We start from the raw sequence: 57,671 nt of genomic DNA on the forward strand, positions 1-57,671 counted from the left end.
CCTGAGCCAAACGGTATCTTTTTTAACCGAGCCCGAAGTAAAATCGCTGATAAAAGGCGTGCTGCTTTTGCCTTACATGCAGGCCGTGCGTTTTCTTACTGATTATCTTAATGGCGATGTTTATTACAAAATACATTTTACCGGCCATAACCTGCAGCGCACCCTTGCACAAATGCAATTGCTTAAAATGCTGGAAACCAATAAGGAAAAACTGATCGGAATTATTGAATCGGAATACCTGTCGCTTAAAATGGCGCAGCAGGCAGGTTCAAGTCCGCCCGCTTTGTCTGATCTAAAAAAAAATTAAAATAGTTAACTCAATTCTCCATCAAATTATAATCATTACCCTATGCCACGCTTAAATCTTTTAGAAGAAACAAGATTTGAAAAACTTCCGGTTATTGTTTACCCCGATATGCTTTCGGCCTCAAAAAATGTAGCGAAGCGCATTGCGGATATTATAAAGCAAAAAGCTGCCGAAGGCAAGCAGGCTATATTAGGGCTTGCTACCGGTGCCACGCCTGTAACTGTTTACAACGAACTGGTGCGGCTGCACAAAGAAGAAGGCCTGAGCTTTAAAAATGTAGTGAGCTTTAACCTCGATGAATATTTTCCGATGGCGCCAACCGCTGCCCAAAGCTACAAGGTGTTTATGTATAAGCACCTGTTCAGCCATGTAGATATCGATCCGGAGAATGTACACATTCCCGATGGTGCTTTAAAGCAGGATGATGTGGCTGCGTTTTGCGTGGCTTATGAGCAAAAGATAACTGCCTATGGCGGCTTGGATTTGCAGGTCTTGGGCATAGGCCGTACAGGCCACATAGGGTTTAATGAGCCGGGTTCGGCTCCAAATTCGGGCACGCGTTTGGTATCATTAGATGAACTTACCCGCAGCGATGCCGCGCATGATTTTGGCGGTAAAGCAGGTGTGCCCGTAAAGGCCATTACTATGGGTATTGGTACTATTTTCAAAGCGCGCGAGATCATACTGATGGCATGGAGCGCCAAGAAAGCAGAAATTATCAAAAAAGCGGTTGAAGGTGAAGTATCTGCCGATATCCCTGCAACATACCTGCAGCATTCAGATCATGTGGAGTTTGTTTTGGATACGGGGGCAGCATCGGCCCTTACCCGTTTTGATACGCCGTGGCTGGTAAAGGATTGTGTATGGGACGAGCAGCTGATTAAAAAAGCGGTTATCTGGCTGGCAAAAACGCTCAACAAACCCATCCTTAAACTTACCGAAGACGATTATAACAATCATGGTATGGCGCAACTGGCTACCGAAAAAGGGCCGGTTTACAATATCAACATTCATATTTTTAATAAGCTGCAGCATACCATAACCGGCTGGCCGGGCGGTAAGCCTAATGCCGATGACAGCCAGCGCCCCGAGCGGGCATTGCCTGCCAAAAAACGGGCTATCGTATTTTCGCCGCACCCGGATGATGATGTGATATCAATGGGCGGTACCTTTATTCGCCTGGCCGATCAGGGGCATGATGTGCACGTTGCCTATCAAACATCAGGCAATACTGCCGTTTGGGACGATGATGCGCTCAGGTTTGTGGAATTTGCGATAGACCTGTCTAAATCGCAGGGTATTGATGCACAAAGCCTCGAAAATCTTTATAATAAAATGCGCGGCTTTATTGAAACCAAGCAGCCAAACCAAACAGACCTTGCCGGTCTGGAAAACATAAAAGGATTGATCCGCAAAGGCGAGGCCATTGCCGGAGCCCGATTTGTGGGCCTTGATGATGCGCATATCCATTTTCAAAACCTGCCGTTTTATGATAAACGTAAGGTGAGCAAAGAGGTATCATACGAAGATGATATTCAGCAAACCATGCAATTGCTGCAACAGGTACAGCCCCAACAGGTTTATGCTGCCGGTGATTTTGCCGATCCGCACGGAACGCATAAAACCTGTTTTGATATCCTGCACGAATCATTAAAACGACTGGCTAAAACCGAAGAATGGGTTAAAGATTGCTGGCTTTGGCTTTACCGTGGTGCATGGCACGAGTTTGAAACCTATGAAATTGAAATGTGCGTGCCGTTATCGCCAGAAGAAGTGGAGCGTAAACGTTTGGCCATATTTAAGCACCAATCGCAAAAAGACAGACCTGTTTTCCCGGGTGATGATGCCCGTGAATTTTGGGTTAGGGCCGAGGATCGCACCAGCGAAACCGCCCAGATCTATAATCAATTGGGGCTTGCTGAATACGAGGCAATGGAGGCTTTTGTACGGTTTAAGTTTTAATACAAATTGAACCTATATGAAAACGAAGTTTAGTAGTTTGTTTTGTTTATACCTGGTTGGGGCCGCTTTATTGGCGGCACCTGCCCGGGTAAAAGCCCAGTCTGTATCAAATGAAACTTATGCGGAGCTGCCGGATCCAAAACCTGTAGATCATTCTTCATGGACCGCTTTAAAGCCGGGTACCTATATAAGCTTTGCCGATAAAGGCATCCGCTATGCTAAAAATAGCGCGCCGCAGTTGGCCATTGTGAAAAACTGGGCAGCAAAAGCATGGAAAGGGGATAAGGTACAAACTGAGTTTTTAATGTGGACAACTGCACCCGTAAAAAAACTAAATTTCGAATATGCCCCCCTGCAAGATGGCAAAGGCCATACCATAACTGCAAACAATATCAAAGCAAATTTTGTACGATATGTGATCACCGATGAGCTTAGCGGCGGCAGTGGTTGCGGCATCCCCAAGGGGCTCGATTCATCTTTGGTGGCCGATGTTATCGACAATCAAACATCAATAGCAGTGAGTGCCAATACTGTACAACCGGTTTGGCTTAGTGTTGTTTTGCCTCGTGAAGCTATTGCAGGTAGCTATAACGGTACCATAAAAGTAAAAGACGGAAGTAACACTATAGGCGAATTAAAATACAAGGTATCGGTTTTAAACAGGGCGCTGCCCCAAGTAAAAGACTGGAAGTTTCGGCTTGATCTTTGGCAAAATCCTTATTCGGTTGCGCGGGTGTACGGGGTAAAACCGTGGTCGGCAAAGCATATGGAAATCATGAAACCCTATATGCAGATGCTGGCAAACGGCGGTCAGAAGACAATAACCGCTACCATTATTGCCGATCCCTGGAATGGCCAAACCTATGATATTTATGATTCTATGATAAAATGGACCAAAAAGAAAAATGGTTCATGGACATATGATTATACCAATTTTGATAAGTGGGTTTCTTACATGTCTGCTCTGGGTATCAACAAGCTTATCAATTGCTACAGCATGATCCCCTGGAATTTGAAGTTTTATTACGATGATGAATTAACCGGTAAAACAACTTTCATTACTGCCGAACCAGGCAGTGCCGAATACGCCGCGCACTGGAAACCCATGCTGGCCAATTTTGCCAAACATTTAAAGCAAAAAGGCTGGTTTGGTAAAACCACCATAGCCATGGACGAAAGGCCAATGGAAGCGATGCAAAAGGCGATAGCCGTAATAAAAAGTGCCGATAAGGATTTTAAAATATCGCTGGCTGGTAACTATCATCCCCAGATCCAAAAAGATATTTTTGACTACTGCATAGCTTCGGGCCAGGTTATAACCGACGAGGTATTGCAGGCCCGTAAAGCTGGCGGATTAAATACTACTTACTACACCTGCTGTACCGAAGCCTATCCAAATACGTTTACATTTTCGCCTCCGGCAGAATCGGCATGGTTGGGTTTGTACGCGGCTAATAAGGGTTTCGATGGTTATTTGCGCTGGGCTTATAATTGCTGGTCCAAAAATCCGCTGCAGGATACCAGGTTTGGGTCATGGTCGGCCGGGGATGCTTTTTTAGTGTACCCGCGATTGCGGAGTTCTGTAAGGTATGAGCTGCTCATAGCCGGCATCCGCGATTATGAAAAAATACAGGTGCTAAGAAATGAGTTTCAGCGAAAAAATCAGACAGATAAGCTCGACCAGTTAAACAAGCTGTTAAAAGATTTTGAAATAGACAGGCTAAAAACAGGCAATGCAAAGGAAATGGTAACCCATGCAGAGCAGGTATTGAACGCTTTTTAACTTACATTGTGAAATAAAATTAGCAAAGGAGCCTTACCAGTAGTGATTATATAGATTACCAATTAATACTAACACTACCGGCAGGCTCCTTTACTTGTGGTTCTTGATTTTGCAACTGCTGTTATATCGCCATAATTTCTTTCACAACTTCATTTAATGGTCTTGATTTTGTTTCGGGCTGCAGCTTTTGATTGTCTTTAACCCATTGCCTTTCCCAAGTAAAAAAGTCGGGTGCTTCGGTTGGTTTTTCTTCCAGGTTGTTTTTAAGATAGTTAAAGTAGAGTTGCCAGCGCGGTAAATAAAAAGAGTTCATGAAACCGGCCCATTCTTTATATGCGTACTCGTGCAAATTATCTTCGGCCCTTACATTTTCGCCCCAATAAGTAATAAGCATTAGTGCATTATTGAGGTTGTTTGCTTTTTCATCCGGTGTATTGCCCTGGGTTGTTGCCTGTTTAAGATAAGTGTTTAGTTTAAAGTAACTATCGGTATTTAAAAGATCGTCCGTTAGTTTTATCATCTTTAAAAATTGCGCGCTTGATTTGTTAAAGGCAGGAATATCTTTCTTGTTGTAAGCAGTTGTCAGTTCTTTAAAAACAATTGCGCCTTTGTTGGCAAGTACCTGCCTTGCCATATTAATAAGGTCTATTTTGTAGGTAGATGAATTGCCTAAGGCGGGCGCTGCATTTGCCAGTTCCTGTACAGCGTGTTCAAACTTAACGGAATCATAATTACGCACGAAAGTACCCCAGCTCGATGTCGAGTTTATTTTGAGGGCAGGCCTTGCGCAAAAAATAGATTCACCTGCGCCCTCCTGGTAACCCGGCAGGCTTTGGTAAATTGTAGCCAGGAAACCTTCCCATGCCTTGCTGATATGCGGGTTGCTTTTACCGTAACGGTAGGTAGTATAACCCTCGATCCATTTTTGAGTATTTACGTGCTCCTGCCGCCAGCCAAGCTCAAGCATCAGGTCATAGTCGGGCGGGTTATTGTTGATGCCTTCGGGCATAATGCCTACACCTTTAAGGTAGCCGCTTAACGGGCTTTTTCTCGCGCGGTCTGTTTCATCGGCAAAGCGTTGCAGCTTTCCGTAAACGCCGGGGCGCTCGCCAAAATTATTAACGGTACACCAAATAAAGGGCGTGCCTTCGTAGGCATCGCGTTTTTCCCAGTTGTTTGTAAATTCACCAAATAGCTCCTGCACCAGCACCTTTGATTTATCCAAACCGGCAAGCATCTGCTTTTTGGGATTATCCTGCCAGCCCTGTAACACCCAAATTGAGCCGGGGTAATAAAGCTGCATTTGCGCCTGGATAGCCGCACCTGCCTTGCTCAGGTCGATGCCATCTGTTTTACCACCCTCATGAAAAGGATCGCCGGCAAAATAGCGGATGTTGTTGCCGTAAAGTTTCTGCATTTCCTTGTAATATATACCGGCTATGTGGCTAAATTCAGGATCGGTTGGGTCAAGGATCTCGGGTCTTTTAAAGGCTCCCCAAGCCCCCTGATCTATAATATGTGCCTTGATCTTGTTTTTTAACGAACTGGGCACCATGCCATAAAACCCTTGTAGTACGGGCTCAATGCCAAGTGCATTCATCCTTGCCATCATTTTTTGCTGAATGAGCTTCCTGTTATCAATCTGGCTTTGCGGCATAGGGCCTCCCCAGCCTTCAATATTACCCATAAGCCACCAGGCTGTATAAGCAGGCCCTACTATAAAATCATTGATCTCCTTATCGTTATATCCGGCTTGTTTTAGGGTATTTTGCCAAACGGCTTCCATGCCTTCTACCGTGAGCATTACGTTTACACCGTTCAGCGCCATCCAATCCAGTTCGCGTTCCCAGTCCTTCCAACTGTAAAAACTCATGGTATAGTTGTAGGTGCAGTAGTTTAAAGCGTACCTCACCTGCGCCGGTGCCGTAATGCGCAGCGGCTGTTTTATAACCGGCAATGATGCCACCGGCGCCAGGTTATCGCCCATGTGCGACATAGACCGATGGCAATAATATTTTAAATACCAGTTTAAACCAACGGCGGCGCTGTTGGGGCCTGTTGCGCCTATTATTAACTTTCCATTTTGAGTGCTGAGTTCAAATACATCCTTACCAGTGTTTGCCATCGGCTTAAAAACAACATGGCCACTTAGCCAGGGTGCACGCCTTGCAACCAGGGCTTTTACCTCGTCAAACTGCCCGGCAAATAATTTACAATGGCATAAAATTAAAAGCAATATGTAGCTGATTCTTCTGGTCATGTGGGTTGTATTTGGTATATCTGAATTTAAAGTAAGCATAAAAAGCAGCATAAAAACCTGAAACTATTACGCAAACGTTTGCCTAAGCTTAATGCGCGTGATATGTAACATTTTAATAACAACTGTTTGAGTTATGCCGCCTTGCTTGTTTGGTGATAAAGTTTTTTAAAATTTAAACTTATATTCGAAATTTCAAATGTTAAACTATCCATGAAATCACAATTACGCTTAATAGTACTGTTATCATTGTTGTTAAATGCCGGCCTTAGCTATGCGCAAACGGCGGGCATAACCTCGGGCGCAATTTATACGCTCACTTCAAAAACAGGTAATAAATTATTAGATGTAAGCAACTCATCAACAGAAAACGGTGCCCGTGTTGATTGTTGGACGGATACACATTCAGCTGCACAGCAATGGACGGTTAATCATGTTGGGAAAGGTGTTTATACCTTAACAAACCTGGCCAGCGGCAAACTGCTGCACACCACTTCCGCACCTGCTGATTCGGTTAATATAGATCAAACTGATAACGCCAGTAACGACGACGTTAAATGGACGATCAAAAAAGCCGGCAACGGAGTTTATTACTTAAAACCCGCTGCCGATAATAAATTTTCGCTTAGTTTAAGCAATGGTGGTGCCAGCGTTAATTTAAGCAGCGCACCTGCCGGCGATGCCCAAAAATGGACTTTCCAAAAAGAGAAAGTACAGGATGCCGCCCTTACCATTGCCACCGCCAACAAGGTATTTGATGCCTGGTATAACCAATATAAAGTTGAAACAAGCAAAGGCTTTTGGGATAAGGCCGAAATGATGGAAATTTTGCTGGATGCCTACGAGGTTACCAAGGATGCTAAATACGCCACCCGGTTTAATACCATGTACACCAATTTTATGGAACACAACAAAACCGACTGGATGTACAATAATTACAATGATGACATTACCTGGGCGGCACTTTTTTGCGTACGCGGTTACCTGCTTACCGGTAACAAAACTTATCTGGAAAAAGGTAAGGAGCAGTTTGATAAAATGTATGCCCGCGCATTCACTAATAAATACGGCGGCGGTTTAACCTGGTTCGAAACCAAAACATCAAAAAATGCCTGTATCAATGGTCCTGCAATGGTAGCATGCTGTTACCTTGCAAAAGCTACAGGCGATAACACGTATTACGATAAAGCCATAGCGCTGTATTCATGGTCTAAAATATATTTGTTTGATGCCCATACCGGCAAGGTGAATGATAACATCGACCTTGATCATAAAACCGGATTGGTAAGAACAGGTACATGGAGCTCAACCTACAACCAGGGAACTTACCTGGGCGCGGCTGTTATGCTTTATAACTACACCAAGGAAGCCAGCTACCTTGCAGAAGCAAAAAAAATAGCCCAGTACACCCGCGATGAAATGTTTAAAGGCAAGGTGATTGATAACGAAGATGGTGGCGATGACCTGCCCGGCTTCAAAGGTATTTTTGCGCGCTATGCACGTACCTACACTTTGGAAGGCCACCAGACTGATCTTATAGACTGGATGACACTAAACGCCAACACCGCCTATAACAACCGTAACTCGCAAAACCTCATCCATACAAAATGGGCAACCCGCACGGGCGAAGAAAAACCAAAATCAAGTTTCGGCTGCTCTACCGCCGTATCGCTGTTATTCAACACAATACCTTTAAAAAACTAAGGAAGCTTAAACACTACATAAATACAAATAGTTGCAAGACTAATATGTATTTCACTACCTTCGCAATCGATTGTAATTTTGGTTTTAAAGTTTAATAATACATTCGAAAAACACCTTTTTGTTCAAATATTTACGCTATCAACTTTAAATGAAAAAAATATTTACTGTGTTCGCTTTCCTGCTTTTGGCAATTGTTAATTCATCTTCGGCGGCAAATATGGCGGCCGATACGCCATTGTATAAAAACAAAAAGGCAACGGTAAGCCAGCGTGTTGATGACCTGTTGCCGAGGATGACGTTAAAGGAAAAAATTCAGCAATTGCAAAACCGGGCGTCGGGTGGAGCAAATGATATAGAAAATATTTTTAAGGGCGAAAGCTACGGTTGTACCCATGAAATGAACCGTTCTGCAGCCGAATGTGCAGATATGTATCAGAAACTGCAAACCTACATGCTAACAAAAACGCGCCTCGGTATTCCAATACTTACCGCGGCCGAAGGTATCGAAGGTATCCTGCAAAACGGGTGTACACTGTTTCCGCAGGAGCTGGCACAAGGCAGCACATTTAATCCGGCCCTTATTACCCGGATGACCCAGGCTGCCGGTGCTGAAGCAAATGTGATCGGCATCCACCAGATCCTCTCGCCGGTGCTTGACATAGCCCGCGAACTGCGCTGGGGCCGTGTTGAAGAAACTTTTGGCGAAGACCCATACCTTATTGCCCAAATGGGGATAGGTTTTATTAACGGGTATCAAAAATATAATATTACCTGCACGCCTAAACACTTTATGGCGCATGGTAGTCCTGCCGGTGGTCTTAACTGCGCCAACGTGAGTGGCGGTGAGCGTGAGCTGCGCAGTTTGTACATGTACCCCTTTAAAAGAGTTATTACCGAAACCAATCCTTTGGCGGTAATGTCATGCTATAGTTCATATGATGGTATAGCCATGAGCGGTTCGCATTATTACATGACCGATATTTTACGGGATGAGCTGGGTTTTAAAGGCTATGTATATTCGGACTGGGGCTCGGTTGATCGACTGCAAACTTTTCACCGCGCGGTTGCAACGCAGGAAGATGCCGCCAAAATGGCCCTCATAGCGGGTATCGATCTTGATATCGACAATGCCTACGAAACCCTGGAGCGAATGGTAAAATCGGGCAAGCTGGATATAAAATACATTGATTTGGCGGTGCGTCGTGTTTTAACAGTTAAATTTACTTTGGGTTTGTTTGATAATCCTTACGGTGATCCTAAAAAGGTTGATAAAATTGTACACAGCGCGGCAAACGTAGCTATGTCAAAAGAAGTTGCGGACGAAAGCGCCATCCTTGTTAAAAACAGTAACAATATTTTACCGCTAAACCTATCTAAATATAAATCAATAGCCGTAGTTGGCCCCAACAGCAACGAAACCATTTTTGGTGATTATGCCTGGACCGAACGTAACCCCAAAGAAGGTACAACATTATTACAGGGGCTTAAAGAAGTTGTTGGCGACAAGATTACTCTGCGCAATGTAGAAGGTTGTGACTGGTGGAGCAAGAACACAGCAGATATTCAAAACGCGGTAAAGGCCGTTGAAGCGAGTGATCTGGCTATTGTAGCTATTGGCACGCGCAGTACATTTCTTGGTCGCAGCCCTAAATATTCCACATCGGGCGAAGGGTTTGATCTTTCGTCGCTGGAGTTACCGGGGGCACAGGAAGAATTGTTAAAGGCAATAAAAGCTACCGGCAAACCCATGATCGTGGTATTTATAGCGGGTAAACCCCTTGCTATGCCTTGGGTTAAGGATAATGCCGATGCTGTTGTAGTGCAATGGTACGGCGGCGAAAAGCAAGGCCGGGCACTGGCCGATATACTTACCGGCGCTGTAAATCCATCCGGCAAGCTCAATGTTTCGTTCCCAAGGAGTACGGGTAATACACCGACTTATTACAACCACTTTGTGACCGATAGAGAAGAACCATTTGATAGCCCCGGCACGCCCGAAGACCCTAAAATGCACTACATTTTTGACAAGCCCGAACCTGTTTGGAATTTTGGTTATGGTCTGAGTTATACCAGTTTTAAATATGTGAGTTGTACTTTAAAGGATACCGTGTTTTCGGCAACAGGAGGCACAGTTAAGGTAGAGGTTGAAGTTGAAAACACCGGTACCCGTGACGGAAAAGAAGTAGTACAACTGTACGTTCGCGATAAATTCAGTTCGGTTGCAACGCCCGTGCAGCAGCTAAAGGCATTTAACAAAGTGCTCATTAAAGCCGGGAAACGCGAAAAAGTAACTCTTGAAATACCTATTTCCGAATTGGGTTTGTACAATGATAAAATGCAATACGTTGTAGAGCCCGGTGAGTTTGAGATCCAGATAGGCGGCGCATCAGATAACATTGTGTTTAATAAAACTATTGTCGTTAAATAATGGAACCGTGGTTCGCCTTATTCTTAATCTGTTTTTAATTTCCGAACGAGCCAGGGCAGGCTTAATCCCTGCCCGATAAGGGTGAATAGCACTACCACCACCGATATAAAGATAATGGCATTACGCTGCGGAAACGGTTGACCATTGGCCAAAGTTGTCGGCAAACCAATGGCAATGGCCAGCGACACAATACCCCGCATTCCCGACCAGCTGATGATCAAACTATCTTTAAAATCAAGCAGTGTTTCCTCGGTTATTCTGGGCCGCCCTTTTTTAAAGGCTTGTTGCAGGTTGAATTTTTGCAAAAATACACGGGCAATCCGCAGCACGAGTGCCAAAAGGGTTATAATAAATCCATATCCAACATAAGGCCAAACCTCGCTGCTGCTGATGCTTTTAATTACATAGGGAAATTGCAGACCTATCAATATAAAGATCAAGCCGTTCAGTAAAAAGATGAGAATGTCCCATATGGATTTGGATTGCTTTTTTAATGCATCCGGAAATACCTTGTTGCTAAAACGTGCAATACTTAAACCCAAAACAACCACCGCTATTACACCGGATACATGCAAATCTTCGGCTACTAAATAGGTTACAAAGGGCATTAATAACATAAAACTTATGGTCACCATGTTATTTTGATGTACCCGCTTAATGATGAATGCCAGTATCTTACCCATAACCAAACCAACCACAAAACCGCCTGCCATAAGTATCACAAATTGTAATGATGCCTTCCAAAATACAAACGCGGTGCCCGTTACGGCGGCGACGGCAAAACGGTAAGCCACCAATGCCGACGCATCGTTCACCAGGCTTTCGCCCTCTAAAATGGTGTTGGTACTATGCGATAGTCCGAGCCCTTTGGTTATGCTCATGGCGGCTACTGCATCTGTAGCGGATAATATGGCACCCAATACAAACGATAGCGGCCAGGTCATGCCCGGGATAAGGTAATGCGCCGCCACTGCTATGCCCGATGCAGTTACAAATACCAGCGAAATAGCCAGCGTACCAATGGTATTAATATTGGTTTGAAATGTTTTGTAGGAGATATTAAACGCCGCGTCATATAATAATGGCGGTAAAAATATCAGGAAAACTATCTCGGGGTTTAGCGCAATATTCGGCACGGCAGGAATAAAGCCAACGGCTATACCCGCTATAATAAGCAGCACCGGATAGGGGAGCTTTATTTTATCGGCAATGGCCGACAGGCCTATCATAATGGCGAGAATAAATATTACAACGGCATAGTTTTCCATGAAGGCGGCTATATTTAAATGTAGGGTACAATTGGTACCAATTGTTCCTGGTCGTCCGGTGTTCCTTGTAGGAACGGTATGTATGGCGGTAAAAATAAAGTATTTATTTTGAATGTTGTTTTGGCGGATGAGGTCTTTGTGGTATTGTCTTTCGAGCGCACGTTGTTTAAATAATAAAATATTTTCTTTGAAGTATAATTGGCTTGCGCTTAGTCGAAAATTGGTTATGTAATTCAAAAAAATCGCAATTGTGTTTAGCTTTTATGGTTACCTTCATGGCACCTTACAGCAATTTGTTTATGCCGTTACCCATCAAAAAAACGATCTTCAAAACGTTAAAAATAAGTGCCGTTACATTAGTAAGCCTTTTACTGCTGATGTTCTTGCTGCCCTACTTGTTTCCGCAAACGGTTACCAATAAAATAAAACAATGGGCAGGCAGCAGTATTAATGGCAAACTTAATTTTTCGGGTACCAGCTTGTCGTTCTTTAAAAAATTCCCTTCACTTACGCTTACTTTAAATGATTTTTCGCTTAACGGCAGCGCACCTTTTCAAAATGATACATTGGTAGCCGCCAAAGAAATTTCGCTGGCCATTGATCTTTCGTCGGTATTTAAAAGTAAGATCAACATTAATAAGATCTATCTGAGTGATGCTTTTATAAATATTCAGGTAGATAGCGCGGGTAAGGCCAACTACAACGTTTATAAACCAAAAGATGCAAAACAGGCTAATCCGGCAGATACTGCCAGCGCATCCCTGGGCATTGAGCAGATCTTGGTTGAAAAAAGCCATTTGGTTTATAACGACCGGTCGATGCCGATGCAGGTAAATGCACGCGGCTTTTACTATAAAGGCAGCGGCGACCTGAGTAAAGATGTTTTCGACCTGCATAGCCATACCGAAGCCAGTTCTGTAGATTTTTATTATGGCAATAAGCCCTATGTGCTGGGTAAAAAGGTAAATGCCGATCTCGTTACCAGCATCAACACCAAATCATTAGCCTTTGCGTTTCAAAAAAACGATTTGCTGATAAACAAGCTTCCCGTTAAGTTTAAGGGACGGTTTGAGTTTTTGAAGGATGGCTATGATATGGATTTTCGGATTACCTCAGATCAGAACGACCTGAGCGATATTTTTACAGCCTTGCCTGCCGAATACGCCAAATATGTTGATGATACTGAAATTGACGGCAACGGAAATATCCAGATGGCGCTAACGGGCAAATACATCGCCTCAAAAAACATCATGCCCGATCTTACGCTTAACGTGAAGGTGCGCAATGGTTATGTTGCCAACAAGAAAACGCCCGAGCCTGTTAAAAATCTTTATCTGAATATGAGCGTAAAGCTGCCGGGTCTTAACCCCGATAGCCTTAACCTCAACATCGATTCGGTATATTTTAATATTGGCAAGGATTATTTTGGATCGGTGATCAAGGTAAAAGGCGTAAAAGAGCCGGATATTTTTGCCAAGATAAATACCGAGATTGATCTTGAAAAATGGAACCGGGCATTTGGCGTTAAAGCGTTTGATGTGAAGGGACGTTATGCCCTGCACATGGTAGCCGAGGGTAAGTATGCAAAAGGGACCAGGAAAACAGGCGGTTTAAGACCGAGGATAGATACCGTTATCACCAGTATACCTAAATTTACCCTGCAGTCGTGGTTCAGGAACGGTTATATTAAATACAATAAACTGCCTGAGGGCGTTAAAAACATCAGTTTTAATTTGAACGCTAATTGCCCCGATCATGATATTGCACATGCCAGTATGGCTATGGAAAATATTAATGCCATAGCGCTCAATAATTATTTGAAAGGCTATTTTAAAATGAGCAATACCGCCGGTGCGCTGATAGATGTAGGCCTCAAAGCGAAATTCCATTTAGCCGATCTGAAACAGTTTTACCCAGCAGACAGCATAGACCTGCGCGGCGATTTAACCGCCGACCTGCACACCAAAGGCCGTTACATACCTACCCGTCGCATTTTTCCGGTAACCAAAGCGCAGATTGAATTGCATGACGGGTATATCCAAACCAAATACTATCCTCATCCGCTGCAAAATATACAGGTAAATGCCGATATTACCAATAACACGGGCTCGTTAAAAGGCCTGAAGGTGAATATAAAACAGGTATCATTCCGGTTTGAAGACCAACCTTTTTTACTGAAAGCCGACCTGCGCAATTTTGATGATCTTAACTACAACATCGCTTCGCATGGTTCGCTGGATATTGGTAAAATTTACAAAGTATTTGCCTTGAAAGGTTACGATGTCAAGGGCCTGATAAAAACCAATTTCTCACTCAAAGGCAAGCAAAGCGATGCGGCTGCCGGTCGTTATAACCTGTTGGCTAACTCAGGCACGTTGAAAGTTAAAGATATAGCCCTGAGATCAGAACTGTTCCCTAAGCCCTTTTTTATAACAACGGGCTTGTTCAGCTTTAACCAGGATAAGATGAAGTTCGATCAGTTTAGTGCCAACTACGGTAAATCTACAATTGTGCTGGATGGTGCGCTATCTAACGTTATTGACTACGCGGTTAAGCCAAATTCACCATTAAAAGGCGAGTTTAACCTTAAAAGCGACCTGCTGATAGCCGATGATTTTATGGCTTTTGCAGGTACGCCGGCATCGGCCAAGCCAACAAAATCAACAGGCGTGATCCTGGTTCCCGCCAACCTCGACCTTAATTTTGTTGCCGATGTAAAAAAGGTTAAGTACAATGGTCTTGATCTTACTGATGCCAAAGGTAATATGACCATTAGTAACGGCCAGATTGTTTTAAAACAAACCGGCTTTACCTTAATTGGTGCTCCTGTAGTTATGGATGCTACTTATGGCAGCATTACGCCGCAAAAAGCATTTTTTGATTACCACATCAACGCAAAGGAATTTGATATACAACGGGCCTACAAAGAGGTTAAGCTGTTCCATGATATGGCATCATCTGCCGAGCATGTGCAAGGTATTGTATCGTTAGATTATAAATTAAGCGGCAAGCTTAACGGCGATATGAAACCGGTTTATCCTTCATTAAAGGGTGGGGGAGTGCTTTCGGTAAAAAAGGTAAAAATGCACGGCTTTAAACTATTTAACGCGGTTGGCAAACAAACCGGGCACGATAGTTTGGCTAAGGCCGATGTATCAAAAGTAGATATCAAGACCAGCATCGCCAATAACATCATCACTATTGAACGCACCAAAATGCGGATAGCAGGGTTCCGGCCACGGTTTGAGGGCAAGGTAAGTTTAGATGGTAAGCTTAATTTGCAATTTCGACTGGGGCTGCCGCCGTTTGGCATCTTCGGCATCCCGATGACCATTACCGGTTCCCAGGACAATCCTAAAATCCGTTTAGGCAAGGCGAAGAAGGAAGATGATTTGAAGGAAACGAAGGAGGAGGAATAGGGCCGTTTTCAACGTAGAGACGCAATATTTTGCGTCTCCCGCTAAGCCCGAATTGCATAGGTGATTTGCATGTGGGAGACGCAAAATATTGCGTCTCTACACGAAAAATCTTCTTACCACTTAGTATCAAACTTTACCCAATAAATATCGTCCCAGCCATTGCCCGGGCTGTTTAGTATTTGTTGTAACTGTTGGTAAGTCTTTGTTTTTCTGTTTGCTAATTCCTTGTTTAGTCGATTGCTGGTAAATACCAGGTATTTTTTATCCCAGCTAACGAACGGGCAATAATCTAAATAAGGCGTATTAATAGGTGCCGGCAAATGTTTAACAGGAAGCCAATTACCTGCGTTATCCTTCCGGCTGATATAAAGATCACCGCCACCTAAATCATCCGGGCGACCGTAGGAGGTGAACAAAATAAATTGCTCATCGGGATCAACAAAGGCATTAAACTCATCGTATTTGGTATTAATATCTTCGGGCAGACTAATGGGTTTTGTATGTCCGGTATCGGTTGGTTTGCAAACTACAATATCCTCGCTTCCTTTGCCGTAAGCTGCCTCAACTGTAAAGTAAAGATTACCGCTGCGGGTAATGCTGGGGTAAAACTCATTTTTGCTGCTATTTACGGTTGTACCTAAATTTTCGGGTTTGCCCCAGGTTCCGTCAGTTGCGCGCTTAATTCGCCAAATGTCAAAATCTTTTTTTGCGCCTGTATCTTTCAAGGGCCTGTCGGATGAGAAATAGATCGTCTGCCCATCCGGCGAAAAAGTAGCTTCCAGGTCGCGGTATTTTCCTGAAAAGGGTGCCACCTGCGGTTTGCTCCATTTGCCGTTATTTTTTATCATGTGCAAAATAGTGCTGCTAACAAAGCGCGGCTGTTGCAGGGTGAAAAACAGCTCGTCGCCTTTTGGCGATATGGTGAAATCACGGTTGCTCAGGCCATCGCTTAGTATGCCCGTCGCAAACAAGCGCGGAGTATCGGCAGGCAGGCGAACATCGGGATAAGTAACCTGCGCTAAGGCATTGCCGGTTATTAAGGTAAATAAAAATATAGCAAACAGTTTGCGTGTCATTGGCGATTACAATTTACAGCTTTACTGTTAATAAACAGCATATTGTAATCAAAAGTAACGATTGTATGCCGATGGAATAATCACCCTAATTGGGGGATTATAACGATAGGTTTCCAATAACGATTTCCTTATCAATATACCCACAAGTAGGTATTTTTAAAGCAGTGCCAAATCGCCATGTTTGTGTATAAAACCTAAACCTTGTTACCAAGTCAAACTCCCTTGCTTTAAATGGCAGGGGTTTTTAATTAGTAATCTTCTGTCGCGTGAGTTCGCCTCTTTTTAAAAGCAGGTATCTTTACAAGAGATAATTTTTCTTTCAACGCTTTACCATAGGCCAGGCCAAATTTTATTTCGCTCATTTTAGGTATCCGGGGTTTTAAATCTTATTTTTAACCCCTCAAATATTGGTACACAATTATCAATTGTTTAAGGGAAAAGTTTACAGCAAATGAAAGTTTTAAAATTTGGCGGTACCTCAGTAGGTAGCCCCGCCCGTATGAAAAATCTGTTGGATATCATCAATCCGGCCGAGAGGCAGATAGTGGTGCTATCGGCAGTATCAGGAACTACAAACAATTTAGTAGAAATTGGTCAGGCTTACCTGGCCGGCGATAAGAAGAAGGCAATTTCACTTATCGGCACCCTGAAAGATAAATACGAGCTTTTTATTAAGGAACTGTTTACCGACGAGCAATTTTTAAAGCAAGGCAAGGAAGTTATTGACTATCATTTTAACGTGCTTGCTAACCTGGCTAACGATCTTTTTACAACTATTGAAGATAAGGTTATTTTGGCCCAGGGCGAATTACTGTCAACCACATTATACCACGTTTATCTGCGCCAGATAGGGGTACCATCGGTACTGTTGCCGGCGCTTGATTTTATGAAGATAGACGAGGATAATGAGCCTATAGTTGATTATATCACCGAAAAGATAACCCCGTTACTTGATAAACATCCCGACGTTAATTTATTTATAACCCAGGGATTTATTTGCCGCAATGCCTTTGGCGAAATTGATAACCTGCGCCGCGGCGGCAGCGATTATACCGCATCGTTAATTGGTGCCGGTATCCGCAGCGAAGAGGTGCAGATATGGACAGATATTGACGGGATGCACAACAATGATCCCCGGATTGTAAAAGGCACGCAGCCCATTGCCCAGCTATCGTTTGATGAGGCTGCCGAGCTTGCTTATTTTGGTGCCAAAATACTGCACCCGCAAAGTGTGTTCCCTGCCCAAAAATATAAGATCCCGGTACGCTTGCTAAACACAATGGATCCGCAGGCTAAGGGCACGCTGATAACCAATACCAGCGAAAAGGACAAGATCAAATCTATAGCGGCAAAGGATGGTATTACGGCCATCAAAATTCAATCCAGCAGGATGCTGCTGGCGCATGGTTTTTTGCGCAAGGTATTTGAGGTGTTTGAGCGTTACAAAACTTCTATAGATATGATAACCACATCAGAAGTTGCGGTGTCATTAACTATTGATGATACCACATACCTGGGCGAGATCACTACCGAGCTTAACGCCTTTGGTTCGGTTGAGCTGGATGTAAACCACACCATTATTTGCGTAGTAGGTGATTTTGGTGCCGAAAAACATGGTTACGCCGCTCGTGTACTGGAGGCGGTTAAGCACATTCCGCTGAGGATGATATCATACGGCGGCAGCGATCATAACTTGTCGTTACTTGTAAAAACCGAGGATAAGGTGGAGATTTTAAGAAGCCTGCATAACAGGTTGTTTTAGCCTCACCCAACCCTCTCCAAAGGAGAGGACTAAAATAATAAACACGTCATTGCGAGGTACGAAGCAATCTTCTGAAAGCAGCCTACAAATCGCGATATAACATAAAGTACTTTTTGCAAATGTTCAACAATACTACAATAAATCGCTTTCAAGACTTAGATACCCCGTTTTACTACTATGATATGGAGGTATTACGGCAAACTCTGGATGCCTGTCGCGAAGCTTCTGCAAAGCATGGTTTTCATGTGCATTATGCCATGAAGGCCAATTTTAATCCGCGCGTGCTGGATATGATCCAATCTTTTGGCTTTGGTGCCGATTGTGTGAGCGGTAACGAGGTTAGGGCGGCTATCGAACACGGTTTTGGGAAAGACAAAGTGGTTTTCGCAGGCGTGGGAAAATCAGACAAAGAAATAAATTTTGCCCTTGATGCCGATATCTTTTGCTTTAATGTAGAATCGGTACAGGAGCTGGAGATCATTAATGAACTGGCTGGCGCAAAAGGCAAGAAGGCAAATGTGGCTATCCGCATAAACCCTAACGTTGATGCGCATACCCATCATTTTATTACCACCGGACTGGACGAAAATAAATTCGGAATTAATATTTGGCAACTGCCGGATGTGGCCACCGCTTTGCGTAAATGCGAAAACCTGAAGTTCCTGGGCATCCATTTTCATATCGGCTCCCAAATTACCGATCTGGAAGTTTATAAAAGCCTTTGTACCCGCATCAACGAAATGCAGGATTGGTTTGAAGATCATGGTTTCCCGGTTAAAGTGCTCAATACAGGCGGTGGTTTAGGAGTGGACTATTATAGCCCCAACGGTAACATTGCCGATTTTGAAAGTTATTTTCAGGTATTTAAAAGCTTCCTGAACGTTAAGCCAGGGCAGGAGGTGCATTTTGAGCTTGGTCGTGCACTGGTAGCACAAAGCGCATCACTTATATCAAGAGTGTTGTATGTGAAAAATGGCAAAAAGAAAAATTTCCTTATCCTGGATGCCGGCATGACGGAACTTATCCGTCCGATGCTTTACCAGGCATATCATTTAATTGAGAATCTAAGTCGGAGGGCTGAGGTGCGGGGGCTGAGATCTGAAGCCGAAAAACAGGCCTCAGACCTCACTCCACACACCACCGAACTAAAATACGACGTAGTAGGTCCTATTTGCGAAAGCACTGATTGTTTTCAGAAAGATGTTGACCTGCCGGAATCATTCCGCGGCGATCTGATAGCTGTGCGTACCGCCGGTGCTTACGGCGAAGTGATGGCATCGGGCTATAACCTGCGTGATCATGTACAGAGTGTTTATTCAGAAGGTGTAGCGTAAATAGTATAGCATAGGAAATCTTGAATATCGGTTGATCTTTAATAATTCATCATTCGATATTCAAGATTTGATATTGCTGTTTTCAGTTTATCAGCTCCTTAAAATAATTATCATTAAAATCGTTTGCAAAATGTACTACATTAGGCAGGTGGGCAAATTCTTCGGGGTTATGGGTGGTGGTAAGCACTACTGCTTTCATACCTGCATTTGCTGCGGCTTCGGCACCTTTGGGTACGTCTTCAAATACCACACATTCTAAAGGAGATGCGCCAAGCAGTTCAGCAGCTTTCAAAAATGTTTCGGGGTGAGGTTTGCTCAGCACTACGTCATCGGCACTTACAATAGCTTTAAAATAATGCCTGATGTTCAAATTATCCAGCACAAAATCAATATTAAACGGAATGGCCGCAGATCCAATGGCCATAGGTATACCTTGCTGATAGGCGGCTTCTAAAAACTCAATCAACCCCGGCAATAATGCCAGGTGGGGTAAAAATTCCTGCTGGTATTTTTCTTCTTTCCGGTACGATAGGTCATTCATTTCATCCAACGTAAAACGGTCAGGGCCAAACATACGTACCAATACTTCGGGGTTTTTGCCATACATCTGGGGTTTAACTTCATCCCAGGTAAAACTGCCGCCCAATTCGTTATTAAAAAGTGATTGCCATGCTTTGGTATGGTATTCCATATCGTTTATCATGGTGCCGTTAAGGTCAAATATAAAGGCCTTCATTTGTTATGCTTGTTTTTGGGCAAACTTACAGTTTATTAAAACTATACGCGTGGTTAGGTTACATATTCTTATATAAACCAATGTAATTTTACACAGGCAGGATGGTTTAATAAAGGCAGGCATTTAGCCATAATTGCGTAATTTAAATTTGAAAAATTATGGGATTTGAAAACTTGAAAGTGCCCTGATTGAGGTATTTGATAATGAGTAGATTATGAGTAAATGGATGTTTCTGTGCTTCCCGATTATCAAATCCTCAACTAAAATCATTCTAAATAATGACTTAGCCCTGTTATGGTTTTTGAAAAATTTGCCTACCTTGCAGCCTTTAATAAATAAAATAATGCAAAAAGAAGGAACAGTAAAATTTTTCAATGAAACAAAAGGTTTTGGATTTATTACACCAGCAAGCGGTGGTCAAGACATTTTTGTTCATTCAACAGGCCTAATCGATGAGATCCGTGAAAATGATAAAGTTGAGTTTGAAGTAGAGAACGGTAGAAAAGGTTTAAATGCGGTAAATGTAAAAGTTATTTAATTATAATATAATCATTAAGCATACCAGGCATTCACTTTTTAGTGGATGCCTTTTTTATTTTTAGGGCATTGTGTAATTCATTACCTCCGTTATTCCATAGTCCTTAGTCTTTTGTCCTTTAGTCTTTCGTCCAACAGTCCCAAAAATCCAATAATCTCACAGTCCCAAATAACTGGCATTGTTGTTGTTTATAACTCATCAGGTTAAATCTTCTACATAAAAAACAAAAAATGAAAGATCAAGCAAAAATTATAGCCGCACTATTGGTAGGTGCCGCAGCAGGTGCCGCATTAGGCTTATTATTAGCACCCGAAAAAGGTGGCGAACTGCGCGACGATATTGCCGATTATATCAATGATTTGGTAGATACCGCTAAAAATAAAGCACAATCAACCGCCAACGATATAAAAGATTACAGCGCAAACGCCGTTGATAAGGTTAAATCGAAGTTTAATGGTACAGTGAGTGATCTTTATGATTATAAAGATGATGCTTTGGAAGCTGCTAAATCAAAAGCTAAAGATGCTGCCGATAGGGTAAAGGATCTTGGCGACGATGCAAAATCGAAAGTAAAAGGCGCAGCTAACGACTGGAACAATTCAGTACAGAACGCATAATATTTAGTACTATCATAAAAGCAGAAAAACCCGGCCAATAGGTCGGGTTTTTCTGCTTTTAACATGTTTTTTTGTTTACTTAACCACAAAGGTATTGTTGCTTACGTCGGCATCCATAAAAATACCCCCGTCCAACAAAGCAGATTTAATGGTTTTGCTGGTTTTAATATTCACTGAAATTTGTTTTTGATCTTTTTCCCAAACAGCGGGTGTTTGATGGAGGGTTTCGGTTGTGCCATCGGTATACGTTAATATCACATCAAACGGAACCGCAAAGCCACCAATATTTTTAATAGCAGCTGTGTAGCCGCCATTACTTTTGGTAATGTTCTGTAAATCAATATCGATATAGTAATTGGTGAAGAACCAGTTATTAAAAAACCAATCGAGATTACGGCCAGATACATTGCTCATGGAGTTGAAATAATCCCATGGGATAGGGTGTTTGCCATTCCAGCGGTCCATATAACCATGCAGTGCTTTTTTAAATAGTACATCGCCCAACATATCCTTCAAAGCGAAATGGCTTAGTGCCGGCTTGCCATAGGAGTTGTTGCCATAGCCTGCCCTTAACTCGCTTGATGGTGTAATAATCGGTAAATCTTCGGCAGTTGATGCATCACTGATCCAGCGTTTTACCCTGAAGCTTTTGAAAAGATCGTCGGCTTTTTGGGCGCCAACCTCGGCAGTACCAATAAGGCGTTCAAAGGTGGTAGCCCAGCCTTCGTCCATGAAAGCATAACGACTTTCATTAATACCCATGTAAAAAGGGAAATAAGTATGCGCTATTTCATGATCCTGCACAAATTGCGAAAATTGAATATCATCGGTATGGCTATCGTTCACCATCATGGGGTATTCCATATCAGCAAATCCCTGAAATGAGGTCATTTTAGGAAAAGGGTAGGGCACACCTGGCCAGTTGCGTGATAACCAGCTCAGTGAATTACGACCGGCCTGTACCGCATTATGAAAATCCTTGGCGTTATCCAAAAACGCGGCCTGCATACTGGCACGACGATGGGTAGCATCATCAACAATGGCGCTGGCACCGTCCCATACGTAATGGTCGCTCAGGCCAACTGCCATATCGCTTATGTTGTCAGCCTTCCAAATCCATGTGTTTTGCGTTTCCTGGGCTGTAATGTTCTTTTTAGTCAGATCGGCAGCAGTAGCAATGTGAATTGTCGAATCGCTGGTCATTGATTTTTGCAGGCGTTTGGCGTACTCGGGCTGTAACACCTGGGTTGGGTTTTGCAGCGTTCCAGTGGCCCAAACTATATAGTTTTTAGGGGCGATAACATTGAGTGTATAATCATTAAAATCGTTATAAAACTCTTGCCCGTCTAAAAACGGAAGCCTGTCCCAGCCGTTATAATCATCATATACAGATACCCGCGGATAAAAGTAAGCAAGGTAATAAGTTGTCGAATCAATCATCCCTTCGCGGCCACTTTGCAGCGAGATTTGAAAATGCCAGTCAATCTCCAGCTTAACCGATTGATGCGGCAACAATGGCGTTGGTATTTTAACCGATTGATTGGTGTTGGCAGCCTGGCTGTTTACTTTTATAGATTCCCCGTTTATCAGGAACCTGTCAAACTGAACGCCGCTGGTCAAATAATCGGGCCCGGCATCGCCAAAACGTGCCACACCAGGTTTGTGCGCATTCAGGATCAGCTTCATATTAAGCGTTTTCAGCGTATCCGGACTATTATTTACATAAGTTATCTGCTCGGTTCCTTTAACGTTACGATCTGGCGGGAGAGCGGTGATGGTAATATTATAAGTCCCGCGGTTTTGCCAGTAATTTTTACCTGGTTTGCCATCGGCCTGGCGGGTTCCTTTTTTAAAGGCTTTTTGTATATCGCGCGGCATATACAAACTTTGCGCCTGCACCTGTAACAAGGCAAAGCACGAGATAGCAGTTAGTACAATGGGTTTAATTATCTTCATGATGCAAAATAAAAACAAATCCATGAAATTATTGGCCAAATCATCTCAACAGCACCTCAAATTGGGATTTGCAACCCCGTGTATACATACTTATAAGTAAGAATTACGTAACAAACTTGTAACATCCCTTTATTTTGAATCAAATAAATTGGTACTATTAGAAATATTTTTTTTATTTGTTCAAGTTATTTTAATAGGGGTATTAAATAACTAATATTTGAGCCATCTGCGCTATGCGGATGGCTTTCTTATTTTACGGGAATTTAAAAGATAATTAAGGCTTGCTTAATCTTCAGTAAGGTATTCTTTGCTGATGATCATAAACAACTGGTCGTTATCCATTGATTCATCAAAACATTCGGTAAGCAACTGCTGCGCAGTTTCATGCTCCAATAATTTTGCTACCATGATAAGCATACGGCATGATGTAATGTTAACATGTTCAAGTAATTGCAGGTACATAATGATATCCATATCGCGTAGGATTGATAGCGATTGATCTTCATCAAGGCAAAACTCGTCTTTTACTATTGATTTTATGGGATTACAGTTCTTATCAGACGGAATTTCGCCAATATTGGCATAAATCTCCTCCATTCGGGTGATCTGTTTCTTTACGTCGTCCCAAAATTCGCCTATAGCCAGTTTTAGGGCTTTAAACGAAGCCAGGTCCATAATGTGGGCAAGGTTATTATTCAGGTAGCACTTACCAAAATAAATCCTGTTTAAATTATGAATAAATACTTGTTTTAATAACTGCGGATCTAAGTGTTTAGGGGTATCGTCACTCATGTTGCAAATATATGATTAGCTGCTAATTTATAAAAAGAACCTGTAATCAAATGTACTGCATAATAACCGCAACTTATGCTTTATATTTTATGTGTTGTGCTTATATAAGCTAACTTTGCGGCTTGATTTACTACTATGAAATATAAATTAGGCGACTTTGTACGGTTTGTTGACGAAAAAATGGAAGGCTTTGTAACCCGTATCATAGACGAGCAAATGATAGGTGTTACCGGCGACGATGATTTTGAAATACCTGTACTGGCCAGCAAAGTAACCACCGTACACGGCTACCAGGCAGGCGGGGCTGATAAAACAGTTACTGCCGAAGAAAAACCTGTTGACCTGACTGAGTTTGAAAAGAAGGGGGTGTATGTAGCGGTAGTAGCCGATGCAAAAGCAAACTCGGTAGTGCATTTTCATTTGGTTAATAACACATCTTTTCAGTTGATGGTTGCCTTTACTACCGAAAAACTGCAAACCTTTAAAGGTGAGTTTGCGGGTTTAGTGAGTGCAAAATCTACGTCAAAAATATATTCGGCTCAACTTGCCGATTTGCAGTTATGGCCCCGTTTTATATTTAATATCATATATAGCACTAAACAAAATATAGAGCCGCCTGCACCTTTAGTTATCAGCGAAAAGTTTAAAGCAAAGGATTTTTCGACCGCAAAAAAACAGGTGCCCCAGATGACCGAGCCGGGTTGGTTAATTCGTTTGGATGAACCCGAAATTGTAATAGATGCCCAGAAACTTAAAGAGAGTTTTTTTAAACCTGCCGAAGAAAAAGTGGTATTTGTAAAACCTGTAAGCGAAATAGACCTGCACATAGAAAAACTGCGCGACGATTACCAGTTTTTGCAAAGCAGCGAGATATTACAAATACAACTGGCGCATTTTCACAAAGCGCTGGATGCTGCAATAGTACATCAACTGCCCGATATTACATTTATACATGGTGCCGGGAATGGCACCCTGCGTAACGAATTGCATAAGCAATTAGGTAAGCACCCCAAAGTACAAACCTTTATGGATGCCCGTAAAGAGAAATTTGGCTATGGAGCTACAAAGGTTTTACTGAAATAATTGCCTTACTTAAATCCTTTCTAAGGGAGAGGATTTAGATTTTCTTTGTTTTTGCGGGTGTGGCAGGGCGTAGCAAAATTTAGCGCCTTTGGGTTTGGCATTTTCAACCCATATACGGCCGTTCATTTTTTCTGTAAAATCGCTACATATCATAAGTGCTACACCGGCCCCTTTTTCTTTTTCATTGCTGTAACGTAAATCAACCTTAAAGCTAAATATGGTGCTTATCTTATCCGGCGAAATTCCTTTTCCCTCGTCTTGCACGCAAACGGTGGTGCCTTCGTCGTCGGTATTGCCTATAATGGTAATAGAAGAATCATCTGGCGAAAACTTAATGGCGTTATGGATAAAATTACGGTGAATAAATTGCACCAGTTCCTTATCGGCATAAATGATAGTATTTGCAGCAACTTTATTGATAAGCCTGATATGGCATTCTTCCGCAGTAAGGTAAAAGGGTTGCAGGGCTTCATCTATGAGCTCTTTTAAAAGCATTGCCTGTGGTTGGTAGGTAAAGCCCGAGAGCTGCTGTTTTATCCATTGCAAAATATTCTCAAAAATTTCCAGCGAAATATTTGATGAATTCTCCATTGTATCAACTAACTCCATTAATTCTTCGTGGGTAAAGCTATCGGCATCTTTAAGTACGTTGGCCAGCGTTTTTAATGTGCCCAGCGGCTGCCTGAAATCATGCGCCAGGATAGATACCAGCCTGTTATTAAATTCATGGTCGGTTTCCAGCTTTTGGTTTCGCTGTTGTACAGAGTGATTAAGTTCCTCCAGTATATTTGTGTGTTTTTTTTTGAGGCTGTACAGGCGGTAAATGATTATCACAGTTACGGCGGTGAGTACAAATAATATCCCGAATACAAACATCAATATGCGTCGATTGTCGCTCCGGATGGTAACGGCTTCCAGTTGTTGGTCTTTTATGGCGTAATCAATATAATCAAAACCAGATGTATTGGTAAATTGCTCTTCATCGTCATATAGCTTCAGTAGTTTTTCGCTGTAGCGTTGTACCTCGGTAAGGTTATTTTGTACACTATAAATATCGTACAGCTTTTTGCCAAATACCTTTTCATAATAATGGTAGCCGGTAACTTCGGCTATATAAAGTCCCTGTTTATAATAGGTGATGCCCTTTGCGGCATCTTTATTAATCACAATATCACCAAGGCCCTGGATAATGTCAAGGGTAACATAATTAAGATCCATGGCTATACCTTTCTCCGCAGTCTTTTGCAGTAGCGCTATACCTTGTTCCGTGTCGCCGTTTTTGATATATATTTTGGCCTGTATCTGGTCGGTTACCAGCAGTACCCGGTCGTCATGGTAACGTTGGGCAATCTCCCGGGCTTTAGCCAGCAGTATATCTGTAGAATCATTGGATACTTTATCAGGATATAGCAACAGATAGTTACAGTATAACAGCGATAGGATGGAATCTTTTGTAATGCCCTTGCCGTAATTCATGGCGTTTCTTAAAAATGATATCGCTTTTCTATCTTCAGTTGCTTCGTTAAAAACAAGGCCTATGTTCATAAGTCCCTGAACGGCATTGGCGGAGTCATGGAGGGCTACATACTTGTTATAAGCATCATTATAGTACCGCAATGACAATTGCAGGTTGCCCTTCATGTCGTAAACTATACCCAGGTTGTTGAGTGCATCGGCAATGCCATGTGCATAATTTAGCCTGCCTGCAATAGCGCGTGCACGTTTGGCATAGTAAAAAGAACTATCCATGTTTTTTTCATACAGCAGCATACTCAGGCGATTAATGGCATCAACGTAACGGGAACTGTCGCTAATAAGCGGGAGGCCTTTTTTTAAACGGGCAATATCCTTTTGCTGACCGTAACTTGCAGTTGCAGTAAATATCAGCAACAATAAAATGCCCGTGAGTTTCTTCATTTAGTACAAATGATGAGTTTATTGTTTGATAAAACCATAGGTTGTATAAGCTGTATACGAAATATTGATTGAGCAAGTTTTAAATTTGAATTTATTCCTTTTATTCATAAATGCTGCAGGTATAATCTGGCTATAATGAGCTTTTTAGGTGGATAGCTTATAAATGGCTTGGTAATATATTTATCCTTTATACCGTTGAAAGACCATTTTTATATGCATATATAAAATGTTATTATATATTTGTTTTGTATCAAAATTGAAGGGGAAAAATGCTCAAATATTCTAAGCAGACCAGGCTATTACTGGCTGTTGATTGTATAATTTTTGGTTTCGACGGTGAGGTTTTAAAAATATTACTCATCAAAAGAGATTTTCAGCCCGAAAAGGGGAATTGGAGCCTGATGGGGGGCTTTGTACAGGCAGATGAAAGCCTTGACCAGGCAGCCAATCGTATCTTAAAGCAGCTCACCGGCTTGGAAGGGGTATATCTTGAACAGCTATATACTTTTGGCGACCCTAACCGCGATCCGATGGAGCGCACGGTTTCCGTGGCGTACTTTGCCCTGGTTGATATCAATAAATACCAAACCCAGATTAGTGCTGATTACCATGCCGAGTGGTTTCAGTTAAAACGTACCCCAAAACTTATATTTGATCAGCAGGAAATGATAGAGCAGGCCCGCAAGCGTATTCGTTATAAAGCGGCTATGCATCCTATTCTTTTTGAACTTTTACCCACCAAATTTACGTTGCCCCAATTGCAAATTTTGTACGAAAGCGTATTTAATACCACTATAGATAAGCGTAATTTCAGCAAGCGGGTACTGGCCACAGGGCTGCTCATTAAACTGGCTGATAAAGATAAAGCCGGCTCAAAACGCGGTGCATATTATTACCAGCTTAATATGCAAAACTATTATGCCAAATTCCAGGCATTCATGAATTTTATACCTAATCCGGATACGTTGTAAGGTTGTATTTGGATACGATACAACTTAAGAAAACCTCTCCGAAGAGAGGTTTTCTTGTATAATCGATTTTTATTCGCCCCAGGCAGTTATTACCAATCCACGCTGCCCGCCGTAATTACGGTGTTCGCAAAGGTAAATTCCTTGCCAGGTGCCAAAGGCTGGGCGGCCGTTACGGATGGGGATCATGACCGAACTACCCAGCATGGCGGCCTTTAAATGAGCCGGCATATCGTCAGATCCTTCATCGTCATGCAAATAATCGGGGTCGTTTTCGGGTACGGCTTTGTTAAAATACATTTCAAAATCCTGGCGTACCGTTGGGTCGGCATTTTCGTTTATAGTCAACGATGCCGATGTATGCTGAATGAAAACCTGTAGCATACCCACCTTTATGCCGGCTATCTGCGGCAAGGCCTGCAGTACCTCGGTAGTTATTAAATGAAAACCGCGCTTACGTTCTTTTAAATATATGGCTTGTTGATGTATTTGCATTTGTTTACGGTGTTTGTTTAGGATAAAAGAAAGCACATGATATGGTCGTAATTTATTTATGTTGCTATCGGCGTAAATTTAAACTATCACCTGCATAAAATGATAAGTGCTAGGGCAATTTGATTAATCTGACTGACGATAAATCTTTATGTATCTTAATTACTAAGATATATTTTAAATTAAAAATAAAATAAACTATTTTTGTTACCAATTAACAGATTTTAGATCGGTCGGTTAATAGTTAATATCCAAAAGCAGGTTTAGCGTGAGGCCACCCTGCTTTTTTTGTTTTTTGACAATTGATTTTATACTGGTTCTTTGTAAGTTGCCAGTAAAATCTAATGTTAGGAATGAATATATTCATATGGAATAATTTTAATTAGTATTATATTTAGAAATTATTAAAAGAGCAATTGTCAGTTTTAGAAGCGAATTTTCAGGCGGATATTGATGCCGTAAATGGCATAGAGGCAGTTCAATCCATACTCGAAGTGGTAACGCGTACTACCGGGATGGGATTTTCGGCGGTTGCCCGTGTTACGCCAGACAGGTGGATAACCTGTGCGGTAAGAGATGAAGTGGATTTCGGGTTAAAACCCGGCGACGAATTAGTTATTGAAACTACTATTTGTCACGAAATAAGGCAAAACCACCAGCCCGTAGTTATAGATCACGTTGCTGCGGATGAAGTTTATGCCAATCACCACACGCCGGCCATGTATGGTTTACAAAGCTATATTTCCGTGCCTATTATGCTTAAAGATGGTCGGTTTTTCGGTACCCTTTGCGCTATAGACCCCAAGCCGGCCAAGATAAACAACCCCGAAACCATTGGTATGTTTAAGCTATTTGCCGATCTAATAGCTTTTTACCTTGATGCTGCCGAACAGGTAGCCCGGTCGCAGGCCCGTTTACGCGAGGAGCAGGAGACGGCCGAACTTCGCGAACAGTTTATTGCCATACTGGGGCACGATCTGCGTAACCCTGTAGCGGCAATATCAAACGTAGCGCAATTGTTGCTGCGGATGCCGCTGGAAGATCGTGTTAAACGGCTTGCCACCATTGCACAAGATTCAACGTATCGTATAAAAGGACTGATTGATAATATCCTCGATTTTGCAAGCGGCAGGCTTGGAGGCGGAATTTCATTAAGCCGCAAAAATAGTGAACCCGTTGAAGATATATTAAACCATGTAATAGCCGAATTAAGATTGATTTGGCCGGAGCGTGTCATTGAAGCTAAATTTAATATTACCGAAGCCGTTAATTGCGATGGCACGCGCATAGCCCAGCTTTTCTCAAACCTGCTGAGTAACGCCTTAACCCACGGCCAAAAAGGTACGCAAGTTAATGTGGATGTGTTTTCAGATGGGGAAGATTTTAAGTTATGCGTTACCAACTCCGGTAAAAAGATCCCTGATATAGCAATGGAGCATTTATTTAAGCCGTTTGCACGTGGTTCGGTTGCGCCGGGCCAGCAAGGTTTAGGATTAGGTCTTTTTATTTCAGCCGAAATTGCACGTGCCCATGGTGGTACAATCGAGGTAAGTTCATCAGATGTGAAAACCTGTTTTACACTGCAGATGCCCGTAAAATACGGACTGGTATAAATTAAACAAACCTCGTTAGGCTACAGAAATCCGACTGAAATTACTGATCAGCAACCTGTTTAAGAACGCTGCTATTTTTTCTATTAATGTTTGCCTTTTGATGGGGTTCGTGGCAGGTGGTATTTCGTCCTGTTGATGATCGGCAGGGGTATCTGTTTCCTGCATTTCAATCAAAACACTTTCGCGGATGGCCGGGTCGCGGTTCACAATTTCATCCAGTTCGGTAAGCTCGTTAAAAGTTGCCTTGCCGCTTTTTTGTCGTTTAATTAATATGTCGAAACGGTCCTGCGTAAACGTACGGCGTTCCAGTGGTTTGCGGTGCTTCATATTGGCCTTCCTTAATACATAATTAATGTATCAAACTAAATGCCATTGTTGTATGTTACTGATTATTAGGTTTTTATTATGGTTTGTTATTGAGGTGTGTTCTGTTCCGATACAATGGTATGTTCGCTTTCGGGCGGTGTATTTAATTGTAAAATCCCATCCTTTCATAAAAGGATGGGATTTGCTTTTAGGATGAGATTAGCTCAGCTTGTCGGTTCTACTCCCCCCGGCTATGCTTCGCTGGCCGAGCCTCTCTACGGCTTCGCCGTAAAGAGAGGGAGGAAGTTTTTTACTTATTGAACACTTTCACTTGCGCTCGTTTGTACCTACAAGTGTTGGGAAGACTAAATTTTAATAAAAAGGTTGTCATTTCGACGAGCCTGCATGGGAATTGCGTGTGAGCGGCAAGGAGAAATCTTCTACGAAATGCTAAGTTCAATTGCATATCGTAGAAGATTTCTCCTCGTACCTCGTTCGAAATGACAACGCTTTTTATCTTCCCAACACTTGTAGTTACAAACGAGCGCAAGAAAAGTGGCTGAGTTCTCCGCTATTATTTTATCAATCCCCTGCTTTTAAGCATCGGCGTAATATCCGGGTCATGGCCTGTAAATCTGCGGAACATGGTCCCATAATCCATAGTATTGCCTTGCGACAATATCATCTGACGGAAAAATTCACCGTTTGCCCTTGTGAGGCCCTTGTTTTTAGTGAACCAGGCAAACGCGTCGTGGTCAAGCATCTCCGTCCACGCGTAGGCATAATAACCGGCGGCATAGCCGTTGCTCCATATATGCAGGAAATAACTTGAACGATAGCGAGGCGGTACTTGAGGCAGGTAAAAATTTGTTTTTTGCAGGGCAGCTAACTCAAATTTATCAACGTCTTGCAGTGGCGCATCGGCAGGCAGGGTATGCCATTGCAGATCGAGCTCCGCAGCGGCCAATGCCTCGGTAAGGGCGTAGCCCTGGTTAAAGGTGGCAGCTTTTTTAATTTTATCAACCAGGGCTTGCGGCATTGGGGCTTTGGTTTGATAATGTATGGCGTAATGTTTAAACACATCAGGGTATAGTGCCCAGTTCTCGTTAAACTGCGATGGGAACTCCACAAAATCACGTGCTACATTTGGCGATGCCAGGATAGGGTATTGCTGATTAGCAAATAAGCCATGCAGCGCGTGGCCAAATTCATGGAACATGGTAGTTACATCGCTGTAGCTTATCAAAGCAGGCTGACCAGCAGCAGGCTTGGTGAAATTACAAACATTGTATATCACCGGCTTGGTACCCAATAATTTCGATTGACCTACCAGGTTGTTCATCCAGGCGCCGCCTTGTTTGTTGTCGCGTTTAAAGTAATCGCAATAAAATAAGCCCAATTGGGTGCCATCCTTTTCAAATACATCAAATACGCGTACATCGGCCTGGTAAACGGGCAGGTCATGGCGTTCTTTAAAGGTGATGCCATATAACTGGGTAGCGGCATAAAACACACCGTTTTCCAATACATTATTCAACTCGAAGTAAGGCTTTATTTCGCTGTCATTCAGATCATAGCGTTGCTTGCGAACTTGTTCGGCATAAAAATTCCAGTCCCAAGGCTGTAGTTTAAAGCCGCCTTTTTGCTGATCTATCAGCGCCTGAATATCGGCGGCCTCTGCTTTAGCTTTATTGGTTGCTGCGGTAGATAACTTGGCTAAAAATGTGTTAACGGCTTCTGGGTTTTTAGCCATTTGATCTTGCAGTTTCCAAACCGCGTAATTGGCAAAACCTATAAGTTTGGCCTTTTGGGCACGCAGTTGGGCAATCCTTACGATTGATTTGCGGGTGTCGCTGCTGGTGTCGCCTTTTTCGGCGCGTGTCCACGAGGCGTTAAACAACTTTTCGCGCAGAGCACGGTTGCTTAACGATTGCAGCAACGGTTGCTGCGTAGTGTTTTGGAGCGTGATAAGCCATTTGCCATCAAGCTTATTAGCCTTAGCATTTTGTGCCAGCGCATCAATATCGCCTTGTGATAAGCCAGCCAGTTGTGCCTTATCATCAACTACAACGCCGCCTTGTTTACCTGCGGCCAGTACCTGGTTGGTGAATTTGGCACTCAAAGTAGCTTCTTCGCCGTTGAGTTTTTTAAGCTTCTCTTTGTCAGCATCAGATAATTTAGCACCTGCCAGTACAAATTGCTGGTAGTAATAGTCAATCAACCGTAACGATTCGGGATCTAACTTCAGATCGCCGTGCTCTTTTGTTTGATGGATAGCCTCAACCCGTGCAAATAGTTTTGAGTTAAGATAAATGGCATCCTGTGCAGCAGCCTGCTTTGGCGCAATATCTTCCTGCACCTTTTGCAGCTCGGGGTTGGTGTTGGCGCCGGTAAGTAAATTAAACACATTGTTTACCCGTGCATATGTTTGACCGCTTTTTTCAAGGGCAACTAATGTGTTGTTAAAATCGGGCTTCTCGGGATTGTCTGCTATTTTCTGGATCTCGGCCAGTTGCTGTTTCATGCCTTCTTCCAGAGCGGGCTGAAAATCGGCATTTTTAATTTTATCAAAAGCCGGAGCCTGCAGGTGCAGGGTGCTGGCTTTCATGAATGGATTATCGGTCATGGAAGCTGCAGTTTTATCATCTTTACTTGAACACGAAGTTAAAATGGTTAGCACGGCCAGTAAGGCCCAGCTATTTTGTTTTTTCATGAATGAGTGGTTTGAATTTAGGTTGAAATTACGAAAAAGAGTACGGAAATTCCTAATACCAGTTTGAACCAGGTATATCGTAATCACTGTATATTTTTAAATGTCGTTATTTAATCCTTTTAGGAATACTAAAATATTAACTACGTTTACTTTATTGCATTCCCTGATTCAATTTCCATTGATTTAATATGACCTGCACCATAAAAAAAAAGAACAACGTTGTTATTGAAGGCAACCTTGATGCCACCAAAACTTTGGTATTTGCCCATGGTTTTGGTACCGACCAAACCGCCTGGAACTGGGTGAAGGAATTCTTTGAAGATGATTATCGCCTGGTATTGTTTGATAACGTTGGTGCCGGCAATGCCGATCCTGATGCTTACAATAGTATCAAGTATAATAATTTGAAGACCTATGCCAATGATCTGTTGGATATATTGGCTGATCTGGAGCTTTGGAATGCTACTATTATTGCACATTCGGTTAGTTGCATGATCACTTTATTGGCCGCCTCAAAAGCACCTGAGCATTTTTCAAAAATGGTTTTCCTGAACGCTTCGGCGCGCTATTTGAATGACGACAGCGCAAATTATATAGGTGGTTTTACACAAGATGCCCTTAACGGTATGTATAATGCCATGGCCAGTAACTACTATGCCTGGGCAAGTGGGTTTTCGGTAGTAGCTATGGGTAATACTGATCGGCCCCAACTGGGCGAGCAGTTTGCTTATACCTTATCTGCCGTAAGGCCGGATGTAGCCTTGTCTGCCGCCAAAATTATCTTTGAGTCAGATGTGCGTAATGAGCTGGATAAGCTTGATAAACAAGTTTTACTGTTACAATCATCAGAAGATATTGCCGTACCCACTGCCGCAACAGCATATTTACACCAGCACATTAAAGGTAGTAAATTGCAATACCTCAGGGCAACTGGTCATTTTCCGCACATTAGCGCACCTGCCGAAGTTGCAGCAGCCATAAAATCATTTATCTGATAGTTGTTATTTCGCAGCATACCATCAAAAAGCGTCAATAATTTCGCTAATAAAGTCAAATCGTTATATTTAGCATTACTTATTACCGCACAATTTAATTTATGACTGCATCAACAACTACCACTGCTGCTACAGAGCCGCTTTACTGGTCGCCGGCGCAAAAAATAGCGTTAAGGTTTTTCCTTGTATTTTTCCTGTTATATATTTTATTTAACCCCAATGGGGTGCTGCCTTATACAGATCTGGTGGCCAATTTATATATCCAGCCGTTTCACGAGTTTATCCCCTGGATAGCCAAGCACGTACTGCACCTGCCCAAACCTATTACTGTTTTTACAAACGGTAGCGGCGATACCACTTATGATTATCTCATTGTACTGTTTATAACAACGGTATCTTTCGTGGCAGCCATTATATGGTCGGTAATTGATAGAAAGGCACGTAATTATAACAAGCTGTTTTACTGGGTTTGCGTTATTGTTCGATATTACATGGGTATTACCATGTTGTGTTATGGCTTTGTAAAAATAATTAAGCTGCAATTTCCGGGGCCATCACCGGGCAGGTTGCTGCAGCCATTGGGCACCACTTCGCCAATGGGCCTGGCTTGGACGTATATGGGCTACTCTACAGGTTTCAACTATTTTACTGGTCTGGCCGAGGTAACCTGCGGGCTGTTCCTGTTTTTCCGTAAAACTACTACACTTGGAGCTGTTCTGGGATTGGTGGTAGCCGGCAATATTATGGCGATAAACTATTGCTTTGATGTTCCGGTGAAATTATTGTCAACTTTTTTAGTATCCATGTCGGTGTTTTTGCTGGCGAAGGATGCACTTCGGTTAATCAATTTCTTTTTTCTCAACAAAACTGCACCACCATCAAACATTACTCCGCACCGGTTTAAGGCACGTTGGAAAAATATAACGCTTTGTACCGTTAAGTATATTATAATAGCTTATACCTTGCTTACAACTGTTTATGGCGATGTGCAGGCTGCCAAGCAATATGGCGATAAAGCTAAGAAACCGCCGCTTTACGGCATTTACGATGTGCAAAGCTACGTGGTTAATAAAGACACCATTGCCCCGCTTACAACGGATACTACAAGGTGGCGCAAGCTGGTTATTGGTTACCCCGGTTACGCGCAGGTAAAACTTATGAATGATAGTTCAAAAAGTTATAATTTTAAACCCGATACCGCCAAGCACACCATTGTTATATTCAGCGATGCCGATACGCTTAAAAAGAACTATTTTACTTATACCCAACCGAAAAAGGATGAACTGTTGTTAAAAGGCACATGGGGTAAAGATTCCCTGAAAATAAACTTCAAAAAGTTTGATATGAATAGCTTCAGGCTTATTAGCCGTGGTTTTCATTGGGTTAATGAGTATCCGTATAACAGGTAGTTTGGGTAGGAGTAAGGAGTAAAGATTTAATGGAAAATGATTTATTTATGGGGAGAATAAAGTGATGTTTTACCTGTAAATAAAACATATTGGAAAATACTTGCTCACTGAAACTAACCGCCTGCTTATCCGTTGAATAAATACCATGAAAAAACTAATTGTTTTTGACCTCGACGGCACTCTTGCCGAGAGTAAAGCCGCCATTGATCCCGAAATGGCCAAGCTGTTTGCAGGCTTGCTTAAAGTAGCCAAAGTGGCCATCATATCGGGCGGCGACTGGCCTCAGTTTGAAAAACAGGTGATTGCCAATTTACCAAAAGGCAGCAAGTTAAACAGGCTGTCAATACTGCCTACCTGCGGTACCAAGTTTTATCAATATAAGAAATCGGCATGGAAAAAGATCTATTCGGAGGATTTTACCGCCGGCGAAAAGAAAAAGATAGTTGAGTCGCTGAATAAGGCGGTAGAGAAATCGGGCTTCAAGGCCGATAAGATCTGGGGCGACCAGGTAGAGGATCGCGGCAGTCAGATCACCTTTTCGGCCCTGGGCCAAAAAGCGCCGCTTACGCCCAAAAAAGCCTGGGATCCTGATTATAAAAAACGTAAGAAGATCAAGTCGATACTGGATAAGCTCATCCCCGAATTTTCGGTGCATTTGGGTGGTGCAACTTCTATAGATGTTACCAAACCCGGTATCGATAAAGCATATGGTATGTATAAGCTGCGCGATATCCTTGACATACCCATTAAAAAAATGCTGTTCATGGGCGATGCCCTGTTTGATGGTGGTAACGACCAGCCCGCCCGCACAACCGGCGCCGACTGCATAGAAGTACGCGACCCCGAAGAAACCAAGAGAATTATTGAAACCGTTATAGCCTGTTCAAAATAAATCCAACTAAAGCAACAATGTTGCATTTTGTTTTTATACCTTTACCGGTACTAAACAAAATGGACAATGGATTTTGACGTAATTATAATTGGGGGCAGCTACGCGGGTTTACAGGCAGCAATGACTTTGGGCCGGGCATTACGTAAGGTACTGGTGATTGACAGCGGCAAGCCATGCAATCGGCAAACGCCCCATTCGCATAACTTTTTAACCCGCGACGGCGAAACGCCTCATGCCATAGCCTCCATAGCAAGGGAGCAGCTTCAACGGTATCATACCGTTAAAACATTGTTTGGCAAAGTTATAAAAGGGGAAAAACAGGATGAGGGCTTTACTGTTGGTACCGGGAATGGTGAAACCTACACCGCAAAAAAGCTATTGTTTACCAGTGGTATTTATGACCATATGCCAGATGTTGCAGGTTTTGCCGAGTGTTGGGGCATTTCGGTAATTCACTGCCCATATTGTCATGGCTATGAAGTACATAGTAAACCCACCGGCGTTGTTGGCAATGGTGATTTAGGTTATGAGTATGCTAAAATGATAAGTAACTGGAGTAATAATATCACATTGTTCACCAATGGGCCATCATTATTTACAAACGAGCAGCAGGCTAAACTGACCGCACATCATATAAAAATAGAAGAAGCACAGGTAACAGAGATACAGCATAAGCAAGGTTATTTAACACATTTAATAGCAGGCGGTAACGCATTTGAATTTAATGCCGTGTATTGGCGCCCCGCATTTAAACAGCATTGCGATGTGCCGCAGTTAATGGGCTGCCAACTAACCGATGCCGGGTATTTAAAAATAGACGAGCTTTTACATACCTCCATTCCCGGTGTTTATGCAGCCGGCGATTGCACCACGCAAATGCGGTCGGTTGCCAGTGCGGTAAATTCAGGTGCTATGGCTGGCGTACTCCTAAATAAAGAGTTAAATGATGAAGGGTTCTGATACATTTAATGTAGCTTAGTATCAACCAATTCCCCTATTAATGAACCTGAATTTTTACGCATTATTTAATAAAAAACTCCGCTTAATAACACACATCTCTGCCTGCATAGCAGCAGTCGCCTGTTTAGCAAAACCCATTACCGTTCTTGCACAAAAAGATGTTTTAACCCAGCATAATGATCTTTACCGCACCGGCTGGTACAAACAGGAAACCATTCTCAATACAAAAAATGTTAAACGGGGGAGTTTTGGGAAAATATTTTCACGTGCGGTAGACGATCAGATCTATGCGCAGCCTTTGGTAAAGCTAAATCTAACCCTGCCCAATGTGGGCAAAAAAAATGTGGTTTTTATAGCCACGGTAAACAACTCGGTATACGCGTTCGACGCAGATTCGGCAAATGTTAGCGCGCCTTACTGGCAACTGAATTTAACACCAAATGGCTCAAGAGTAATTGCCAATACCGATATGACGGGTGCCTGCGGCGGTGGCTACCGGGATTTTTCGGGCAATATAGGTATCGTGAGTACACCTGTTATCGATTCGGCAACAAATACCATGTACCTGCTGGCGCGCAGCGTTATCAAAACCTCCGGCGTATACGAACAATATATCCATGCGCTTGATATTACCACCGGTGCCGAAAGACCGAACAGTCCCCAACTTGTTACCGCACAGATCAATAGCAATGGCGACGGAAATGTTAACGGAAAGCTCAGTTTCGATCCGCAGAAGGAAAACCAGCGCTGCGGTATTTTGCTATTGAACGGTATCATTTACTTTGCCTGGGCATCCCATTGCGATTGGGGGCCTTATCACGGCTGGATAATGGGTTATGATAAAAACACACTGGCGCAAAAAAGCGTGTATAATACAACGCCGCAAGGCTACAACGGCGGTATCTGGATGAGTGGGGCAGCCCCTGCTGCTGATGAAGACGGGAACCTGTATGTATCTGTAGGGAACGGTTCGGTAGGGGTGGGCAGTGATTATAGTGATGTTACCAACCGATCAGAAAGTGCCATTAAATTAAAACCCGAAAATTCAACACTTACAGTTAAATCCTTTTTTACCCCTAATAATATTGACGAACTGGAGCAATCAGATCTGGACTTTGGCGTAACAGAAATTATGCTGATCCCCGGTACAACCATGGCCATGACGGCTTGTAAGGATGGAAAGGTGTACGTACTTGATCGTGATAATATGGGTGGCTACCATGCCGATGCCAACAGGCCTTTACAAACTATTGATCTGGGGGTAAATGCGCATTTACGGTCATCATTCAGTTATTACAAGGGCGAGAAGAAAGAGTACGCTTATTCATGGTCGGAGAATGGATTATTAAAAGCGTTTCCACTGGATAAGGCGAACAAGAAATTTGATCTGGCCAATACCATCAGCAGCGGTGCGCAGGGCCCCACGGGCAACAGCGGCGCATTTTTATCGGTGTCATCAAACGGATCGGTAGATTCTACCGCGGTATTGTGGACAACCTATGCTGCCAATGGAGATGCCAATCAATCCGTTCGCCCGGGTATTTTGCGTGCCTTTGATGCAACGGATGTAACCAGGGAGCTTTGGAACTCATCGGCCTACCAGGAGGATATTGTGGGTAATTATGCCAAATTCAACTGCCCAACCATTGTTAACGGTAAGGTATATCTCGCTACCTTCTCCAACAAGCTTAATGTTTATGGCCTAACTAAGAACACACTGGATACCTGTAATTCACCGAATATCGCCCTCAATAAAAAAGGTGTTGTTTCGTCAGACGAGGGTATTCCCGAAACCACCGTTGAAAAAGCTTTCGATGGCGATTTGAACACCCGCTGGGCAAGTGGCGGTATCGATGGTGAATATATTTATGTTGATCTGGGTGCACGTTATGATTTGTGCCGCGTGGTTTTACGCTGGGAGGCTGCCATTGGCAAAGCCTTTGATATCCTGGTATCTGACGATGCCAAAAGCTGGGTTGAAATAAAATCCATAACAAACAATGAAGATTATGACGATTACATTGCGCTGAAAGGCACCGGAAGATATGTACGTGTAAATATGATAGAGCGCGGCAGCCCTTATGCGTATTCATTATATGAGTTTGAAGTGTACGGTACCAAAAGCAATGGCGATTGCGCGGCACCTACAGGTTTGGACAAGGGAAATATATACGAAAATTCGGCTGTACTAAAATGGGCCGCAACAAGTGCGGCAAGTTATAATTTACAATATAAATCCGTAGCTGCAACTGAGTGGACAACTGTAACAGCATCAACCAATACGGTAACCATCCAGGGATTATCATGCGCTACAGATTACCTTTTCCGGGTACAAACAAATTGTACAGCAGGGGGTACAAGCGCGTACTCGCCGGTGGCATCGTTCTCCACCCAAAAATGTACCACTGTTTGCGGGGCGCTGCCAACAAGGTGGACAACCCAGGATATTGGTGATGTAGGTATAGCCGGCTCGGCCTGTTACAACAACGAAACATTTGAATTGAATGGATCTGGCCGAAACAAATCGCTTACGGCCGATGCCCTGCATTTTGCCTATAAAACCCTGGTTGGCGACGGCGAGGTAAAGGCCCGGGTAATAACTACCGATCAATCGGGTGCGGTAGCAGGTATCATGATTCGCGAGAGTATGGCGCCCGGAGCCAAGTATGCTTTTATTGGTTTATCAGATAACAGCGCGCTCTTTCAGTATAGATTAAGCGCCGATGCTGCCAGCGTTACAGCTACAAATGCCAACATCAGTGCGCCATATTGGATAAGACTGGTGAAGGTAAAATCGTTATATACGGCCTACATATCTACAAACGGGGTTAACTGGGTAGCCGTCGGCAAACCTACCGAACTGGGTTTTGGCGCGGATGTACCGGTTTATGTGGGCTTATCCATCACCAGCTACAGTAATACCGTATTGTCAAAAGCTACGGTTGATAATTATATGTTTTCGGGTATTATGGAGCTGGAATTAAAGAGCTTTACTGCAAGTCTCACGCTCAACAAAACGGTGGCATTAGAATGGGTTACTACGCTGGAAAGCAATATCAGTAGTTTTGTAATTGAGCGCAGCGATGATAACCTGCACTACACAGATGTTGCAACGGTTGATGCCGTTAACAAAGGCAAATTTGTGAACACATACACACACGAGGTAACTAACCCCAAAAAGGGCATCAATTACTTTAGGCTAAGAATAGTAAGCCAGGATGGTAAAACCAGTTATTCGGCACCGGTATATGTAAGTGTAAATGATTCACCGGCACCGTCGCTTTATCCAAACCCGGCCAGGGAAAAAATAAGTATAGCACAAGGTACCGACCCAATAAGGTTTATTAAGATCTTCGACATAAGCGGCGCGCTCATTAAAACCCTTAATAATGAAGCAAGCAACAATCCGGTTATAACGGTATATGGATTGGCAACTGGAGTATATGTTGTTGAAATAAGAACCGCGACAGCCGTATTCCGCAAAAAGTTTGTAATAGTAAATTAGCAGCTGCTAATTTACTATTACATTTTCTTTTCAATTTTTATAAGGGGGACAGCCAGGAAAGCTATCAACAGCATAAAGCCAGCAGTAAGCAGAAACAGGTTTGCGCCAAGTGTATGGTATAAAAATGCCCCGCTGATAAGACCTATAATGCTGGCCAAACTACCTGCGCTGCTGGCAAAGCCTTGTATCATACCCTGCACATGCTCGGTACCGGTGTTGGATAACAGGGCTATAAATGATGGCCACATAATACCGTTGCCTATGGCGAAGAGCAGAGCACCTGCATATATATAAACAATGCTATCAAACCTAAGCAATACAAAACAGCCGCAAAGTATAGTGCTGCCCGCGATGACTAACGCCGCGCCCGAAATTCTTTTTGAAAGGTAACCCATCACCGGGCCTTCCATCAAAACCATCATCCCGCTTAAGAACGAAAAGAAGATACCCAGTTGCAACACGCTCCAATGCAATTGCCCGGCAGCATAAACCGGGAAGCCCACATAAAAAAAGTTGAACCCTAAAAATATCAGGAAATAAAGGATTAAAAAGTAAGGGACGTATGGTAGTTTCAGTACCGATTTCAATCCTTTAAAGGTAGTTTGCTTTGTAGGGATAATACCCGGAGTAGCCTTGCTAACGGGCTTTGCGGCCCTATCCTGTACCTTAAAATAAATAACCGATAAGGCAACTAAGGATATAAATGCGGTAACCACCACCGGTAAAATATTACCCAGCGCAGTGGCACCAAGTAAGCCTGCCAGCAAAGGGCCGAAGATGAGGCCCAGGTTTGATGCCGCAGCCATTTTGCCAAAGTTGCGTTTGCGGTCGTCTTTGACAGATATATCGGCTACGTAGGCGTTGGCTACGGAGATGTTACCGCCGGTAAGTCCGTCGAGCGCGCGGCCTAAAAATATCATCAGCAGGGGCAGGCTGAACAGGATATTGCCAGCGAAACCGGTATTTATCTTTAATTGATGATTAGGTATAACAAGCCCCACCAGGAATATAAGCCAGGCAATAAAGGTACCGGCCTCACTAATGAGCAATATCTTCTTGCGCCCAAACTTATCCGACCAATTGCCTAATATTGGCGCGCCTATCAACTGGAAAAAGGAATAAGTGGCACTCAAAAAGCCATAAACCAATTCGTGCCCGCCCAGTTTAATAACTATAACCACCAAAAACGGTATCACCACGCTAAAACCCAGCGCATCAATAAAATTGACCAGCAATATAGGGAATAGGGTAGGCTTTGTTTGGGTTGATGGCATTTATGATGGTTTAAAGCGCCGTTATCAATAAAAATAAATTTAGGGTTTGTTTTTGATAATCTGGCGATGTTGTATAGGATAAAACTTTGCAGGTGGTTTCGACTCATCCCGGCTACGCTTCGCTGGCCGCCCCTCTCTACGGCTTTGCCGTAAAGAGGGTGAAGAAGTTATTTTTTTATATTTATCTGGCAATAGTTTCAATCAACCTAACCCCTCTTTTCAGCGAAGCTGAAGAGAGGGTGACCGAGCGCAGCGATGGTCGGGTGAGTAAACTCTGCAGTTAGTCAAACGCCGTAATCTCTTTCTATCAATGTAGCCGAGTAAACCTGAACGTTTCAACAAACAAAATTGAACCTTTTAACAAAGTTACGTGCCTTAATCCTACCGACATTTGTATCAACAAACAAATAAAAACAAATGGAAAAGATATGGTTTATAACAGGCAGCTCCCGCGGATTGGGACGCAGCCTTACCGAAGCGGTGTTGGCAAAAGGCGATAAAGTAGCCGCTACCGCACGCAACCCCGAACAATTAAAAGAGCTGGAAGATAAATATCCCGATCAGGTTTATGCCATAAAATTGGATGTGACCAACCACGATGAAATTTATAATTCGGTTGCCAATGCTGTGGCCCATTTTGGTCGTATTGATGTGTTGGTGAACAATGCCGGCTTCGGCATCATTGGCGCGGCCGAGGCATTTACAGACGAACAGGTGCGTAGTCAGTTAGAAACTAACTTGTATGCACCCATTGAGCTCACCCGCGCGGTATTGCCTTATATGCGCAAACAGCGGTCGGGTTTTATTATGCAGATAAGCTCGGTTGGCGGCAGGGTTGGAAACGCTGGTTTAACCATGTACCAGGCCGCTAAATTTGGTTTGGGTGGTTTTAGCGAGGCACTGGCCAAAGAAGTTGCTGCATTGGGTATTAAGGTAACCTGTGTAGAGCCGGGTGGTTTCCGCACCGACTGGGCGGGCGCATCCATGACCTATGCCCCTGAAGTGGAAGGTTACGAAGATACCGTTGGTGCCCGTACCCAATTTTTTAAAGGTGGTAAATTTGTACCAATGGGTGATCCTGAGAAAGCGGCCAAAGCAATGGTGGACTTGGTTGACAACGATACCCCACCGGTACACCTGGTATTAGGTAGCGAGGCCGCCGGGCTGTTAAAACAAGCCAACTTTTCACGCAAAGAGGAGTTTGAAAAATGGCTGCCCGTAACCCTGTCAACAGATCATGACGATGCGGAGAACTTCCTGGAAACAGAGGCTGGTAAACGCATCATGAGTTTAAAAGATTAATACAATAGCAACAGCATTGCCAGTTTGCAGGGCAATGCTGTTTACTTAACTTTGAATGATATGCCGGCACAGCAAAAAGATATTTTACAGCAAATACACCATTCCTGCTATTTTACCCGCTCGCGGTCGGGCGAGCAGTTTGTGGCCGAACATGCCTTTAGTTATCAGATAGCTGGTACGTTAATTGTTGACGATGGTACAAAGGAATATGTTATTAATGAAGGAAGTTTCAGGCTTACAAGGCGTAATCACCTGGTTAAATTTGTAAAGCAGCCGCCACCCAACGGCGAATTTAAGGCGCTGTCGGTATATCTTACCCAGGAAACCTTGCGTAACTTCAGCATTGAGTTTGGTTACAAGGCCGAAAAGCATTACCAAAGCGATCCGGTGATACAGTTGCAGCCTAATCCGCTGTTTAAAAGTTATATGGAGTCGCTGGCACCTTATCAGCAGGAAGCACATAGTATAAATGCCAGCTTACAAACGCTGAAGGTTCGTGAAGCTATTTTGATACTGTTGCAAACCAATCCGCAGTTAAAAGATGTTTTGTTTGATTTTAGCGAACCCGGCAAAATTGACCTGGAAGGTTTTATGAATAAAAACTTTCATTTTAACGTGCAGCTAAACAGATTTGCCTATTTAACCGGCAGAAGCCTTGCCGCTTTTAAGCGCGATTTTGAAAAGATATTTCATGTAACCCCAAGCAGGTGGTTACAGCACCGCAGACTGCAGGAAGCCCATTACCTCATAAAAGAAAAAGGAAAAACGCCAACAGATATATACCTCGAATTGGGATTTGAAGACCTCTCGCACTTTTCGTTCGCGTTCAAGAAAACTTATGGGGTGGCGCCATCAAAAATATAATGGCAAGAGGATATTGATGCAGCAGCACGAGTGTCTGCGTATACAAGAAATATCAACAAACAGGGCGGTCAATTGATCGCCCTGTTTGTTGTAAAATGCTTTTGAAAATTATGCTTTTGATTTTTCGCCTTCGTATGGCAGGGTAGATATGAAGATAACCATACCAATACCAAAAGTAACAAAGCCTCCATAAGCTAAAGCTGCCGATGCGTTTACACCGCTGATAGAGTCGGCTGCGTTAAAGGCGTGCGATGGCGTAAATACAAAACTGCCGCCTACTACTAAAATTCCTATTGTTGTAATTAAAAGTCCTAAGATCTTTTTCATGTTCGATGTTTTAAAACCGTATGGGGGCAAATATATAAACTTTACCTTAAAGTTTGATAAAAGAATAAGGATGAAAAGATAAATGAATATTGCATGGTACAGAATTATATACGGGGTCATTTTATATAATAATCTCAATTTACTTTTTAATTAATAACCTTATCTTTAAATTGCAGGCTATCTATCTAAATTATCTACACCTATGGGCCAGGCCTATCAGTCACTAAATAACGACCATTCATTTTTAAGAGATGGTGGCGAAATGGGTGAATTAGTACGTGCCTACGATTGGTCGAAAAACCAGCTTGGCACGCCCGATACCTGGCCGCAAAGTTTAAAAACCACATTAAGCATCGTACTCAACTCAAAATTTCCCATGTTTTTATTTTGGGGACCCGAGCTGATCTGTTTTTATAACGATGCATATCGCCCCAGCCTGGGCAATAACGGCAAACACCCCGCAATTGGTTTAAAAGCCGAAACCATATGGCCCGAGATATGGGCGGATATTTATCCCCTTATTGATAATGTACTTAAAGGTGGTGAGGCCAACTGGAGTGAAGACCAGCTACTTCCCATTTACCGCAACGGCCAACTGGAGGATGTATACTGGACGTTTAGCTACAGCCCTGTAATAGATGAATCGGGCAAGCCGGCCGGGGTGTTTGTTACCTGTAACGAAACCACTGCTACCGTAATAGCCCGTCAAAAGTTTGAAGAAAGCAATAAGCAGCTGCGCCTTGCGCTGGAGGGCGATGAGCAGGCACGTAAAAAGATCCGCGAAAGCGAAAATAACCTTCGGCATATTATTTTGCAAGCACCCGTTGCTATTGCCATTTTTCGAGGGCCGCAGTATATTGTTGAAATAGTGAATGCCCGCGCACTTGAACTTTGGGGCCGTAACGAAACGGAAGTACTCGGCTTGCCTATACTGGAAACAATGAGCGAGCTGGAAGCACAGGGCGTTAAGCAATTAATGGACGATGTATATACCAGCGGTATCCCTTATTGGGCTACCGAAATGCCCATTGAACTATTAAGGCAGGGACAAATGGAAACCGCCTGGATAAATTTTGTTTACGAGCCCTTGTTCGATGCCGAGGGTAATATCAATGGCCTTATTACCACCGGCACCGAGGTAACTGCGCAGGTAATGGCACGCAAAAAAATTGAAGACAGCGAAGAACGCTTCAGGCAGGCATTAGAATCTGGCGACCTGGGTACCTGGAGCCTCGATCCTGAAACCTTTGCTATGACGGTATCTGATCGTTTCAAGGAAATATTTGGCTATGCTGCTGACGAAGAGGTATTGCCCGATGATATTTTTGATTTGATTGATGCTGATTACCGGGATCAGATAAGGGTAACTATACAGGCTGCTGTTGCCGGTAATTTACCAAGCGATATTGAATATTCATTAACGCAGCGTGTTACCAAAGAACGCCGGTGGGTACGTGCCACCGGTAAAATGTTTTTTGATGATAGGGGGAATCCTGTTCATTACTCGGGCATGCTGATGGATATTACCGAGCGTAAAATGGACGATATCCGTAAAAATGATTTTATTGGTATGGTAAGCCATGAGCTAAAAACGCCGTTAACATCGCTTAGCGCTTATGCACAAATGCTGCAGGCACGTTCAAAGAAAAGCGGCGATGAATTTGCCATTGTTGCCTTGGATAAGGTAAACATCCAAGTGAAAAAAATGAGTAACATGATCAATGGATTCCTTAATATTTCGCGGCTCGAATCAGGCAAGATCCTTATTGTTAAACAGGTATTTAATCTGGATGATCTGATAAACGAAATGATTGAAGAAACCAAACTAACTGTATCAAGCCATCAAATAAATTTTAACGCCTGCACACCCATTGTTGTTAATGCTGATAGGGATAAAATAGCCTCTGTTATAGCCAATTTGCTCAGCAATGCCATTAAGTACTCGCCCAAGGGCAAAAACGTTAATGTTGAATGCGGCATTAACGACGGCAACGCCATAGTGAGTATTAAAGACGAGGGTATGGGTATAAAACCGCAGGACAGGGAAAAGCTCTTTGACCGTTATTACCGTGTTGAAACTAAGCATACCAAGCACATTTCGGGCTTCGGCATTGGCCTTTATCTGAGCGCCGAGATCATCCAGCGGCACGAGGGGCGCATTTGGGTAGAAAGCGAAAGCGGTGTAGGATCTACATTTTATTTTACCATACCGCTATCCGCCTAAAATTTACTGGTGTAGGTGTTTCTTTTTGAGATACTGCAGCATCAGCAACGGGCGATCTGTTTGCAGGATGGTGGCGCCGCGGGCTACTATCCAATCCCAGCTATCTTTTTTATTGTTCTCTTCAACGGCCATATCATCATCGTGCCCACCATTAAGTGATGCCCAAAGCGAGTTAACCCAAATAAGTACGCCTGTTTTTCTTATAAATTCATTGTGGTATAATAGTGCTGATGTATCGCGCGAAAAGATGAACTCAAACGCATAAGGTTTCATGTTTTTAAGGTAATCTGCAATAATGGTTTTAGCATCGGGTTTATCAAGATTAATAACCGGCATATAAATAATGGCGGATAGCAGTTGCGGATACCTTGATTTTAAAACTTGATAAGGCGCATCCGATTTAAAAATGGCCTGCTTTAACGTGCCGGTTTCATTTAAAATGTTGTACGCCTCACTAAAAAAATCAAAGCTTTTATCAAGGTTTACCTTTACCGGTCGGTCTTTAAGTGCCAGCATTACTTCCCGTAAAGTTGGGATAGGGCTGTTGGTAACCCTGCCAAGCGCGTTTGTTAGTCTGAAAGTTCTTAACTCCTGCAACGTATAATCACTGGGCCGCCCTTTGCCATTGCAGGTACGATCTATATTGTCATCGTGCATGATCACTATTTCACCATCCCTGGTTTTTTTAAGGTCGAGTTCTACAATATCAACACCCATATCTGCCGCAAACTTAAATGCCAGTAATGAATTTTCAGGAGCGTTACGCCAATCGCCGCGATGCGCGGTGACTAATATTTTTGATGCAGGCAGGTTTTTATTTTGGCTATATGCTGCAGTATAAAACGGAAAAAGGATAATTGCAATTAGCTTTAAATAGTGTTTCATGGTGCACAAATATAACAGGATGCGGGTTTGTTGGTATTATCCGTTTATTAAGTTAATAAATTATTGGCTATGGGGTGGTTATTTAAAAAGCAAATAAATCAAAAAGCCTGTCTAATAAACATTTATTTCAATTAAATTACGGCGTTTTTATAACCGTATTACCAATTACCTATGTTTAAAAATATTACCATCAGCAATTTGGCTAAGGGTGCTTTAGCTGTCGCTTTAATTTCCCAGTTTCAGTTTGTACAAGCAAAAGTTGTTTTACCATCTGTATTTAGCGATAATATGGTGCTGCAGCAAAAAACTAAAGCCGCTATATGGGGAAAAACCGATGCCGGCAAAACGGTAACGATAACAACCGGCTGGTCTGGCAAAAAATATAGTGTTGTTGCCGATAACGGCGGTAACTGGAAGGTAAAAGTATCAACCCCATCATACGGTGGCCCTTATGATATCACGATATCTGATGGCGATGTCACTACCTTGAAAAATGTATTAATAGGTGAGGTATGGGTATGTTCGGGCCAGTCAAATATGGAAATGCCGGTGAACGGCTGGGGCAAGGTAAATAATTATGAACAAGAAGTAGCTGCGGCAAACTACCCGCAAATAAGGCTGTTGCAGGTTGAACAGATACCCAGCAATATACCGCAGGAGAACGCCAAAGTTAAAAACGGCGGGTGGACGGAATGTAACCCAACTTACGTAGCCGAATTTTCGTCGGTAGCATATTTTTTTGCAAGGGAGGTATATTTAAAAACAAAAGTGCCAATAGGATTGATCCATTCGTCATGGGGTGGTACCATTGCCGAGGCCTGGACTGACGGCCAATCGCTCAATAAAATGCCCGAATTTGTAGCCCCCGTGGCTGAGATAGCCAAAGTAGAAGATAAGGACGCGCAGAAAAATTATAACGATAAATTGCAGGCATGGATTAACCTTATTGTTCAAAAAGATTCGGGCTATGTGCAGGGCAACCCTGTTTGGCAACAAAATAATATGGATGTTACCCGCTGGCCCTACATGAACGTGCCGGGCTTTCTGGAGCTAAAGCTGCCCAATTTTGATGGCGTGCTTTGGTATCGTAAAAAAGTTACCGTTCCCGATGGCTGGGCAGGTAAGCCCATCAAAATAAGTTTGGGTACAATTGATGATAACGAGATTACCTGGTTCAACGGCGAAAAAGTTGGCGAAACACAGGGCTGGAATATCCCAAGATCGTACACCATTCCCGGTAATTTGGTAAAAGCAGGCGATAATATTATTACCGTGCGTGTGTTTGACAGCGGCAGCAACGGCGGTTTTTATGGCGATGCCAAGGCACTTACCTTAATTGGCGACGATGGGCAGCAGGTTTCTTTAAGCGGTGCCTGGCAGTACCACATTGGCATGGATTTAAAAACTATGCCGCAACTGCCTGTACCGCCAAACAGCCCCAACAGGCCTACAGTTTTGTATAATTCCATGATAAACCCGTTTATTCAGTATTCCATCCGCGGGGCAATTTGGTACCAGGGAGAATCCAATGCGGGCAGGGCTTACCAATACCGCGAGTTGTTCCCTACTTTGATAAAAGGATGGCGGGAAAAATGGAACGAGGGTAATTTTCCCTTTTATTTTGTGCAACTGGCCAATTTCTGGAAAATTGACGATCAGCCTTCCCCCGCAGAGTGGGCCGAGTTACGCGAGGCGCAGCTTAAAACATTATCGCTGCCAAACACGGGCATGGCCGTAGCAGTAGATTTGGGCGAAACTTTAAATATTCACCCCAAAAATAAACAGGAAGTGGGGCGCAGGCTGGCGCAGGTTGCATTAGCTAAAACTTACGGGCAGCATATTGAATATTCGGGTCCTATTTACCAGTCGCAAAAAATAGATGGCGATAAAATAACGCTGAGCTTTAAATTCTCGAAAGGGTTAAAAGCTGCTAATAACGAAACCCTGAAAGGCTTTGCCATTGCCGGCGACGACCAGAAGTTTTACTGGGCCGATGCAAAAATTGACGGTGATAAAATAATTGTGAGTAGTGCCTCGGTTAGCAAACCGGTTGCGGTGCGGTACGCCTGGGGCGGTAACCCCATATGTAATTTATATAATGCTGCCGGTTTCCCGGCTTCCCCATTCAGAACAGATGAATGGAACGGCATTACTTACAATAAAAAATAAGGACAGACTTTATGCGTACCAAGATTTATAAACTGGCATGCCTTGTATTGGTATGCCTATCTGGTTTTGCAGTTAAGGCACAGCAAACCAATTTACCCGTGCAAAATAACCGCTGGGCCATACAACCAGATGGCAGTATTTTATGGACGATAGATAGTCGCTTGCCCCATAACGATCATATAGAGATGTCGGGCGAAAAAGTATCTCTTTGGGTGCAGTATGGCATTGACGCCGAGGGGCGGTCGGGGATTACCAAAACGGTAATATTCCCAACATTTCGTACACTGCCCGATGATACATATAGTCATATCTCGTACGTTTTTCATGATGATGAACTGCCCCGGTTTTATGTAGATAACCGTTTACTGAAAATAGATGGTAAACCCAATGACCAGTCTTTTGCCGTAAAAAGTATTAGTCATAAAGGTATTATGCGGGTTAATGCAGTGGTTGGTAATCAGCCTTCGGTAAAAATAGAGCGGTCATTATTTCCCTCGGTTGATAAGCCTATGGCACTTGAAAAATTTGTGTTTACCAATACCTCAAACAAAGCGGTTAATATTTCAATGGAATACCTGAAACGCGAGGTACGTACAGATAGCGCCAAAAGCAAATCGGCCCGGCACTCGGTTATAATGGCTACTGCAGGCGATGGCACTAAGCTACTGCAGCCCGGTGCAAGCGCAAGTTTTGCGGTTTATTACCTGGCTACCGATCATCCAAATAATAAGATAATCGTTGATGCAAATGCCGAAGAAATGGCGCGGGAGCAGCGCGTTAACCAAATTTCAAAACCTTTAACCCTCATAACGCCCGATAGTATTTTAAACACCGCGTTTGATTTTGCAAAACTACGCGCCACAGAAAGTATTTTTAAAACAAAGGCCGGTTATTTGCACAGCCCGGGCGGTTTAGATTATTACGCCGCCATTTGGGCAAATGACCAGGCCGAGTATGTAAGTCCGTTTTTTGCATTTTCGGGCGATAGTATTGCCCGGCTTTCGGCCATAAATTGTTACCACCTGTTCGCAAGCTACATGAATCCGGAGTATAAGCCTATCCCCAGTTCTATAGTTGCCGAGGGCGATGCCATGTGGAACGGAGCCGGCGATAGAGGCGATCAGGATATGATAGCTTACGGTGCGTCCCGCTTTGCACTGGCCAATGGTAATGTCGACGTGGCCCGCACACTATGGCCGCTGATAACCTGGTGCCTGGAATTTAGCAACCGTAAATTGAATGAACAAGGTGTAGTAAACTCCGATAGCGATGAACTGGAAGGGCGTTTTCCATCTGGTAAGGCCAATTTATCAACCAATTCCCTTTATTACGATGCCTTAAACTCGGCTGTTATGCTGGGGCGGCAGCTACATCAGTCTAAAGCTGTAACCGATAAGTATCAGCAGCAGGCCATTGCTCTTAAAGGTAATATCGAAAAGTATTTTGGCGCAAAGGTTGAAGGTTTTGACACTTATAAATATTATGAAACCAACGATGTATTGCGTGCCTGGATCTGTTTGCCGCTAACTGTAAATATTTATACCCGCAGCAAAGGCACAATAGACGCACTTTTTTCGCCCAATTTATGGACAGCCGATGGTCTTGCTACACAGGCAGGTAAAGATACTTTTTGGGACAGATCAACCCTTTATGCCCTGCGAGGGGTATTACAGGCCGGTGAAACAGAAAAGGCCATGAAGTTTTTAGAATACTACTCGCGCAGGCGTTTACTTGGCGAGCATGTGCCTTATCCGGTTGAGGCTTACCCTGAAGGAAATCAAAGGCATCTATCGGCAGAGAGTGGTTTATATTGCCGCATATTTACCGAAGGCTTATTTGGCATAAGACCAACCGGGTTCAACAGCTTTAACTGCACACCACGTTTACCTAAAGATTGGAATCAAATGTCCCTTAACCAGGTACACGCGTTTGGTAATATATTTGATTTACATATCAGCCGTGCAAAACAAGGTAAGATCAGCATAACTGTTATTAACGGCAGCCGTAAAAAAACATACACCATTAATGATGGCGATACACAAAGCGTGTCGCTTTAAAGCTTATAAAATTAAATTTCCTTATAAGATCCCGGCACCACGCCGGGATTAATTATCCCATATTTCGTCAATATTTCAGTAGTTCAACGAAATATAATAGTTTTTCATTATTTTTTTTATTTAAATAGCTGATAATCAATTATTTTATAGTGTAGTATGGCGTTAGCTTACATAATTATGGCATTGGCCGTAAAATGTTTTAAAAAGTGAATCGTCTACTAATTATCAACCTATACTAAAATTTAAAAAATGGATATTATGTTTATAACTACACACCTTACAATGCTCCTTTGCATTATTGGGGTCATTTACTTAGCCCTTACTATTAATAGCGAAGAAGAAACCTCTGCTAAAAAATTCACATGGATGAAAGCATCGCCATTGAAAGCCACAGTTAACCAGCTAAAGGCTTTATCGCCCTCAATAGTATCGGCGGCAGCCAAAGATGTAATAAAAGACGAGGCAGAGGCCTTCAGGCAAAAATTAGAAAACGCCGGGATAACTACCATGCGGTACAATGGCGTGGTATTGGATTTGGTTTAGCGGATAAAGTGCCGTTTTTTCTACCGTGAAGAAGCGGCGCGCCCCGTGTAATTTAAGTGCCAGGCCTTAACTGGTCTTGTTGGCGGATAGCCGTGTTTTTCCCTGAATAATTTACGATCGGGCGTAAAATGCCACCATTGTTTGGCACTATGGGGATTGTTGACATAGTGCACAACCAACCAAAATTGGTCTTCCACACAAGGATCTGTCCATGCGCCGGTCTTTTGCTCATACTTATCCAGCAGTTCCGGTCCCGATTTGTCTTTTAGCGCGGCCAGGTTATAATAACCTAACAGCATAAGGTCATGCGCAAATTTTACCCCTATGGATGGGACGCTTTGAAACTCAAACAGGGCGTTCAGGGTTTTAGCCCTCATGGAGGCGGGGTTTAAGATTGCTATAAGCTCATCTATAGCATAACGAGGTAAATCTTTAATTAATATCTTCTTGCTTTTTAACAACAGCTTTTCGGCTGCGGTAAGTTCAAGGTTAATGGCTTTTTTCATGGTTATGGGAATGATCCATCCGTAGGGGTATTGTTTATCAAAAAACGCGTCCCGGTTTTCAGCGGAACGCGTTCTTGTTAACTATGTCTTTTGCCGATGTTTAAACCGCGTCGGATGATGAGGTAAACGTGAAATCCCGGATACGCATAGGCGGTATCAGCGCATTCTGGCCCGATTCACCGCTCACGGTGCGTTCCTGTTTGCCCAGGGCATCAAGATTGTTGAGCATAATAACCGGGCTTTCATTAAAGCGCAGGTTTTTGATCGGGAATTTTATCTGGCCGTTTTCAATATAAAAAGTACCATCGCGGGTAAGGCCTGTAAACAGTAATGTTTGCGGGTCAACCGGGCGAATGTACCATAGGCGGGTAACCAGGATGCCTTTTTCGGTGCCTTTTATAAGTTCTTCAAGCGAGGTATCTGTACCATCCATAATAATACTATCGGGGCCGGGAATGGCTTTTACACCCTTTTTTTGAGCCCAGTAGCGAGAGTAGCTAAAGTTTTTTACAACGCCTTTTTCTATCCAGCTTATTTTTTCCTGCGGACGGCCATCGCCATTCCATCTTGAAGTAGGTAGTTCGGGATTGGATGGATCGGAGTAAATGTTTACTCTTTCATCCACCATTTTTTCGCCAAGCTTTGTTTTGCCTCCGGGTTTGCTTAAAAAGCTGCGGCCTTCATCGGCGCTGCGGGCGTCAAGGCTGCCGTATAGTTGCTCAAGCAATACTATACCTGCGGCGGGTTCTAAAATTACGGTGTATTTACCCGGTTCAATAGATTTTGCACTTTTTGAACCAGATGCTTTTTGAGCCGCTATTTTTGTAAATGCCAGCGTATCCATTTTGCTTACATCATTGAAACCCTTGGTTGAATAGCCAGACCCCTGCCCATCCTCGGTACGCAGTGTTACCGAAAAGTTTACATCTGTGGAGGTATTATAAGCAAAAAGTCCGTGCGAGTTCATCATTGCCGAAAAACCTGCGCTGTTTTGTATAAAGCCCGCTGCTACAAGTTTATTGTCCTTAGCTGTTTTTAAGCTTTGCTCAACCATTGTGGTGCGTTGTGCAGGCGTAATGGCAGCGGTTTCGGGTACAAAGGTTTTTGCATGCTCGGCATAGGTTTGCGGGCCTAAAAATGATACAAATTCTTCATTTTCAGGTGCAAGCTGTGCCAGTTCTTCAGATAAGCGCACGGCTTTTTCTACCGATGCATCATCATATTCATTGGTAGTTACCACGCCCAGCTTTTTGCCAAAGGCCGATGAAATTACCATGCTGGTTTGGCTTACCGAACCACTGGTTGAAACCGTATTACGGGCATAACGAATATTGCCGGAGTTTGATCCGTTAAAGTTTATTTCGCATTCGTTGGCTTTAGAGTAGGCGAGCGCTTTTTTTAATATCGCACGGCATTCGTCTTCAGTTAGTATGGCCATAGTATTAAATTTTTCTTGCTGTGTTAATTACATTTACTCCTTTAAATAGCGCGGTTGATGAACCGTGAGATACGGCGCTGGCCTGCATTGGCTGGCCTTTTCCGTCAAAGAATGATCCGCCTAAACGGTAGTCATTTTTATCGCAAACGGCAGCACATGAGTTCCAGAACTCCTGCGTGTTTGACTGGTAGGCCACATCATTAAGCATACCTACAATTTTGCCGTTCTTTATCTCATAATAAAGTTGACCACTAAACTGGAAATTGTACCGTTGCTGATCTATAGAGAAAGAACTATCGCCAACAATGTAAATACCCTTCTCTACATTTTTTATCATCTCATCAACCCCAAGCGGTGTTTTGCCCGGTTGCAGCGAAATATTGGCCATACGCTGAAACTGTACGTCCTGCCAGCTTTGCGAGTAACAGCAACCCTGCGATTCTTTAAGACCTATGATATGTGCCTGATCGCGGATGGCCTGGTAATTAACAAGGATGCCATCTTTTATAACATCCCATTTTTTTGCTTCAACGCCTTCATCATCGTAACCCACGGCGCCAAGCGATCCCGGCTGTGTTTTATCGGCCACTATGTTTACGTTTTTACTGCCAAAGTTGAATTTGCCAGATTGCCATTTATCCAAAGTAAGGAAACTGGTACCGGCAAAGTTGGCTTCGTAACCCAGCACGCGGTCAAGCTCGGTAGGGTGACCAACCGACTCGTGGATGGTAAGCCATAAGTGCGAGGGATCTAAAACCAAGTCGTATTTACCCGCCTCAACAGATTTCGCCTTTAGCTTTTCCTCTGCCTGTGTAGCGGCTGCGCGGGCATCTTCCAGCATATCATACCTGTCGCGGTACAGCGTGGTTACACCTTTTATTTTATCGCTTTCGCGGGGTATCATATATTCGTAACCCATGCCGCGTGGTGCGCTCAGGGATTGGCGGGTTTCAAACTTGCCCGATTTGGCATCTATCTTGGTAACAGCAAATACCGGCCATATACGGTGGATATCCTGGTCAATATAGGAACCATCGGTTGAGGCAAAGTATTTTTGCTCGTTCACCAAAAACAGCACTGAGTTTACATAGTTTGCGCCGCCCTTCATGGCCGCGTCATTCACGGATAGTAACAGGTCGGTTTTTTCCTTGATCGGCACCTCGAAAGCATTTTTCTCTATAGGTGTTTTCCAGCTTACCTCGCCGTGCCCCCTTTGCGCAATCAGCTGTACCGGATCTGTTTGGATACGGGCATTTTCTTTTGCAATAGATACCGCAAGTTCGGCAGCTTTGGCAATACTATCGTTATCAAGTTTATCTGTAGCGGCAAAACCCCAGCAACCATTGGCAATAACGCGGATACCCATACCGTATGATTGGGTATCAACAATGTTTTGCACCTTGTTTTCGCGGGTTACCACAAACTGGTTAAGGTAGCGGCCTATGCGTACATCGGTATAAGTGGCGCCTTTTGCACGGGCGGCATTTAAAACCACATCAGCCATTCGCTTTTTTAAAGCAACGTCAACCGGACTAAGGTCTGTTCCGGGTAAAACCGGCGAGCCAAAAACGGGTATCCTGCTAAGCATAGATGCACCAAAGCCCATCCCGGTAAGGTAAAGGAAATCTTTTCTTTTCAAGCTGGTAAGTATTAGTTTTTAAATATAATAAAAGGGAATTTTTAATTTAACATTAATATAGAAATATATTTTAACGGTAGTTTAAAAATCACCCTAAAAGGGGTAGCGATTATAGTCCGGTTACGATTTTTTTACAACGTAGGTGCCAGCCATTTGATCATGCCAGGCCTGGTTCATAGGGTTCCAAAAAACACTCAGAAAACCCAGACCGCAAAGCATGGCAGATATTATTTTTGCCGCATTGCGCCCCAAAGCCCGGCTAAAATCAAGCCGCTCGCCTGTAGCATTAACTACCACAAGTTTGCAGACGGCTTTGCCCAGGCTTCCCTGTACTTTGGTTGCTTCAAAAGCGGCATTATAAAATATCCAAAGCACTAAAGAAAATAACTTTATTTTAATGTCAGTTTCTCTCGAATCGAAGTCAATTGAATTGATGGTAAACTTATCTATAATGGCTATCGTAGCGCCCAATGCAACAGTTACCAGAAACAGCACTACGTAATCAATAGCATAAGCCAGCAGCCGCCACCAAAAGTTGGCTACGTTACGTTCATCGGGTAGGTATATACCTAATGACATGAAATGTTCTTTGAACTCGGGCAGGTCGGCGGCGTACTGCCAGTCGTCAAAAAGCGGAGATTTTACCAGATCGTTGGCTGCCACCCGCATATCCATTAAATCGGTATGGGTATAGGGGCCTTCTTCCTGGCCTTGTTTTATAACAAAGTATTCGTTTATCATTTCAGCATTAGCTTAGGTGCTGAAAATTAAATAAAATAATAAATCAATACAAGAGGGAAGCAATCAATTATTGAGGGCGTACATGATAATGTTAACGCCAAATTTGGTGTTATCCTCGGCCAGGAAACGTTTATTTCTGAAATCGTAATCCCACTCGCAGCCGTAATCTTTACTGCTGTATAAAACGCCTATGCGGCCATTAATTTCAATGGCTTTAAGATAATCATGCACCAGGTCATCGCCCCAGCCATTAAGCTCAAAACCGGTAGTTGGCGGGCCTTTATCAAAGGCAAAAAAGGAATGGTAAAGTTTATGGTTATTAGGGATCTTCTTTAGGGCTGTTGGACCAAACAGCGAAGCCATTTGCGCTTCAAATGATTTGGCAAAAAGCCCGTCGATATCATGGTTACAGTCGTCGGCAAAAACAAAGCCGCCGTTCTCTACATATTTTTTAAAGTTGGCGCGTTCCTTGGTATCAAACTGTACCAGCTTATGTCCGCTGAGGTAGCAAAAGGGTGCCGAAAAAATCTCGTCGCTGCTCAACGGGATCACTTTTTCCTGGGTATCAATAGGGATAGTTGTATATTCAAGCAATGAATTGAGTAGGTTTGATGGCATTCGCTGATCGGTATCCCAATCGCCGGAGTGGTAGCTAAGCCTCGTAAATGTAAATTTTCCGCTGAAATCCATTTTGTTTAAACTCAAAAGTAGTAGAAAATTCTATGTGAAAGTCACCTTTATTTATGCAGTCTGTAAAGTTTTGGATACTTTGTTGGATTTTTAATAAAAACTACTGGATTTAGCTAAAAGGGTAATATATTGGGGAACAATAGTAAAAATGTTTAACCCGTTGCTGGTAATCAGTAGCATATAAATATTCAAATAATTGGAACTGACCGAAAATAGTGTA

General features: G+C 43.1%; 43 protein-coding genes (2 of these 43 cut by a window edge). 25 read left to right on the top strand and 18 right to left on the bottom strand.

Translation table 11 applies throughout. The annotated features are described in order from the left end of the window. The 3 genes in view from BLS59_RS06210 to BLS59_RS06220 are tightly spaced (at most 42 nt apart) and all read left to right on the top strand, a layout consistent with a single transcriptional unit that may run on beyond the window. Window positions 1-307 carry the final stretch of a phosphotransferase enzyme family protein gene (locus BLS59_RS06210; protein WP_091146274.1) on the top strand. Its footprint begins 848 nt before the window's first position, so the window shows 307 of its 1,155 coding nt (coding positions 849-1,155); its start codon lies beyond the left edge, outside the window; the stop codon is at window positions 305-307. Window positions 308-349: 42 nt separating this feature from the next. Further along, window positions 350-2,269, top strand: coding sequence for a glucosamine-6-phosphate deaminase (gene nagB / locus BLS59_RS06215; RefSeq protein WP_091146277.1), 1,920 nt, complete (start codon window positions 350-352; stop codon window positions 2,267-2,269). Between the two features lie 16 nt (window positions 2,270-2,285). Continuing rightward, window positions 2,286-4,052, top strand: coding sequence for a DUF4091 domain-containing protein (locus BLS59_RS06220; RefSeq protein WP_091146280.1), 1,767 nt, complete (start codon window positions 2,286-2,288; stop codon window positions 4,050-4,052). A 121-nt stretch (window positions 4,053-4,173) separates the two neighbouring features. On the opposite strand, the gene BLS59_RS06225 is transcribed toward BLS59_RS06220, so the two are convergent. After that, window positions 4,174-6,312, bottom strand: a complete 2,139-nt coding sequence (locus BLS59_RS06225; RefSeq protein ID WP_162842565.1) for an alpha-N-acetylglucosaminidase — start codon at window positions 6,310-6,312, stop codon at window positions 4,174-4,176. Window positions 6,313-6,522: 210 nt separating this feature from the next. On the opposite strand from BLS59_RS06225, the gene BLS59_RS06230 reads away from it, so the two are divergent. Together BLS59_RS06230 and BLS59_RS06235 are read left to right on the top strand one after the other, a co-directional pair. Next, the gene (locus BLS59_RS06230; RefSeq protein WP_091146284.1) at window positions 6,523-8,013 is read left to right on the top strand and encodes a glycoside hydrolase family 76 protein; all 1,491 of its coding nucleotides are present in this window, start codon (window positions 6,523-6,525) and stop codon (window positions 8,011-8,013) included. 148 nt (window positions 8,014-8,161) lie between these two features. Beyond that, window positions 8,162-10,441 (top strand): glycoside hydrolase family 3 N-terminal domain-containing protein, encoded by a 2,280-nt coding sequence (locus BLS59_RS06235; protein WP_091146286.1) that lies wholly within the window; start codon window positions 8,162-8,164, stop codon window positions 10,439-10,441. Window positions 10,442-10,464: 23 nt separating this feature from the next. Here BLS59_RS06235 and BLS59_RS06240 read toward each other — a convergent pair whose 3' ends face one another. Beyond that, window positions 10,465-11,946, bottom strand: coding sequence for a Na+/H+ antiporter (locus tag BLS59_RS06240; RefSeq protein WP_240315158.1), 1,482 nt, complete (start codon window positions 11,944-11,946; stop codon window positions 10,465-10,467). 62 nt (window positions 11,947-12,008) lie between these two features. Here BLS59_RS06240 and BLS59_RS06245 point away from each other — a divergent pair, with 62 nt between their 5' ends. After that, a complete protein-coding gene (locus BLS59_RS06245) occupies window positions 12,009-15,128 on the top strand; it encodes an AsmA family protein (RefSeq protein ID WP_162842566.1) in 3,120 nt (1,039 codons plus the stop codon). A 113-nt stretch (window positions 15,129-15,241) separates the two neighbouring features. On the opposite strand, the gene BLS59_RS06250 is transcribed toward BLS59_RS06245, so the two are convergent. Then, window positions 15,242-16,204, bottom strand: a complete 963-nt coding sequence (locus tag BLS59_RS06250) for a TolB family protein (RefSeq protein ID WP_091146292.1) — start codon at window positions 16,202-16,204, stop codon at window positions 15,242-15,244. 451 nt (window positions 16,205-16,655) lie between these two features. Between BLS59_RS06250 and BLS59_RS06255 the strand changes: the two genes are divergently transcribed. Both BLS59_RS06255 and lysA read left to right on the top strand, forming a co-directional pair. Beyond that, window positions 16,656-17,966, top strand: coding sequence for an aspartate kinase (locus BLS59_RS06255; RefSeq protein WP_091146294.1), 1,311 nt, complete (start codon window positions 16,656-16,658; stop codon window positions 17,964-17,966). 119 nt (window positions 17,967-18,085) lie between these two features. Beyond that, entirely contained in the window at window positions 18,086-19,300 is a 1,215-nt protein-coding gene (lysA, locus tag BLS59_RS06260; protein WP_091146296.1) for a diaminopimelate decarboxylase, read from the top strand. An 82-nt stretch (window positions 19,301-19,382) separates the two neighbouring features. Here lysA and BLS59_RS06265 read toward each other — a convergent pair whose 3' ends face one another. Further along, window positions 19,383-20,036: an HAD family hydrolase gene (locus tag BLS59_RS06265; protein ID WP_091146299.1), complete on the bottom strand. Its 654-nt coding sequence runs from the start codon at window positions 20,034-20,036 to the stop codon at window positions 19,383-19,385. Window positions 20,037-20,379: 343 nt separating this feature from the next. Between BLS59_RS06265 and BLS59_RS06270 the strand changes: the two genes are divergently transcribed. Together BLS59_RS06270 and BLS59_RS06275 are read left to right on the top strand one after the other, a co-directional pair. Next, window positions 20,380-20,574 (top strand): cold-shock protein, encoded by a 195-nt coding sequence (locus BLS59_RS06270; RefSeq protein WP_091147386.1) that lies wholly within the window; start codon window positions 20,380-20,382, stop codon window positions 20,572-20,574. A 230-nt stretch (window positions 20,575-20,804) separates the two neighbouring features. Next, window positions 20,805-21,191, top strand: a complete 387-nt coding sequence (locus BLS59_RS06275) for a YtxH domain-containing protein (protein WP_091146303.1) — start codon at window positions 20,805-20,807, stop codon at window positions 21,189-21,191. Between the two features lie 75 nt (window positions 21,192-21,266). On the opposite strand, the gene BLS59_RS06280 is transcribed toward BLS59_RS06275, so the two are convergent. After that, entirely contained in the window at window positions 21,267-23,147 is a 1,881-nt protein-coding gene (locus BLS59_RS06280; protein WP_091146306.1) for a M1 family metallopeptidase, read from the bottom strand. 285 nt (window positions 23,148-23,432) lie between these two features. After that, on the bottom strand, window positions 23,433-23,939 hold the full coding sequence (locus BLS59_RS06285) for a DUF892 family protein (RefSeq protein ID WP_091146310.1): 507 nt from the start codon (window positions 23,937-23,939) through the stop codon (window positions 23,433-23,435). A 135-nt stretch (window positions 23,940-24,074) separates the two neighbouring features. Here BLS59_RS06285 and BLS59_RS06290 point away from each other — a divergent pair, with 135 nt between their 5' ends. Then, on the top strand, window positions 24,075-25,022 hold the full coding sequence (locus BLS59_RS06290; protein ID WP_091146313.1) for a Smr/MutS family protein: 948 nt from the start codon (window positions 24,075-24,077) through the stop codon (window positions 25,020-25,022). 9 nt (window positions 25,023-25,031) lie between these two features. Here BLS59_RS06290 and BLS59_RS06295 read toward each other — a convergent pair whose 3' ends face one another. Then, the gene (locus BLS59_RS06295; RefSeq protein WP_091146316.1) at window positions 25,032-26,939 is read right to left on the bottom strand and encodes an ATP-binding protein; all 1,908 of its coding nucleotides are present in this window, start codon (window positions 26,937-26,939) and stop codon (window positions 25,032-25,034) included. A 269-nt stretch (window positions 26,940-27,208) separates the two neighbouring features. Here BLS59_RS06295 and BLS59_RS06300 point away from each other — a divergent pair, with 269 nt between their 5' ends. After that, window positions 27,209-27,910 (top strand): NUDIX hydrolase, encoded by a 702-nt coding sequence (locus tag BLS59_RS06300; RefSeq protein WP_091146319.1) that lies wholly within the window; start codon window positions 27,209-27,211, stop codon window positions 27,908-27,910. 69 nt (window positions 27,911-27,979) lie between these two features. Here the strand turns inward: BLS59_RS06300 and BLS59_RS06305 are convergent, their stop codons facing one another. Further along, a complete protein-coding gene (locus tag BLS59_RS06305) occupies window positions 27,980-28,402 on the bottom strand; it encodes a secondary thiamine-phosphate synthase enzyme YjbQ (RefSeq protein ID WP_091146322.1) in 423 nt (140 codons plus the stop codon). 413 nt (window positions 28,403-28,815) lie between these two features. Between BLS59_RS06305 and BLS59_RS06310 the strand changes: the two genes are divergently transcribed. Then, the gene (locus BLS59_RS06310) at window positions 28,816-30,012 is read left to right on the top strand and encodes a GAF domain-containing sensor histidine kinase (RefSeq protein WP_240315159.1); all 1,197 of its coding nucleotides are present in this window, start codon (window positions 28,816-28,818) and stop codon (window positions 30,010-30,012) included. 15 nt (window positions 30,013-30,027) lie between these two features. Here the strand turns inward: BLS59_RS06310 and BLS59_RS06315 are convergent, their stop codons facing one another. Both BLS59_RS06315 and dcp read right to left on the bottom strand, forming a co-directional pair. Beyond that, a complete protein-coding gene (locus BLS59_RS06315) occupies window positions 30,028-30,339 on the bottom strand; it encodes a hypothetical protein (protein WP_091146326.1) in 312 nt (103 codons plus the stop codon). Window positions 30,340-30,892: 553 nt separating this feature from the next. Further along, entirely contained in the window at window positions 30,893-33,031 is a 2,139-nt protein-coding gene (gene dcp / locus BLS59_RS06320) for a peptidyl-dipeptidase Dcp (protein ID WP_091146329.1), read from the bottom strand. A 188-nt stretch (window positions 33,032-33,219) separates the two neighbouring features. Here dcp and BLS59_RS06325 point away from each other — a divergent pair, with 188 nt between their 5' ends. The 5 genes from BLS59_RS06325 to BLS59_RS06345 all read left to right on the top strand — a co-directional run bounded on the left by BLS59_RS06325 (window position 33,220) and on the right by BLS59_RS06345 (window position 40,792). Beyond that, window positions 33,220-34,026: an alpha/beta fold hydrolase gene (locus tag BLS59_RS06325; RefSeq protein WP_091146332.1), complete on the top strand. Its 807-nt coding sequence runs from the start codon at window positions 33,220-33,222 to the stop codon at window positions 34,024-34,026. Between the two features lie 101 nt (window positions 34,027-34,127). Then, window positions 34,128-35,435 (top strand): hypothetical protein, encoded by a 1,308-nt coding sequence (locus BLS59_RS06330; protein ID WP_091146335.1) that lies wholly within the window; start codon window positions 34,128-34,130, stop codon window positions 35,433-35,435. Window positions 35,436-35,580: 145 nt separating this feature from the next. Next, a complete protein-coding gene (locus BLS59_RS06335) occupies window positions 35,581-36,327 on the top strand; it encodes an HAD-IIB family hydrolase (protein WP_091146337.1) in 747 nt (248 codons plus the stop codon). 66 nt (window positions 36,328-36,393) lie between these two features. Then, window positions 36,394-37,287 carry an NAD(P)/FAD-dependent oxidoreductase gene (locus BLS59_RS06340; RefSeq protein WP_091146341.1) on the top strand — a complete coding sequence of 298 codons (894 nt, stop codon included), beginning with the start codon at window positions 36,394-36,396 and terminating at the stop codon, window positions 37,285-37,287. 40 nt (window positions 37,288-37,327) lie between these two features. Then, the gene (locus tag BLS59_RS06345; RefSeq protein WP_091146345.1) at window positions 37,328-40,792 is read left to right on the top strand and encodes a galactose-binding domain-containing protein; all 3,465 of its coding nucleotides are present in this window, start codon (window positions 37,328-37,330) and stop codon (window positions 40,790-40,792) included. 17 nt (window positions 40,793-40,809) lie between these two features. Here BLS59_RS06345 and BLS59_RS06350 read toward each other — a convergent pair whose 3' ends face one another. Beyond that, window positions 40,810-42,066: an MFS transporter gene (locus BLS59_RS06350; protein WP_091146349.1), complete on the bottom strand. Its 1,257-nt coding sequence runs from the start codon at window positions 42,064-42,066 to the stop codon at window positions 40,810-40,812. A gap of 417 nt (window positions 42,067-42,483) precedes the next feature. On the opposite strand from BLS59_RS06350, the gene BLS59_RS06355 reads away from it, so the two are divergent. Both BLS59_RS06355 and BLS59_RS06360 read left to right on the top strand, forming a co-directional pair. Continuing rightward, window positions 42,484-43,368 (top strand): oxidoreductase, encoded by an 885-nt coding sequence (locus BLS59_RS06355; protein ID WP_091146353.1) that lies wholly within the window; start codon window positions 42,484-42,486, stop codon window positions 43,366-43,368. Window positions 43,369-43,428: 60 nt separating this feature from the next. Further along, window positions 43,429-44,232 carry a helix-turn-helix domain-containing protein gene (locus BLS59_RS06360; protein WP_091147390.1) on the top strand — a complete coding sequence of 268 codons (804 nt, stop codon included), beginning with the start codon at window positions 43,429-43,431 and terminating at the stop codon, window positions 44,230-44,232. A gap of 108 nt (window positions 44,233-44,340) precedes the next feature. Here BLS59_RS06360 and BLS59_RS31155 read toward each other — a convergent pair whose 3' ends face one another. Then, window positions 44,341-44,559 (bottom strand): hypothetical protein, encoded by a 219-nt coding sequence (locus BLS59_RS31155; RefSeq protein WP_143014051.1) that lies wholly within the window; start codon window positions 44,557-44,559, stop codon window positions 44,341-44,343. Between the two features lie 202 nt (window positions 44,560-44,761). Here BLS59_RS31155 and BLS59_RS06370 point away from each other — a divergent pair, with 202 nt between their 5' ends. Next, on the top strand, window positions 44,762-46,783 hold the full coding sequence (locus BLS59_RS06370) for a PAS domain-containing sensor histidine kinase (RefSeq protein ID WP_091146361.1): 2,022 nt from the start codon (window positions 44,762-44,764) through the stop codon (window positions 46,781-46,783). A gap of 3 nt (window positions 46,784-46,786) precedes the next feature. Here BLS59_RS06370 and BLS59_RS06375 read toward each other — a convergent pair whose 3' ends face one another. Further along, window positions 46,787-47,668 (bottom strand): glycerophosphodiester phosphodiesterase family protein, encoded by an 882-nt coding sequence (locus BLS59_RS06375; RefSeq protein ID WP_091146364.1) that lies wholly within the window; start codon window positions 47,666-47,668, stop codon window positions 46,787-46,789. A gap of 171 nt (window positions 47,669-47,839) precedes the next feature. On the opposite strand from BLS59_RS06375, the gene BLS59_RS06380 reads away from it, so the two are divergent. The 3 genes from BLS59_RS06380 to BLS59_RS06390 all read left to right on the top strand — a co-directional run bounded on the left by BLS59_RS06380 (window position 47,840) and on the right by BLS59_RS06390 (window position 52,437). After that, window positions 47,840-49,837: a sialate O-acetylesterase gene (locus BLS59_RS06380; protein WP_091146367.1), complete on the top strand. Its 1,998-nt coding sequence runs from the start codon at window positions 47,840-47,842 to the stop codon at window positions 49,835-49,837. Window positions 49,838-49,848: 11 nt separating this feature from the next. After that, window positions 49,849-51,894 carry a hypothetical protein gene (locus tag BLS59_RS06385; RefSeq protein WP_091146369.1) on the top strand — a complete coding sequence of 682 codons (2,046 nt, stop codon included), beginning with the start codon at window positions 49,849-49,851 and terminating at the stop codon, window positions 51,892-51,894. A 258-nt stretch (window positions 51,895-52,152) separates the two neighbouring features. Further along, the gene (locus tag BLS59_RS06390; protein ID WP_205411197.1) at window positions 52,153-52,437 is read left to right on the top strand and encodes an alpha/beta hydrolase fold domain-containing protein; all 285 of its coding nucleotides are present in this window, start codon (window positions 52,153-52,155) and stop codon (window positions 52,435-52,437) included. 20 nt (window positions 52,438-52,457) lie between these two features. On the opposite strand, the gene BLS59_RS06395 is transcribed toward BLS59_RS06390, so the two are convergent. The 5 genes from BLS59_RS06395 to BLS59_RS06415 all read right to left on the bottom strand — a co-directional run bounded on the left by BLS59_RS06395 (window position 52,458) and on the right by BLS59_RS06415 (window position 57,451). Beyond that, window positions 52,458-52,943, bottom strand: coding sequence for a helix-hairpin-helix domain-containing protein (locus tag BLS59_RS06395; RefSeq protein WP_091146378.1), 486 nt, complete (start codon window positions 52,941-52,943; stop codon window positions 52,458-52,460). A 100-nt stretch (window positions 52,944-53,043) separates the two neighbouring features. Further along, window positions 53,044-54,381, bottom strand: a complete 1,338-nt coding sequence (locus tag BLS59_RS06400) for a TldD/PmbA family protein (RefSeq protein WP_091146381.1) — start codon at window positions 54,379-54,381, stop codon at window positions 53,044-53,046. 4 nt (window positions 54,382-54,385) lie between these two features. After that, complete coding sequence (locus BLS59_RS06405) at window positions 54,386-56,020, bottom strand: TldD/PmbA family protein (protein ID WP_205411198.1); 1,635 nt, start codon at window positions 56,018-56,020, stop codon at window positions 54,386-54,388. A 120-nt stretch (window positions 56,021-56,140) separates the two neighbouring features. Next, the gene (locus BLS59_RS06410; protein WP_091146384.1) at window positions 56,141-56,761 is read right to left on the bottom strand and encodes an RDD family protein; all 621 of its coding nucleotides are present in this window, start codon (window positions 56,759-56,761) and stop codon (window positions 56,141-56,143) included. A gap of 63 nt (window positions 56,762-56,824) precedes the next feature. After that, the gene (locus BLS59_RS06415; protein WP_091146387.1) at window positions 56,825-57,451 is read right to left on the bottom strand and encodes a DUF4159 domain-containing protein; all 627 of its coding nucleotides are present in this window, start codon (window positions 57,449-57,451) and stop codon (window positions 56,825-56,827) included. Window positions 57,452-57,647: 196 nt separating this feature from the next. On the opposite strand from BLS59_RS06415, the gene BLS59_RS06420 reads away from it, so the two are divergent. Further along, window positions 57,648-57,671: the start of an AAA family ATPase gene (locus BLS59_RS06420; protein ID WP_091146391.1), read on the top strand. Its footprint extends 975 nt past the window's final position; 24 of the gene's 999 nt are visible here — the first part of the coding sequence; its start codon is at window positions 57,648-57,650; its stop codon lies off the right edge, out of view.

This window comes from Mucilaginibacter pineti (genome assembly GCF_900101875.1).
In the GTDB taxonomy this organism is placed as follows: Bacteria; Bacteroidota; Bacteroidia; order Sphingobacteriales; family Sphingobacteriaceae; genus Mucilaginibacter; species Mucilaginibacter pineti.

Bases quoted from the DNA above. Each gene is read 5' to 3' on its own strand.
- nagB (WP_091146277.1), top strand. From the start codon at position 350: ATGCCACGCTTAAATCTTTTAGAAGAAACAAGATTTGAAAAACTTCCG.
- BLS59_RS06220 (WP_091146280.1), top strand. From the start codon at position 2,286: ATGAAAACGAAGTTTAGTAGTTTGTTTTGTTTATACCTGGTTGGGGCC.
- BLS59_RS06225 (WP_162842565.1), bottom strand. From the start codon at position 6,312: ATGACCAGAAGAATCAGCTACATATTGCTTTTAATTTTATGCCATTGT.
- BLS59_RS06230 (WP_091146284.1), top strand. From the start codon at position 6,523: ATGAAATCACAATTACGCTTAATAGTACTGTTATCATTGTTGTTAAAT.
- BLS59_RS06235 (WP_091146286.1), top strand. From the start codon at position 8,162: ATGAAAAAAATATTTACTGTGTTCGCTTTCCTGCTTTTGGCAATTGTT.
- BLS59_RS06245 (WP_162842566.1), top strand. From the start codon at position 12,009: ATGCCGTTACCCATCAAAAAAACGATCTTCAAAACGTTAAAAATAAGT.
- BLS59_RS06250 (WP_091146292.1), bottom strand. From the start codon at position 16,204: ATGACACGCAAACTGTTTGCTATATTTTTATTTACCTTAATAACCGGC.
- BLS59_RS06255 (WP_091146294.1), top strand. From the start codon at position 16,656: ATGAAAGTTTTAAAATTTGGCGGTACCTCAGTAGGTAGCCCCGCCCGT.
- lysA (WP_091146296.1), top strand. From the start codon at position 18,086: ATGTTCAACAATACTACAATAAATCGCTTTCAAGACTTAGATACCCCG.
- BLS59_RS06265 (WP_091146299.1), bottom strand. From the start codon at position 20,036: ATGAAGGCCTTTATATTTGACCTTAACGGCACCATGATAAACGATATG.
- BLS59_RS06270 (WP_091147386.1), top strand. From the start codon at position 20,380: ATGCAAAAAGAAGGAACAGTAAAATTTTTCAATGAAACAAAAGGTTTT.
- BLS59_RS06275 (WP_091146303.1), top strand. From the start codon at position 20,805: ATGAAAGATCAAGCAAAAATTATAGCCGCACTATTGGTAGGTGCCGCA.
- BLS59_RS06280 (WP_091146306.1), bottom strand. From the start codon at position 23,147: ATGAAGATAATTAAACCCATTGTACTAACTGCTATCTCGTGCTTTGCC.
- BLS59_RS06285 (WP_091146310.1), bottom strand. From the start codon at position 23,939: ATGAGTGACGATACCCCTAAACACTTAGATCCGCAGTTATTAAAACAA.
- BLS59_RS06290 (WP_091146313.1), top strand. From the start codon at position 24,075: ATGAAATATAAATTAGGCGACTTTGTACGGTTTGTTGACGAAAAAATG.
- BLS59_RS06295 (WP_091146316.1), bottom strand. From the start codon at position 26,939: ATGAAGAAACTCACGGGCATTTTATTGTTGCTGATATTTACTGCAACT.
- BLS59_RS06300 (WP_091146319.1), top strand. From the start codon at position 27,209: ATGCTCAAATATTCTAAGCAGACCAGGCTATTACTGGCTGTTGATTGT.
- BLS59_RS06305 (WP_091146322.1), bottom strand. From the start codon at position 28,402: ATGCAAATACATCAACAAGCCATATATTTAAAAGAACGTAAGCGCGGT.
- BLS59_RS06315 (WP_091146326.1), bottom strand. From the start codon at position 30,339: ATGAAGCACCGCAAACCACTGGAACGCCGTACGTTTACGCAGGACCGT.
- dcp (WP_091146329.1), bottom strand. From the start codon at position 33,031: ATGAAAAAACAAAATAGCTGGGCCTTACTGGCCGTGCTAACCATTTTA.
- BLS59_RS06325 (WP_091146332.1), top strand. From the start codon at position 33,220: ATGACCTGCACCATAAAAAAAAAGAACAACGTTGTTATTGAAGGCAAC.
- BLS59_RS06330 (WP_091146335.1), top strand. From the start codon at position 34,128: ATGACTGCATCAACAACTACCACTGCTGCTACAGAGCCGCTTTACTGG.
- BLS59_RS06335 (WP_091146337.1), top strand. From the start codon at position 35,581: ATGAAAAAACTAATTGTTTTTGACCTCGACGGCACTCTTGCCGAGAGT.
- BLS59_RS06340 (WP_091146341.1), top strand. From the start codon at position 36,394: ATGGATTTTGACGTAATTATAATTGGGGGCAGCTACGCGGGTTTACAG.
- BLS59_RS06345 (WP_091146345.1), top strand. From the start codon at position 37,328: ATGAACCTGAATTTTTACGCATTATTTAATAAAAAACTCCGCTTAATA.
- BLS59_RS06350 (WP_091146349.1), bottom strand. From the start codon at position 42,066: ATGCCATCAACCCAAACAAAGCCTACCCTATTCCCTATATTGCTGGTC.
- BLS59_RS06355 (WP_091146353.1), top strand. From the start codon at position 42,484: ATGGAAAAGATATGGTTTATAACAGGCAGCTCCCGCGGATTGGGACGC.
- BLS59_RS06360 (WP_091147390.1), top strand. From the start codon at position 43,429: ATGCCGGCACAGCAAAAAGATATTTTACAGCAAATACACCATTCCTGC.
- BLS59_RS31155 (WP_143014051.1), bottom strand. From the start codon at position 44,559: ATGAAAAAGATCTTAGGACTTTTAATTACAACAATAGGAATTTTAGTA.
- BLS59_RS06370 (WP_091146361.1), top strand. From the start codon at position 44,762: ATGGGCCAGGCCTATCAGTCACTAAATAACGACCATTCATTTTTAAGA.
- BLS59_RS06375 (WP_091146364.1), bottom strand. From the start codon at position 47,668: ATGAAACACTATTTAAAGCTAATTGCAATTATCCTTTTTCCGTTTTAT.
- BLS59_RS06380 (WP_091146367.1), top strand. From the start codon at position 47,840: ATGTTTAAAAATATTACCATCAGCAATTTGGCTAAGGGTGCTTTAGCT.
- BLS59_RS06385 (WP_091146369.1), top strand. From the start codon at position 49,849: ATGCGTACCAAGATTTATAAACTGGCATGCCTTGTATTGGTATGCCTA.
- BLS59_RS06390 (WP_205411197.1), top strand. From the start codon at position 52,153: ATGTTTATAACTACACACCTTACAATGCTCCTTTGCATTATTGGGGTC.
- BLS59_RS06395 (WP_091146378.1), bottom strand. From the start codon at position 52,943: ATGAAAAAAGCCATTAACCTTGAACTTACCGCAGCCGAAAAGCTGTTG.
- BLS59_RS06400 (WP_091146381.1), bottom strand. From the start codon at position 54,381: ATGGCCATACTAACTGAAGACGAATGCCGTGCGATATTAAAAAAAGCG.
- BLS59_RS06410 (WP_091146384.1), bottom strand. From the start codon at position 56,761: ATGATAAACGAATACTTTGTTATAAAACAAGGCCAGGAAGAAGGCCCC.
- BLS59_RS06415 (WP_091146387.1), bottom strand. From the start codon at position 57,451: ATGGATTTCAGCGGAAAATTTACATTTACGAGGCTTAGCTACCACTCC.